We start from the raw sequence: 55,296 nt of genomic DNA, 5'->3' as shown, positions 1-55,296 counted from the left end.
CGGCGTCTACAACCCCGACGGTACGGTCCTCAACAACTGCAAAGTCGATTCGTTCACGAGCGTCGATCTGCGCGCCACTTACCTGTACGGCAAGGCGTGGGAGTTCAACGCGAGCGTCAAGAATCTGCTCGATGAGAAACCGCCGTTCGACCCGTACACGTATGGCGGCTTGAACTACAACCCCGTGTTCCACCAGCAGGGCGCGATCGGCCGCGCTTTCAGCGTGGGCCTGAGGTATTCGTTCCAGTAACCCATATCGAAGAATTTCCAACCCATCTCCTGCGAGAGTTGGAACCTGCGCCGCTGCGGCCTTGTCGCAGCGGCTTTTTCTTTTAGCTCGACGGCACCGGCAGCACGATGGAGACCACCGCCCCGCGAGGCTCGTTGCTACGTATCTCCAACCTGCCCTGGTGCGCCAGCGCCACTTGGCGAACCAGGGCCAGGCCGATGCCCGAGCCCTCGGGCTTCGTGGAATAGAAGGGCAGCAGGATCCGGTCGCGCTCGTGCTCGGGCAGGCCGAGGCCATTGTCGCTGACGGTGAGGGTGACCTGGCTGGCTTCCACTGTGCACTCGAGCAGCACTTGCGCATCGCTCGTGTGTTCGGTCGCTTCCAAAGCGTTTTGCAACAAGTTGAGGAGGGAGTGTTCCAGCAAGGCGGCATCGGCCGGGAAGGTGGCGTCGGGCGGCGTCACTCGGGTGAGCAATCGAATGTTGTGCCGCTCGACCTCGGCGTTCACCAGCTTGCGGATGTCGTCGATCAAGGTGGCGGCGGAGATAGGTTGAATCACGGGCGGCGGCAGGTCGGCGACGCGTCGATAGCGCTCGATGAAGCTCATCAAGCCCAGACTGCGGCGTCGGATCGCCTCGATCGATTTCGCCACATCGCTCGTTCCAGCCGAGGTTCGATCTCGAAGCTGTGTCTCGAGACTTTCCGAGAGCGAGGCGATAGGCGTCAGCGAGTTCATCATCTCGTGGGCAATGACGCGCGCCATGTCTTGCCACGCCTTCACTTCGACCGCATCGAGTTCGCCCGCGACTCGCTGCAGAGAAATCAGCCGCTCTGGCGCGTAGCCCGGCGCCGAGAATTGCGCAGCCGTACACAACAGATGCCGGCCGTCGGTGAACTGCACGATCTGTCGTGCCCCAGGCACGAGCGACAGCAACGTATGCACGGCAGCGGCGTCGAACTCCGCAATGTCGCGCAGGTGGGTGGCGGTTCCCCGAAGCAGGCTGTGGGCCGCGCGATTCAATCGCCGGATGCCGCCGTTCGAATCGACGATGATCAATGCCGCGGCGACGGTATCGAGCAGTGTCTGCAAATATTCGACCCGCCGGTGCTGTGCATGGCTGTCGCTGCTCTCGGAGGAAATGCCGGCGGGCGCATCAGCACTTCGTTTCACCGCGCGCACGAACTCGAAGCCGATCAATAGCAGCAGGGCGATGACGATCGCCAGGGTCGCGTAGAGCTGTGTGTGCAGCAACAGAACGGCGGCGAACCAGGTCAGCCCGCCGATAGCGATCGCGCGAGCCGCCAGGCCGAAAGCGAACCCGATCGAGCGCTGCGCTCTATAGTCCATGCTTCGACATGCGTCGATACAGCGCGGGACGGCTCAGGCCCAGCGCCGAGGCTGTGAGAGAAATATTGCCGGCATGTCGAGCCAACGCCTTCTCGATCGCCTGCCGTTCGATGGTTTCGAGATCCCGCGCTTCGCTGCCACGCCGGGAGCGGGTGAGCTCCATCGCGCCGAGCACCGCTTCGACCAGGGCTTCGTTGCGCCAGGGCTTGAGGACGAAATCGGCGGCCCCGCGTTTGAGCGAATCGACGGCGAGCGCCACGCCGCCGTAGGCTGTCATCAGCACGATCGCCAGCGTCGGATCGACTTCCCGAACGATCGCCAATGCATCCAGTCCCTCAGCGCCATTGCGCGCGCCTCGAGTGAAATTCATATCGAGCAGAACGGCGTCGTAGGGCGTGGCAGCCAATGTGTCACGCAGCCCGCCGGCAGACGTGGCGGTGTCGATACGTTGCACATGGGGCTGCAAAGCGAGCCGTGCGGCTCGCAATACATCCACATCGTCCTCGACGATCAGTACGACGCCATCGTTGTTCATGCACGAAGCGTAGTCCGACGCAGGCGGCCTCGACAAGCCGCCCGCGGTTGTCCGAATCCGGACACCCGGGCCGGCCAGAGCCGCGAGAAAGCTACACAAACCATTGTTCAGCCGAATGTTTGTACTAGTGTGCGCCTCTCGTACACTGGCCGCGCGGAGGTTGGAATGACGGCGGCGATGGACATTGCGATCGTGCGGCCTTGGTGGCGCAAACCGAGGACCTTGCGGTTCATCGCGATTCCCGCGGCCGGTGTGCTGACGGCTTTCGTGCTGAGCGCGTGGTTCGGCGGCGCGCAGCGGACTCTGCGGTTGCCGGCGATCAACGTGGAGATCTCGACGGTAACGCAGGATATGTTTCGCGATTTCGTACCGCTACGAAGCAAGGTCGTGCCGCGTGACGTGGTCTATCTGGACGCGTTGGAGGGCGGGCGTGTCGAGCGCGTGCTGGTGGAGCCGGGAGATGTCGTGACGGCCGGGCAGCCATTGGTGGAGTTGACCAATACGCAGCTCGAGCTGGATGTGCTCGATCGCGAGGCACGGCTGGTGGAATCGATCACGCAGCTGCAGGCGTATCAGACGCAGCTGGAACAGAACCGGCTGAGCAACGACAAGGCGCTGGCATCGATCGATTACGATATCGCCAGGCTGACGCGAGCACTGGAACGGCGACAAGCATTGACGGAGAGCGGCATGCTGCCACGGGAGGCCAGCGATACGGTGAGCGATGAGCTCGACTTCATGCGCAAGCTGCGCCCGCTGCAGGCCCGTAGCAACGAGCAGCAGAATCGATTGCGCGTGCAACAGGTGCCGCAGATCGCTGCGCAACTGAGCAAGTTGCAGCAGGATATCGAGATCACCCGGCACAAACTGGATCAGCTCACGGTGCGCGCGCCGGTGGACGGCCTCATGACGGCGATCGATTTGAAGGTCGGCGAGAATCCGGCGCGTGGGGCCCGCTTGGGCGAAATCACACCGGACACCGGCTACAAACTCTCGGCCGATATCGATGAGTATTATCTGGGCCGGCTGCGCGTCGATCAGACGGGCACGATCGATTTCGATGAGCAGCAGGTGACTGTCCGAGTGAAGCGCGTCCTGCCGCAGGTGACGGAGGGGACGTTCAAGGTTGAATTGGCGTTCGAAGGCGAGCCGCCGCATGGCTTGCTCGCCGGGCAGGGGTTGCAAGGCAAACTGGCGCTTGGCAATGACACGCCCGCATTGGTGTTGCCTGCCGGCGCCTTCCTCGCGGAGACCGGGGGCGATTGGGTCTTCGTGCTCGACACCGGGCGCGGCGAGGCGCAGCGGCGACGGATCAAAACCGGCAGGCGCAACGCCGAGCAGATTGAAATCCTGAGCGGCCTGGTTCCCGGCGAACAGGTCATCACTTCGAATTACAGCGGTTTCGCGCGCATCGATCGCATCGAGCTGGTGCATTAGATGTCGACGCAACGGGAGTGGGCATGCTGAAACTGGACAACGTTTGCAAGACGTATCGTACGGATGAAGTGGAAACGCGCGCCTTGAGCGACGTGTCGCTGGAGATCCAGGCCGGCGAGTTCGTCGCCATCATGGGGCCGTCGGGCTGCGGCAAATCATCGCTATTGAATATTCTGGGTCTGCTCGACAGTCCCACCAGCGGTTCGTATCGATTCTTCGGCGAGGAAGTGGCGCGCCACTCCGAGAAGCAGCTGACGCAGCGCCGCCGCAGCGGCATCGGCTTCGTGTTTCAAAGCTTCAACCTCATCGACGATCTGAACGTCACCGAGAATGTCGAAGTGTCCTTGCTGTATCAGGGCATGAGCCGCGGCGAGCGCGTCAAGCGAATCGCCGCTGCGCTGGATCGTGTGGGGCTGAGTCATCGCGCGAGGCACCTGCCACACCAGCTTTCCGGAGGTCAGCAGCAGCGAGTGGCGATTGCACGCGCTCTGGTTGCCAATCCGAAGTTGATTCTCGCCGACGAGCCCACCGGCAATCTCGATACGGAGAATGGCGCTGAAGTGATGACTATGCTCGGCGAGATCAACCAGGCCGGCACGACCGTGGTGATGGTTACGCACTCGCTCGCGCATGCCGCTCATGCAAGGCGAACGATCAAGTTTCTCGACGGTCGGGTGGTGAGCGAGACACTACTGGCTGCGTAGGTCGTCCGCATGCTTCGTAACTTCCTGGCGGCGGCGCTGCGCAATCTGAAGCGCAATCGCTTCTATGCCATGGTGAGCGTCGCGTGTATTGCCGTGGGGCTCGCGGCCACCTTTCTTGCAGTGGCCTACCTCGATCACCTGCATTCCTACAATCGCTGGATCGCCGGCTATCGGCAGGTCTATGGCATTTCGCTGTCATATACGTTGCCGGGCCTCGCGCCCCTCGATCTGGAAACGACGCCGCTGGACATTGCGTCCTGGGCCGAAGCGAACGTGCACGGCGTGATTGAAACGGCGCGTATCGCGAAACGGCGTCCAGTCGTGCGACATGGCGACGTCGAGGGCTTCGAAGAAATCGGCTGGGCCGACAGCAGTCTGTTTCGCGTCTTACCGATGCCCGCATACTCGGGAGATCTGCAGCACGCGCTCGACCGGCCGGATTCGGTGGTGTTGACTCGAACGCTGGCGCGCAAATATTTCGGTACCGAGGATGCCGTAGGCAAGACGCTCGAGATCGATCGCAAACATCCGATGGTGGTGCGGGCGGTGCTCGAAGATCTTCCGCCGAACACTCGGATCACCGGAGATGGCGCTGTTGGCATGTTCGGCGCCGCGAGCGCCGCGTACTCACCCATGAGCCTGGCGCGCGGCGAATGGAGCACTTTCAGTTTCTTGCACGTCGAACCGGCGGTGACGAAAGAGCAGTTGGACGCCGGATTGAGCCGTTACAGTCTCAAAGGATCCTCAGTAAAGGTGCAGCTGCGAGCTGTTCCGCTCGACCGACTGGTCTACTCGCGCGATCGCCAGGCCGTGGTGTATGCGATGCCCTTGCTTGCGGGGCTCGTGCTGCTGATCTCGTGCATGAACTTCGTCAACCTCACCACCGCGCGATCCATCCATCGCAGTACTGAAGTGGGGGTGCGCAAAGCCGCGGGCGCCGGTCGTGGCGCCCTGGTTGCCCAATTCATGGGCGAAGCGTTGATCCTGAGTGCGGTCGGCATGTTGATTGCGTTGTCGTTGTGCGAGCTGGCGCTGCCGGTGGCGCGCACTTTGCTGGATGCGCCGATGACGTTCGAGTATTGGCGCAACCCCACGCTGATAGCCGCGATCGTTGCAATCACCGTCCTTACCGCGCTGCTGTCCGGCTTTTATCCAGCGGTGCTGCTGTCGAGGTTGAATCCGGCGTCGATACTCAACGGCGGCCGCAGTCGCACCGGGCAGAGTCGGGGGCTGCGTCAGGCGCTGGTGATCTTTCAGTTTGCAATGCTCGCCTCGCTGGTCGTCTCGGTCATCGTGGCTGGCCAGCAGATCGATCATCTGCTGAAAAAGACGCAACGCTTCGACGGCGAGCACATGCTGCTCATCCATCATGCAAGCTGCCGGCGGGCTTTCCTCGATGAGTTGCGGACGCTGCCGGGAGTCGCAGGCGCGGCGTGCTCGCAGTCGGCGCCGATCAACGTCGTCACCAACAATGCGGCCGCGAAACGGGCGGACGGGACGCGGCGGTCGTTCGAAGTGGTGCGAATCGATGCGGGCTTTCTCGAGCTCTTTGGCTTTCGGCCGCTGGCCGGTCGTTTCTTTCGGGCCGATCAACCCGCCGATATCACCGCACCTGAGTCGACCGCGGTGAAACGAGTCGTCATCAGTGCAACGGCAGTCCGCGAGTTCGGATTCGAATCCGCCGAAGCGGCCATTGGCCGCGAGCCATTCCCCGGCTCGGGCACGCCGATGGAAATCATCGGCGTGGTGGATGATTTCCGCATAGGACGTTTCGCAGAGCCCATGTACTCGACGGTGTACGTAGCGGAGCCGTCCCGCACTCAACTATTGTGCGTGCGGCTCGAGGGCGAGCATCTGCCGGAGACGCTCGATCGGATCGACGAGCTGTGGCTGCGTCTCGGCGACCCAAGACCGATCAATCGTCAGTTTCTCAGTGAGTCCATCGAGTTCATGCACCGCTCGATTGTCCGGCAGCGCTGGATCTTCAGCGCGTTCGCGGTGCTCGCGGTGAGCCTGGCGATTGTCGGTTTGCTGGGGCTTGCGTCATCGGCGGCGGAAGAACGACGTCTGGAGATCGGCGTTCGTAAAGCCTTCGGCGCGGGCACGTCGGCGATCGTGCGCTTGATCCTGTGGCAGTTCACGAAGCTCGCCGCCGCTGCCGGCGTCATCGGCTGCTTGATTGCCTTGCCGCTGATGAGGCGCTGGCTCGAGGGGTTCGAAGATCGGATCGAGCTCCAGCCCTGGATGTTCGCCGGCGCCTGCGTGCTCATCCTCGGTGTCGCTGTCGCGACCGTGCTGGGCCATTCGCTGCTCATGGCGAGAGCGCGGCCCATCACAGCGCTGCGGAACGAATAGACCGTTAGCGACCGGCGCTCGCCGTCTGCGTCGAAGCGGTGGCAGTCGGCGATGCCGCGAGCAGCTGCAGGCGGGCCGGATGCGCCACGATGAACGTATTCGGATCGATGCCGCGCTTGGCCTGAGTGCGTGCGACGACCACGGCAGGGTGATCGCCCAGCTTTGCACTCGTCCGGGCATCAGACGAATCCGCAACCGCATTGCTGGAAACGCCGAAGCCCGCCGTCGTAGCCAGGATCGCAGTAATCAGAATGAAATGTGACTTCATGACAGCTCCACAGGTGGATTTTGAAAGGCGCGTACCTTAATCGCGACCGACCTGCGGAAACATGAGCTGGCGCGCACTTATTTGATTCCACACGCGCAGTAATTCGCGCCCCGAGGGTGGCGCGAATGTGTTCAGTCCGGAACGATCTAAGCTGTGCGGATTCGTCGACTTGTCAGACCGCTTTTTCGAAGTCGCCCGGGCGCCAGGCGCCGTCGAACGCGGCTTGCTGCGGGCCGTAGATGCGGAAGTAGGCGAACCAGCCTTTGCCGGGCAGGGTCCTGATCCAGTGCTTTTCCTGACCCCTGGGTGCGTTCGGACCGAAATAAAGGTCTACGCTTTTCCCTGTAGCGTCTTTCAGCTCGAACAGCGAGCGCAGCGCGGCCTTCTTCTGCTCGGTCTGGATCTGCGAGCGGGTGTCCGTATCGTAAACGGTCACCGACCAGAACAGCTTGCCCGGCACCGGCAGCGGCACACTCAGCTTGTACGTGCTGCCGCCATCGAGATAGGCGCCGGTCTGGTCGCTCTGAGCGAGCCAATACAACGAACCGGCTTGCGGGTCCCGTCGAAACATCGCGGGCGAGGCGCCGATCGCCTGGTAAAACCATTTCTCGCGCGCTTCCAGATCCAGCCGGTCATGCGTGTTGAAGTCGCCATCCTCATATCGCAGGCTCACCCACTGCCATTTGCGATCCGGCCACGGCAGGCGGTCCGGCCGACGGTCTCCAAACGCTTGCACGCGCATCTGCGAGTTGGCGGTGCGCGCCGCTTCCTCGAGAATCGATTTCATGCGGCCGTCGGGCTTGAACGGCTTGCCTTTTTCGATGCCGAGCGCGGCGAGCTCGCCATACTCGTTGTGATAGCCCTCGAACATGGGCTCGGTGTCGAGCGTCTGGTGCAGCACTTCCCAGAACTGGATGTTGTCTTCCCAATCGAGCGGCGTGGTGTCCTGGGTCTTGCCGGTCACATCGAGCCATTGCGGTTGCTGCCACGGCGTCTTTGGATCCAGCGGATACACCTTCATCGTCCTGATTCGTTCCTTCGCGCCTTTCACGTCGCCTTCGACCGGCAGCGAGCGCACGCCGACGATCTGGCGATTGCTGCTGGCACGATGCACGTAGTAGCCGCTGTCGGGCACCGCGCCCTTGTAGTCCGGCCCGATCAGCAAATGTTTGCCGCCGTTGCCGGCGTCCGGGCCCGGCAAACCCATGTCCGCGACCCAGCGTTGGTTTACGTCCATGGAGCAAACGATCAACGGTCCGGGCGCCAGCTCGACGACCAGCGGGCCGATGCTCAGATCGAGCAGCAACGGACCATAGGGCGTGTCCGAGTTCGCCGTGTACACCAACTGCTCGGGCGCGCAGTCGAGAATGCCGAAGACTTCGTTGGTGACGACGCCGATCTGCTCGTTGCCTCGAACGATGGCGGCGCCCGAGACGGTGGGATAGAAAAACTTGTAAGCCTGGATCGCGCGCTCGAGATCCGCATCGTCATAGGCTTGTTTCATGGTGTCGCGCGTCGGAAAGCCGCGCTCGAAGGTGTAGCGGGCCGTGCTGCCGGCGTATGCCATGGGTGACTCCTGCTGTGGAATTGCCAGTCTGGAATGGAGGTGCGATAGCGCACATACGCGCGATGGGCACAGCTAAGGAATGCAGGCATGCGCCGTGCCCGTGACGACGATGCTCGGGCGGCGGACCGGAGCATCTACTCGCTTGAACCCTTCAAGCGTGACCAGTCATGACCCAGTCCAACGGCTCCAACGGAAAGTTCCCGCTGCATCTCAACCGCAATCACCTGCCAGAGCCGGAGTGGAAATTTCCGCATGCGCAGATCGGCATGTTCGCCACTGAATCGCAGCCGGATTTCCCGCCGGTCAAGGCGGCGCGTAAGGATGCGCCGAATGTTCTTTTGGTGCTGCTGGACGACGTGGGTTTTGGATGGCCGAGTGTCTGCGGCGGTCTCGTGCGTACACCTACCGCGGAGAAGCTGGCGAAGCGAGGCCTGTTCTACAATCAATTTCATACGACGGCCTTGTGCTCGCCGACGCGCGCTGCGATGTTGACCGGCCGCAACCATCACTCCGTTGCGACTGGAGTGATCCAGGAAATGGCGACCGGCTATCCCGGCTACTGCGGCATCATTCCAAAGAGCTGCGCGACCTTTGCCGAACTGCTCAAACAAGGCGGTTACACCTGCGGGTGGTTCGGCAAGAATCACAACGTGCCGGACAACCAGACCAGCCCCGCAGGGCCCTTCGACAATTGGCCGACCAATCAGGGCTTCGACTTCTTCTACGGTTTCATCGGCGGCGAGACCGATCAGTTCTATCCATCGCTGATCCGCAACACCGAGCCCATCGAGCCGCCGAAGAAGCCGGAAGACGGATACCAGCTCACGCGCGATCTTGCCGATCAATGCATCGGCTGGATCCGCACGCAGAAGACGATCGCGCCGGATCGGCCGTTCCTTGCCTATTTCTCCACGGGCGCCGCACATGCTCCGCATCAACCGCCGCTCGACTGGCGAGGACGCAATGCCGGCCGCTTCGACATGGGGTGGGACAAGTATCGCGAGATCGTGCATGCCAATCAGTTGCAGGCCGGCATCATTCCTTCGGGCACCAGGCTCACGCCACGTCCGGAGCAGATTCCATCTTGGGAGAGCCAACCCGAGGAGCATCGCAAGCTGTTTGCGCGCCAGGCCGAAAATTACGCGGATTTCCTCGAGCACGCCGACTACGAAGCAGGCCGGGTCATCGATGCCATCGAGTCGCTGGGTCAGCTGGACAACACACTGGTCATCTACATTCTGGGCGACAACGGCTCGAGCGCCGAAGGCTCGCTGGTCGGCACGCCGAACGAGTTGATGAGCTTGAATGGCCGGCAACCCTCAATGGACGAGGCGATCGGCTTCATGGATCGATGGGGCTTGCCCGGCACATCGCCGCACTACGCCGTCGGCTGGGCGTGGGCGGGGGACACGCCGTTCCAATGGACCAAGCAAGTGGCTTCGCATTTCGGCGGCACGCGCAACGGCATGGTCGTGTCGTGGCCCGCCGCCATCAAGGAACACGGCAAGATCCGCTCGCAATTTCATCACTGCATCGATGTGATGCCGACACTGCTGCAGGTCGCGGGCATCGCCGAGCCGACCGAAGTCAACGGCTACGTGCAACGGCCCATCGAGGGAGTGAGCTTCGCATACACGTTCGAGCCGAAGAACGCGCAAGCTCCCAGCACACATACGCAGCAGTACTTCGAGATGCTGGGCAATCGCGCGATGTATCGCGAGGGTTGGATCGCATCGTGCCGCCATGGCCGGCTGCCGTGGGAAACTTCGGGCTCCGCGGGATTCGATGAGGATACCTGGGAGCTCTACAACGTTGCGGAGGATTTCAGCCAAGGCGTCGATCTGGCGCAGCAGGAGCCCGCCAGACTCCGCGAGCTCCAGGATCTGTTCATGGCCGATGCCGCCCGTTACAACGTGCTGCCGCTCGACGATCGGATGGCGGAGCGGCTCGATGTGACATTGCGCCCGAGTTACTTCGCGGATCGCCAGACCGTGACGTTCTATCCAGGCATGACGCGATTGCCGGAAGGCAGCGGCCCGAAGCTGATCGGCGTGCCATTCAAAATGACGGTGCCGATCGAGATCGCCGACGGCGGCGCGGAGGGCGTGCTGTTCGCGCTGGGCGGCGACGCGGCCGGCTGGTCGCTGTTCATGTCGGAGAACAAGGTGCGCTTCCACTATAACTTCTTCGGCCTGAAGCGCTACGACGTGGCCAGCGACGCGCCGCTATCCGCCGGCAAGCACACCATCGATGTGATCTTCGAGCCCGAATCGCCGCAGCCGGGCGCTCCGGCAAACGTGACACTCGCCATCGACGGCAAGCAGGCGGCGCAGGGTCACATCGAGGAGCAGGTGCCGCAGCGATGCGGCACCGAGACCATGGATGTCGGCATGGACTGTGTATCGCCGGTCTGCGACGAGTACGCCGACAAGGGGCTGTTTCCTTTTACCGGAACCATCGAATCGGTGACGTTTGCCTTCGGTGCCCACCAACAACCCTCTGGCATGGAGCGTCTGAAGCTGGCCAGCCGGATGGATTGACGTAACAGGCGCGCATGCTAGTCCTGCAATCCGCGCTGTTCGCGCTGGGACTCTTCTTCGGCACGCTCATCTGTCTCCGAGCCGGTTGGGTCGTTGGGCGTGAGCGGTTGCGCGATGTCGATGCCGACTCCGGGCTCGGCGCCGTGGACGGTGCAGTATTTGGCTTGATGGGGCTGTTGCTGGCTTTCACCTTCACGACCGCGGCGGCACGGTTCGATCATCGGCGCGATCTGGTCGTCGAAGAGGTCAACGCGATCGGGACCGCCTGGCTCCGGCTCGAGCTGCTGCAATCGGACGCTCGCGACGATCTCAGAGAGTTGATGCGTCGCTATGTCGATGCGCGCATCGCGAGTTACGCGCACACGTCGGACGACGCCGCCACGAACCAGGCCGTGCAAAAGAGCTATGAGATACAGAACGAGCTCTGGACGAGATTGATCGCGGCGTTACAAGCAGAGACCGCATTGCCGCTCGTGCAAAGTGTCGTGCCCGCCGTCAATGAGATGTTCGATATCGCGCAGACCAGAATCCTGGCGACGCGTCAGCATCCGCCGCTGGCGGTCTATTTGATGCTGGGCCTGCTGGTGCTGGTGAGCTCGTTGCTGGCCGGCTTTGGGATGGCCAAGGCGGCTTCGCAGAGCAAGCTACACGTGCTGGCATTCGCCGCCATTGTCAGTGCGTCTATTTACCTGATTCTGGACATCGAGTTTCCGCGCCTCGGGTTCGTGCGCGTGGATCAATTCGATCGAGCGCTCGTCGAGTTACGCGCCACGATGGATTGACGCAGTCACTACTGGGGCTCGCACTCCGGCTGGCCGGGATATTCCAGCTCGATCATCACCCACTCGCGGCGCGAAGTGCCGAAGCGCGAGCCGATCTCGCAGAGCGTGCGGTCGAGTTGTTCCATCGGCTTCAGATCCGGCGTCAGCGGCAGGGGAGCGGCATCTTCAGCGCCGCCCTCGGGAAGCAGAGTGATGCCGCTGCGGAGTTGCACCGGCGCCGGCGCGGCGGCTTGCACAGTCATATGTCCGGTGCGAGACCAGGCGTCGGCGGTGAACGCGAGAGTGATGTCGTCCATGCCGTTCACGACGTCGACGCGCATCTGATCGTCGCGCCAGAACGCCATCTTGTTGAGGACAAAGCTCAGCCCCCGTGAAAAGTCGAGTCCGAAGAGCGAGCTGTCGTGCACGGGTGTCCACGACTCCACGCCGAACTCGGTCGCGAGCGCCTGTGCCTTCTCGCGTCCGCCGATCGCTTCGATCAGTGAGAGCATGGCGGGCACCGAAGCACTGATGCCGGTGGTAGTGCCGATGTTGCTGTCGATCACATATCGCTGATGGGGAACATACACCGCGGTGGGGTGGCTCTCGCGCAATCCATCGAGGAAATACCAGTGCGTCGTGAAGCGGCGATGATCCAGCAGACCGGCCTTGCCTAGAACGACCGCGCCGGCGCAGACACTGATGATGCGTGCGCCATGGTCCGATTGTTTGTTCAGCCAGCTCAGGATCGCGCCGTCTCGGGTGGCGGTCATTTCCGGCTCGCTCATGGCCGGCACGATCACGTAGTCAGCGCCGGTGGGGTAGGCCTGATCGAAGCTCGCCAGATCCTGCGCGATCTCGATTTGCAGCGCTGGATATAAAGAGACGGGGCCGGCGCGCCCGGCGACGGCGTGCACGTCAGCGATGCCGGCGCGCTGCAAGACTGCATGAGTCAGCAGAAAATCTGTGGTTTCGGTGCCTTCGTTGCGGGCAACGACGGCGATGACGGGCCTGCCCTCACGCCGCGGTTTGATTGCTTCTACGAAGGCCGCAGCCTGCTGAGCGGAAATGGCGGCGTCGACGGGCGGCGGCGAGGGCACATCGGAACCGCAACCGGCCAGTGCAATCATTGCAAGTGCGGCCGTCCAGCTGATCGATCTCATAGCGACGCCCCTGTCGTATGTGTGCTGAGCTCAAAGTTAGCAGAGTCGCCGCTGGTTGAGAGCGCTCTCGATGCCTTGGGCGATTGCGAGTAAACGTTCATCGGTACCGCGCCGTCCGATCAGCATCAAGCCGACGGGCGGCTCGCCGTGGCGATGTATCGGCAAGGAGATCGCACAGCCATCGAGGAAGTTTGCCAGCGATGGATTGCGCAGTACGAGCACATTCAGCCGAACATAGTCAGCATCGTGCGCAAAAGCTGCGAAAGGCGGCGGAATGATCGGTGTGGTCGGCAACACCAGCGCATCCACGTCGGCGGTGGCTTGTTCGAAACCGGCAATGACTTCCGCTCGGGCATCGTGCATCTCGCGCACGTACTGATCGGTGAACTCGGCGGCTTTCAGGATCCGGTTCGCGACGCGCGGGTCGTATTGATCGCGGAATCGTTCGAGCAGCGGTCGATGCCATGCATAAGCCTCGGCCGTCGCGATCCCGCCGCGTGAGTTGATCTCTGGAATGCGCAGCAGCTCGGGCAGCGGCTGACGTGAAATAGAAACGCCTGCACGCGACAGCTCATCGACCCCGCGCTCGAACGCTTTTGTCACGTGCTCGTCGAGATCGTTCAGCACGAGCGATGTTGGCAACAGCAGTCGAATATCACTAAGGGGAGCAGAAGCGAGCGGCCGTGGCGTTACGCCTCTCACGAGGGCATCGACCGCCACACAGCACGAAACACTGTTTGCGAGCGGTCCAATGGAATCGAGCGAATGCGCCAGCGGTGTTACGCCATCGCGCGGCACTCGATGCGCCGTCGGCTTGAAACCAACGATGCCGCAGAACGCGGCTGGAATTCGACACGAGCCGCCGGTATCCGTGCCCAGGCTCGCCGCCGCCATGCCGTCCGCAACTGCGACCGCGCCGCCTGACGTAGAGCCGCCTGGAATTCGGCCGGTGGCGCGATCGAAGGGACTGGCGGGTGTTCCGTAATGGGGATTCAGTCCCAAGCCGGAGAACGCAAACTCGGTCATCGTATTGCGACCGATAAATATGAAACCGGCGGCGCGCAGCCGAGCAATCACGGGGGCGTCGCGCAACGCCGGTGGCTCACTCGCCAGAATACGAGAGCCCGCGCGTGTCACCTCACCGGCCACATCGAACAGATCTTTGATCGCGATCGGAATGCCGGCGAACTCAGGCAGCGCAACGCCGGCCGCTCGCTTGCGGTCGATCTCGTCGGCCTGGACTCGGGCGCTTTGCGCAGCGACGGTCATGAAGGCGCGCGCGCCTTCGCCATTCGGATCGGCGATCCGGTCGAGCGCTTCATCGACGAGTTGCCGGGCGTGGAGGGCGCCGCTGGCCAGTGCCTGGGCGAGATCTTTGAGTGTTTGCATGAGCGGAGTCTGCCACGGGATTCAGGCGGGGAAACCCTCAGCAAGGGCTGGGGGACTTCGCTCACAGTAGCCAGCTGACGACATTGCCCCGGCGGCCGCTTTCGGGTCCAATGCCGGGCCTTGCGGGTTGCCATTAAGGAGCGGGGTTGAAAATCACCCTCGCCATCATTGCGATGCTGCTGCTGGGCACGTGTTCCCAGCCGCCCAGCGTCATGGAGCAGATATTGCGCAGTGGCGAGCTGCGCGTCGTCACCCGCAACCTGCCGAGCGCCTATTACCTCGGCGCGGATGGCCCGCAGGGCCCCGAATTCGATCTGGCCGCGCGCTTTGCCGCCGAGCTGGGCGTCAAGCTCTTCATATACTCCGTGCCCAACGTCGCCGACGCGATGCGCGAGCTCGAATCGCGCCGGGCTCACATCGCGGCGGCCGGTCTGACGCGTGGCCTGCGCTTGCCGCCGCAAACGGGCTTCGGCCCACCCTATCAGCAGGTGCGCGAGCATCTGATTTTCCGTCAAGGCGATCCGCGTCCGCGGCGGCTCGATCAAACCTACGACGGACACATCGAAGTCGTTGCTGGCACTGCGCATGCCGCCACGCTCGAACAGCTCCGGGTCCATTACGCGAATCTGTCCTGGGTCGAGAATCCCGCCGTCGAAACGGAAGAGTTGTTGTATCGATTGTCCCGGCGCGAGTTCGATTACACGGTCGCGGATTCGAACGAGTTCGCCATCGGCCGCGCGTTCCATCCTGAGATCCGCATCGCCTTCGATTTGTCCGGGGGCAAGGCCCTGGCGTGGGCCGTCGATTCGCGCGATTCGAGCTTGCTCAAGCGCGTCACGGCGTTCTTCTCATCGGCGCGGGCCGAAGGCCGGCTCGCTTCCATTCTCGATTCTTATTATGGAGCGACGGACCGCTTCGATTACATCCAGGCGCGCGTGTTCATGGAACACATCGAATCGCGCTTGCCGCAATACCGTCACTGGTTCAAGGAAGCGGCCGCGGATGTCGGTGTCGATTGGCGATTGCTTGCGGCGGTCGGCTATCAGGAATCGCATTGGGATCCCAGCGCGACTTCTCACACCGGCGTGCGCGGTCTGATGATGCTCACCGAAGACACGGCGCGGGCGCTGAACGTCGTCGATCGATTGGATCCGCGCGCCAGCATTTTCGGTGGCGCCAAATATTTCGTCTGGTTACGCGACCAGATTCCCAAGCGAATCCTCGAGCCGGATCGAACCTGGTTTACGCTGGCCGCTTATAACGTCGGCGTCGGTCATCTCGAAGACGCGCGCATCCTGACGCAGATGCATGGCAAGAATCCGGATCTATGGAACGATGTGCGCGAGCATTTGCCGCTGCTGACGCAGGAGAAATGGTATTCGCGAGTGAAGCGCGGTTATGCCAGAGGCTGGGAGCCGGTGCGCTTCGTGGAGAACATCCGCGGCTACATCGATATTCTGGATTGGGTGGCGACCGACTCGGGCCCGGCGGCACAACGCGAGGCAGGGGTGACGGCGACGAGCGCGACCAGCACGGTCGTCACACCGACCAATCCGAACAGCATGCTGACGCCGCGGCGCTGACTTAAGAGATCAGCGCTTCTTCTGCTGCGCCTTCTCGGCGTACGTGCGAGCCAGCTCTTCGGCGAACAGCGTCGGCAGGTTCTGCTCGTTGCGCTGATTCAGTACGTGATAGAACTCGGTGTAGAGCTCCCAGTACTTCATCTTGTTGGCCGCGCCGAGCAGCGCGCCGCGCTTCAGGCCACGATCGAACTTTTCCTGCAGCTCGCCCGGCTCGATGCGATTCATCACTTCGTCGATTGCAGCCTGGATGGCCGCGGACAACGACTGTTGATGAGTACGCAGATCGGCGAACGAATCGCGGATCGCATCCACCGGTCCGAGGTAACGCGTGTTGTTATGGCCGTCGAACAGCTTCACCAAAGCTTCATCGACGCTCGCCGAGAATTTCAGCGGATTGTTGTCGGCCGGCTGAATCGTCGTCTGGCTGAGGCGCAGACGATTCTTCTGATCGGCGCGACCCTTGAGCACATCCATCAGGCCGAGCACGACTTCGCGAGTCATCTGACCGGCGAGTTGTAGCAGCGCGTGCTGGGTTTCCAGCGGAATCGACGCCGGGTCGATGCCCGCGCCCCGGCAGAACGCTTCGACGCCATTGGCCGGCTCGAGCATCGCATCGGTCGCGCGGCGGCCGGCGCGAGGCTCGGGCGCCGGCGCGGCAGCGGGCTTCTCGGCCGGACGAGCCAGCGACGCGGGATTGGTCAACGCCTGCAACGACTTGCGATCGTACGGCTTGGTCTGCATCTGCCAGTCGTCGGGCTTACCGCCCGGAACGACGGTGCGCTGCTCGATTTCCTCGGGCGCATCCAACAGCGACGCAAAGCCACTGCGAGTCGGTTTGCCGGGCACCGTGTTGTTGTTCGGAACGCCCGGCCGCGTCGGCTGCAGGTCAATACCCAACGCCTTGTTGAGATCGAACATGCTGGGGCTGGAGTTTCCGGCGCTGACCGTGGCGGGCGCGGGGCTGGGCACAGGGGCCGGCTTGATGGCCGCGTCGGTCAACAGGTCGGTGATGTCCAGTTCTTCGCCGAGGTCCATCTCCGGCGCGGACGAGCCGCGGCGTGCCCCAGAAGAGGCAGAAGAGGCGCGGGCGGGCGCGGGCATCTGGCCGCTGGCATCCGAGGGGAAATCCTGGCGCTCGTCGACGCTGACAATGATTTCATAGTCGCCGAGCCGCAGCCGATCGCCGTCTTTGAGCGCATAGGCGCCCTCCACCGAGGCGGGCACGTCGGAGCCGTTGATGAAGACTCCGTTGGTGCTGGTATCCTCCAGCATCCATTGGCCGGCACGAAACTCCACTTTGCAGTGGTGGCTGGAGATGTAGCGATCGGGGTCCGGCAGGATCCAGTCGTTGTCCGCGGCGCGGCCGATCCGCCCGCCGGTGACGCCGAACAGGCGCGAGCTGCGCTTGCCGAGCGCCTTGTAGTGATCGCTGATGATGCGGAGTTTCAGTGCCATGGACCGGAATTCAGGAAATTGCTTACGCGGTAGCGATCGCGTGGCGTCAGGTATGTGAGCAGTAATGTTACATAGCCTGGACCCGCAGCCTACCAACGAGGCCCGATAGCAAGATGGCAGCCAGTCACATTTTCAAGGTCGTGTTTGTCAACCAGGGCAAGGTCTACGAGATCTACGCCCGCAAGGTCAGCCATGGCTCGTTGTTCGGCTTCGTGGAGGTCGAAGAGCTGGTCTTCGGCGAGCGTTCGGCCGTAGTGGTCGATCCTACGGAAGAAAAGGTGAAAGCCGAATTCGAGGGCGTAAAACGCACCTATTTGCCCATGCATTCGGTGCTGCGCATCGACGAAGTGCGACAGCAGGGCGTGAGCAAGATCAGCAATTTCGAGGGCTCGAACGTCACTCCGTTCCCGATGCCCGTGTACACGCCGGGCGACAAGAAGTAAGCAGTCCGATTTCGGCGGCCGGAGTAAGAGGCCCTCAATCGCCGTACGGCTCGGAACGGAGCTGTCCGCGCCGTACGGCCTCCGGAAATTGGGCGGCGTTTCCGGTATGATTCGCGCCCGTTCCGCTGCCCCCTCCGCACCGCATGCTGACACTGTCTGGCGCGCCTGCACTGTCCGATTTCCGTTCCGCTCGCCTGCTTGCCGCCCTTCGTTCGCGAGTCCCAGCCGTCGCGTCGCTGACCACGCGCTTTACGCACTTTGTTCAAGCGCGGCGCGAACTTAGCGCTGAAGAGCGACGCGTCCTGGAGGCGCTGCTGACGTACGGCTCGACCCAGCCGGGCGCGGCGCCGGCTGCGACCGATCAACTGATCGTCGTCATCCCACGTCCGGGCACGATTTCACCCTGGTCGAGCAAGGCTACCGATATCGCGCAGGTCTGCGGATTGGAGGCCGTCGAGCGCATCGAACGCGGCATCGCTTATTTCGTGCGCGGCTCGCAGCCGCTGTCGAAGGCCGATCTCGAGGCCATGGCGCCGGCGCTTCACGACCGGATGACCGAAGCGGCCGTGTTCTCCTATGACGACGCGGCCCAGTTGTTCGATCATCAGTCGCCGCGCCGCTTGAACACGGTGCCGCTGCTGGCCCGCGGCCGTGACGCGCTGGTCGAAGCGAACGAATCGCTCGGCCTGGCCTTGTCGGCGGACGAGATCGACTATCTCGCCGACAACTTCAAGAAGTTGAACCGTGATCCCACCGACGTCGAGTTGATGATGTTCGCGCAGGCCAATTCCGAGCACTGCCGGCACAAGATCTTCAACGCCGACTGGATCATCGACGGCGAGCGTCAGCCCAAGTCGCTGTTCGCCATGATCAAGAACACCTTCGCGAAGAACTCGCGCGGCGTGCTCTCCGCCTATCGCGACAACGCGGCGGTGATCGAAGGTCCCGTCGGCCGACGCTGGTTCGCCGACGTGAATCGGCACGCCTACGCGTTCAACGATGAGCCGATCGACATCCTGATGAAGGTGGAGACTCACAATCATCCGACCGCGATCTCGCCATTCCCCGGCGCGGCGACGGGCTCGGGCGGTGAGATTCGCGACGAAGGCGCGACCGGTCGCGGCGGCAAGCCGAAAGCGGGCCTGGCGGGATTCTCCGTTTCCCACTTGCGCATTCCCGGCTTCGAACAGCCTTGGGAAAAAGATTTCGGCAAGCCGGGCCGCATTGCCTCGGCGCTCGACATCATGGTCGAAGGCCCGCTCGGCGCGGCTGCCTTCAACAACGAGTTCGGCCGACCCAACATTCTCGGTTACTTCCGCACGTTCGAGCTCGAAGCCGCTGCCGACAAGTCCGGCTCGCGAGCAACGCTGCGTGGCTATCACAAGCCCATCATGATCGCGGGCGGCGTCGGCAACGTCCGTCGCATGCACGTCGAGAAGTCGGAGATTCCGCCGGGCGCGAAGATCGTCGTGCTCGGCGGTCCGGCGATGCTCATCGGTCTGGGCGGCGGCGCCGCTTCGTCGGTGGGCAGCGGTGCGAGTACGGAAGATCTGGACTTCGCGTCCGTGCAGCGAGGCAACCCGGAAATCCAGCGTCGCGCGCAGGAAGTCATCGACCAGTGCTGGGCGATGGGCAAGGACAATCCCATCCTGCTGATTCACGATGTCGGCGCGGGCGGTATATCCAACGCAATCCCCGAGTCGATCGCCCACAGCGAAGGTCGCGGCGGTCGCATCGACCTGCGCACCGTGCCGTCGGTCGAGCCGGGCATGTCGCCGGTCGAGATCTGGTGTAACGAAGCGCAAGAGCGCTACGTGCTGCTGATCGACGCCAAGGATGTGAAACGTTTCGCCGAGCTGTGCGAGCGCGAGCGCTGCCCGTTCTCGGTGGTCGGCGACATTACCGACGATGGCTGGCTGAAGGTCGGCGATCCGTTGCTCAAAGATCCGCCGGTGGATCTGCCGCTCAACGTCATGCTCGGCAAGCCGCCGAAGATGACGCGCGATGTGAAGCAAGTGCCGGCGCTGAGCGATGACTTCAGCAGCGCGAACCTTGATGTGCGCGACGCGGCGTATCGGCTGCTGCGTTTCCCTGCCATTGCGGACAAAACCTTCCTCATCACGATCGGTGATCGGACCGTGGGCGGCTTGATCAGCCGCGATCCGATGGTCGGCCCCTGGCAGGTGCCGGTCAGCGACGTTGCCGTGACGATCAGCGATTACACGTCGGCGACCGGCGAGGCGATGTCGATGGGCGAGCGCACGCCGCTCGCACTGCTGAATGCTCCCGCGTCGGGTCGCATGGCGGTCGGCGAGGCCGTTACAAACATTGCTGCTGCCGACGTTGCCGCGCTCGATCAGGTGCGTCTGTCCGCGAACTGGATGGCCGCTTGCGGCGAGCCCGGCGAAGATGCGGATCTGTATGCGACGGTGAAGGCGGTCGGCGAAGAGTTCTGCCCGGCGTTGGGAATCACCATTCCGGTCGGCAAGGATTCGCTGTCGATGAAGACGACCTGGCAGGGCGAACAAGGTCCTCGCCGGATGGTCGCGCCCCTGTCGTTGATTGTTTCGGCATTCGCGCCGGTGCGCGATGTCAGCCGCACGCTCACGCCGCAGCTGCGGCCGGAGATCGACAGCGCGCTGGTGTCGATCGATCTGGGCGCGGGGCGCGATCGCCTCGGCGGCTCGTGTCTGGCGCAGGTGTTCGGCAAGCTCGGTCACGAAGCGCCGGACTGCGACGATCCGAAGGTGCTGGCGAATTTCTTCGCGGCGATCGTCGAGCTGCGCGCTGCGGGGTCGATCGTTGCGTATCACGACCGATCTGACGGCGGCTTGTTTGCAACGCTCGCAGAAATGGCCTTTGCCGGTCACTGCGGCGTGGACGTCGATCTGGGCCCCGACGTGCGCGACTGCGTGGCGGCGGCCTTCAGCGAAGAGCTGGGCGCGGTGCTGCAAGTTCGTTCCAGCGACGTGAAGTCCGTGCTGGGCGTGCTGGATCGTCACGGTCTCGCGACCATGAGCCGCGTCATCGGCAAGGTGACGAAAGAAGATCGTCTGCGCATTCGCTCCGGCGGCGAGTCGCTGTTGGATGAGTCGCGCACCGATCTGCATCGTGCGTGGTCGGAAACCAGCTTCCGCATGACGCAGCTTCGCGATAACCCGCGCGGTGCGCAGGAGCAGTTCGAGACGGTCACCGATCCGAACAACCCTGGGTTGAACGTCAAGCTCAGCTTCGATCTGAATCAGGACATCGCCGCGCCGTTCATTTCGAAGGGTGCGCGGCCGAAAGTTGCGATCCTGCGCGAGCAGGGCGTGAACAGCCACGTCGAGATGGCGGCTGCGTTCCATCGCGCCGGCTTCTCGCCGTTCGACGTCCACATGACCGACCTGGTCGCGGGTCGCTTCGATCTGAACGATTTCCTCGGCATGGTCATCTGCGGCGGCTTCTCGTACGGCGACGTGCTCGGCGCCGGCGAGGGTTGGGCGAAGTCCATTCTGTTCCACTCGCAGCTGCGCGATTCGTTCACGAAGTTCTTCCATCGGTCGGAAACATTCTCGCTCGGTGTTTGCAACGGCTGTCAGATGATGGCGGCGCTGCGCGAAGTGATTCCGGGCACGGAGCATTGGCCCAAGTTCGTGCGCAATCGCTCCGAACAATTCGAAGGCCGCCTGTCGCTGGTCGAGGTGGTCAAATCGCCGTCGCTGTTCTTCGCCGGCATGGAAGGCTCGCGCATGCCGATCGCCGTCGCGCACGGCGAGGGTTATGCGGACTTCGCAGGTCGCGGCAATATCGACGCGCTGATCGGCGCGAATCTCATGTCGCTGCGCTTCGTCGATAATCAAGGCAATGCGACCGAACGTTATCCGGCGAATCCGAACGGCTCGCCTCGCGGTCTCACCGGCATCACGACGCCGGACGGCCGTGTGACATTGCTGATGCCGCATCCGGAGCGTGTGTATCGCACGTTCCAGAATTCGTGGCACCCGGATGGCTGGAGCGAAGACAGCCCGTGGATGCGCATCTTCCGGAACGCTCGCGTGTGGGTGGGTTGATGCACCATCTGCGGATGCGGGCAGCTCGCACCGGGAGCATATAGTCCGACCCTCTTTGACTACCCGGAGGGTTCGCCATGGGATTGCTGGATCAAATCAGCGGCGCGGTCGGTGGCATGCTCGGGCAAGGACAGGCCGGAGCCCAAGGCGGTGATGTGCGCGGTGGCGCGAACACAGGCCTGTTGCAACAAGTGATCGGCATGCTCGGCTCGCCTGGCGCGCTGAGCAACATCACCAAAGGCTTTCACGGCGCCGGACTCGACAACGTGTTGCAGTCCTGGGTCGGCACCGGCCAGAACCTGCCCATCACTGGCGATCAAGTGAAGCAGGTGCTCGGATCGGGCAATGTCGCCGACTTGGGCGCACGCGCCGGGCTCAGCGAATCGGATGCGTCCAACGAGCTCGCGGGCATGTTGCCGCAAGTCATCGACAAGCTCACTCCCGACGGCAAGCTGCCGTCACAGGGCGATCTGAGCTCGGTAATCGGAAAACTGTTCCACTAGGGAAGTTTATTGCCAGCTGCCAGCGGCTTGCTGAGCCGCTGCGTTCACCGGACGGGCGATCAAGCCCGTCTGGGTGATCGAAATCTCGTAACGGGCGCCGTCGGACATCGGCATATAAGCAGCGTTGCCGTAGACGGCATCCACGAAGGGCAGGCGACCGGGCTTGTCGAGCGTGATCTGCCACAAATCCAGGCCGGGGTTTTCGGCGAGCGGATACACCGTTCGCTCCGCCGTGCGTTCCTGTGTGATGTCGCGATAACGGCCGCTGACGCGCTCCAAACGATACTGCGCGTCGAGGCCGAACAAGTTCGCCCAGCCTTTCCACTTCAGCACGCGCGCGTCGAGCTGCCATTCGTCGCCGGCTAGAACAAACATCTGGATCTCGCCGTTCGGCACTTGCGTGAGCGTGGCGTTGAACGACTGCGGTGCGCGCTGTTGGAACACGATTTCCGCAACCGGACGCTCGAACGTCAAACGAGCGTACGTGTGCAGATTCGAGGACACGACGAACAACAAAGCGGCGATGGCGAGCAGCAGCGCTCCGGTGAAGGCGCTGCCGCCAGCGGCGAGGAAGCGGGCGCGGAACAGCCGCTGACACGCGAGTATCAGCAGCAACAGTCCGAAGATGGCGATGACCAGAATGACTGCGTTCGAGATCACGCTTTAGCCGTCCTTGTCTGCGCCATCGTGGGTCACTCCTACGCGTCGAGCTTCTTGTAGCGGATGCGATGCGGGCGGTCCGCATCATCGCCTTTACGACGTTTGAAGTCTTCGACGTATTCCGCGTAATTGCCTTCGAACCAGACCACTTCGGAGTTGCCTTCGAAGGCCAGGATGTGCGTGGCGATGCGGTCCAGGAACCAGCGATCGTGCGAGATCACGATGGCGCAGCCCGGGAAGCCCAGCAGCGCTTCTTCGAGCGCGCGCAATGTTTCCACGTCCAGGTCGTTGGTGGGCTCGTCGAGCATCAGGACATTGCCGCCGCTCTTGAGCACCTTCGCCAGATGCACGCGATTGCGTTCGCCGCCCGACAGCTCGCCGATCAACTGCTGTTGCTGAGTGCCGCGGAAGTTGAAGCGACCGACGTAGCCGCGCGACGCGGTTTCGTAGTTGCCGACCTTGATCATGTCGAGGCCGCCCGAGATCTCCTGCCACACCGTGTTGCTGTCGGTCAGCGACTGGCGCGATTGATCGACGTAAGCCAGCTGCACCGACGGACCGATTCGGATCTCGCCGCTATCCGGTTTCTCCTGGCCGGTGATCATGCGGAACAGGGTGGTCTTACCGGCGCCGTTCGGGCCGATCACGCCGACGATGCCGCCGGCGGGCAGGTTGAAGCTCAGGTTGTCGAACAGCACGCGGTCGCCGAAGCTCTTCTTGACGTTCTTCGCTTCGATCACCAACTCGCCCAGGCGCGGGCCGGGCGGAATATAGATTTCGTTGGTTTCGTTGCGCTTCTGGAATTCCTGCGAGGACAGTTCCTCGAAGCGCTGCATGCGGGCCTTGCTCTTGGCCTGACGCGCCTTCGGATTCGAGCGCACCCACTCCAGTTCGCGTTCCAGGGTCTTGCGCAAACCTTCCTGCTGCTTCTCTTCCACGGCCAGACGCTTTTCCTTCTGGTCGAGCCACGAGGAATAGTTGCCCTGCCAGGGAATGCCGTGGCCGCGGTCCAGCTCCAGGATCCAGCCGGCGGCGTTGTCGAGGAAGTAACGATCGTGGGTCACCGCGATGACGGTGCCCGGATACTGTTCGAGAAAACGTTCCAGCCAGGCGACCGATTCGGCGTCGAGATGGTTGGTGGGCTCATCGAGCAGCAGCATGTCGGGCTTCGACAGCAGCAGGCGGCACAGCGCGACGCGACGGCGCTCGCCGCCGGAGATCTTGGTCACATCCGCGTCCCAGGGCGGCAGGCGCAGGGCGTCGGCAGCGACTTCGAGCGTGCGCTCCAGCTCCCAGCCGCCTTTGGCGTCGATGGCGTCCTGCAGCTTGGCCTGCTCTTCGAGCAGCTTGTTCATTTCGTCGGGATCCAGGTCGGGATCGGCGAACTTGTCGCTGACCGCGTTGAAGCGGTCGATCAGCGACTGCACGTCGCCGACGCCTTCGAGCACGTTGCCGCGCACGTCCTTGTTCGGATCCAGCCCCGGCTCCTGCTTCAAGAAGCCGATCTTGATGCCGGGCTGCGGGCGCGCCTCGCCGTCGATCTCCTTGTCCTCGCCGGCCATGATGCGCAGGAGCGAGGATTTGCCGGAGCCGTTCAAGCCGAGCACGCCGATCTTGGCGCCCGGAAAAAATGACAGGGAGATGTCCCGCAGGATGATGCGCTTGGGCGGCACCACCTTCGAGACGCGGTTCATGGTGTAGATGAATTGGGCCATAAGCTCTCTGCAGGCTCGGTCTTCAGGGGCGCGGAAAACCCGCAAGGGGGCGGAATGATACTACCGACATCGGGCCGAGTCGTGCAGCATTGGGCCCGATGACGCTCTACCTCGTACTTCTCTTACCGTTTGTCGGCGCGCTCGGCGCAGGACTTCTGCGGGCCACCGCCCGTAATGTGGAAGCATGGCTTGCCGGCGTGGTCGCGCTTTCCTGCGCGGGCATCCTGGCTACGTACTATCCAGACATGGCCGCCGGCCGGGTGGTGCAGGTCGCCGTCGACTGGCTGCCTCAATATGGCCTGACCTTCGGGCTGCGCCTCGACGGTTACGCATGGATGTTCGCCATGCTGGTGACCGTGATCGGCGCGCTGGTGGTCGTGTATGCGCGCTACTACATGTCGCCGGCCGATCCGGTGCCGCGCTTTTTCTCGTTCCTGCTGGCGTTCATGGGCTCGATGCTCGGCGTGGTGCTGTCGGGCAACCTGATCCAGCTGGTGATGTTCTGGGAGCTGACCAGCTTCACCTCGTTCGTGCTGATTGCTTACTGGTATCACCGCACCGACGCGAGGGCCGGGGCGCGCATGGCGCTGACCGTGACTGCGGCCGGTGGCATGTGTTTGCTCGCCGGCGTGCTGATGATGGGGCACATCGCGGGCAGCTACGACTTGGATCGTGTGCTCGCCGCGGCGGATACGATCCGGGCGCATGCGCTCTATCCATGGTTGCTGACGCTGGTGCTGCTCGGCGCCTTCACCAAGAGCGCGCAGTTTCCGTTCCACTTCTGGTTGCCTCGCGCGATGGCTGCGCCGACGCCGGTCTCGTCGTACCTGCATTCGGCGACGATGGTCAAAGCCGGCGTGTTCCTGCTGGCGCGACTGTGGCCGATATTGTCGGGCACGGATCTTTGGTTTGCGATCGTCTGCAGTGCCGGCCTGGCATCGCTGCTGGTCGGTGCGTACGCCGCGACTTTCCAGCGCGACATGAAGGGCGTGCTGGCGTATTCCACCATCAGTCATCTGGGGCTCATCACCCTGCTGCTCGGCATGAACAGCACGCTCGCGCTGGTGGCGGCGGTGTTCCACATGCTCAATCACGCGACCTTCAAGGCGTCGTTGTTCATGGCGGCGGGCATCGTGGATCACGAGACTGGCACGCGCGATTTGAAGCGCCTCGGCGGGCTGTATCACGCGATGCCGATCACCGCGACGCTGGCCATGGTCGCCGCTGCCGCCATGGCCGGTGTGCCGCTGTTGAACGGGTTCCTGTCGAAGGAGATGTTCTTCGCCGAAACCATCTTTGCGGGCGAAGCTTTGTGGCTGCGCATCCTGTTGCCGGCGACCGCGATTCTGGCCGGCATGTTCAGCGTCGCGTACTCGGCGCGTTTCATTCGTCAGGTGTTCTTTGGAACTGCGCCCGGGGAGTTGCCGCGCACGCCGCATGAGCCGACGCGATGGATGCTGCTGCCGAGCGCGACGCTCGTGCTGCTGTGTTTGCTGGTCGGCATGCTGCCGGGACGAACGATCGGTCCGGTGCTGGATCTTGCGACCCGAGCCATTCTCAACGGCGAGCGCATGCCGGTGTACAGCCTCAAGGTCTGGCACGGCCTGAACATGCCGTTGCTGATGAGCGCGGCGGCATTCATCGGTGGCCTGGCGATTCACGCGTGGCTGACGCGTCTCGGTCATCCCGAGGGCGTGTTGACGCCGCTGTTCCGGCGGTTCGACGGCAAGCGCGCATTCTCGATCTTGCAGGTCCGACTGACCCGCGGCGCGACCCGGTTGGTGAACGGTATCTCCTCCACACGCTTGCAGACGCAGTTGGCGTTGATCGTCGTCGCCGTCATCGCGGCTGCTTCGGTTGCGACGCTGGGGCAATTGAAAGTCGATCTGATGACCGAGCTGGCGCAAATCGATCCGGCCTTTGCCTTGTTGTGGGTGGTGGGTGCCGCTTGCGCCATCGGCGCGGCATTGCAGGCGAAGTTTCATCGGCTCGCGGCGTTGATCATGGTCGGCTGCGCCGGCCTGGTCACATCGCTCACATTCGCCTGGTTCTCCGCGCCCGATCTGGCGCTGACGCAAGTGAGCGTGGAGGTCGTGACGACGGTATTGCTGCTGCTCGGGCTGCGCTGGATGCCGAAACGGTTGGCGATGGAACTGAGGAACCGCGATACGATGCGCGCGCGCGTTCGTCGCGTTCGCGATGCCACGCTCGCGATCGTCGCCGGCCTCGGCATGGCGATGCTCGCTTACGTTGTGCTCACTCAACCTGCCGGGCCCGGCATCCGGGATTTCATCGTGAAGAACGCGCTGCCGGGCGGAGGCGGGCACAACATCGTCAACGTCATCCTGGTCGACTTCCGCGGCTTCGATACATTTGGCGAGATCACCGTGCTCGGCATCGTCGCGCTCACGATTTACAAACTGCTGCGTCGATTCCGCCCGGCGCCTGAAGTCATGACTTCGTCAGCGCAGAAGCGCGATCCCGCCCGTGAGCTGCCCGACCCGCGCGATCCGGTGCCGAAGGGAGTGATGCTGGTGCCGGCCATCATTGGACGGCTGTTGTTGCCGATGGCCGGCGTGGTCTCGGTGTTCTTTCTGTTACGAGGTCACAACGCGCCGGGCGGCGGTTTCGTCGGCGGCCTGGTGATGGCAACGGGATTCATCGCGCAGTACCTGGTTAACGGCACGCTGTGGGTCGAATCGCGCCTGCGCATTCATCCCCAATACTGGATTGCCGGAGGCTTGCTGTGCGCGGCGGGCGCGGGCTGCCTGGCCTGGTTCGCGTCGCTGCCTTTCATGTCCGCGATCGTTTGGGAGCCGAAGCTGCCGTTGCTGGGCAAGCTGCACCTGTCGAGCGTGCTGGTGTTCGATCTCGGCGTTTATTTGCTGGTCGTGGGCACCACGACGCTGATGTTGATTGCGTTGGCGCACCAGTCGCTGCGCAGTCATCGACGGCCGGCGGAAGCCGAGGAGATGACCAGCGTGAGGATGGTTCGCTGATGGAGTTGATCTATTCCCTCGCGGTTGGAATTTTCTGTGCTTGCGGCGTGTGGCTGTTACTGCGGCCGCGTACCTTCCAGGTGATTCTCGGCCTCGCGCTGCTGTCCTACGCGACCAACCTGTTCATTTTCGCGATGGGCCGGCTGACGCTGGACCGGCCGCCGCTGATCGATCCCAACGTCGTGCCCGATGCGTCCATGTTCGACGATCCCATCCCGCAGGCGCTGGTGTTGACCGCCATCGTGATCGGGTTTGCGACCACGGCGTTGTTCCTGGTGATGTTGATCGCGTCGCGCGGCTTCACCGGAACCGATCATGTCGACGGCGTGGAGAAGGACGAGTGAGCACGCTGTTACGACATCTGCCGGTATTGCCGATCGTGCTGCCGCTCGTGAGCGGCGCGCTGCTGTTGTTCCTGCCGCAGGGGCGCACGGTGTTGCGGTCGTCGGTTGCATTGCTGAGTACGATTGCCCAAGTGGCGATTGCCGCGTACCTGCTGTATCGGCTGATCGTTCCACAGCCCGGGCTGCTCGAGCACGGTGTCGAGGTGTACGTGCTGGGCGGGTGGGTCGCGCCGTACGGCATCGTGCTGGTCGTCGATCGATTATCGGCGTTGATGCTGGCGCTGAACGCCGCGATCGCGCTGCCCGTACACGTGTATTCGCTGGCGCATTGGGATCGCGTCGGGGTGCACTACCACTCGATGCTGCAGTTCCTGTTGATGGGACTGAACGGCGCGTTCCTCACCGGCGATCTGTTCAACCTGTTCGTGTTCTTCGAGATCCTGTTGTCGGCTTCTTACGGCCTGCTGTTGCACGGCTCGAACGCGGTGCGCGTGAAGGCCGGCCTGCACTATGTCGCGGTGAACCTGGCGGGCTCGCTGATATTCCTGATCGGCGTGGCGCTGATCTACGGCGTCGCTGGCACGTTGAACATGGCCGATCTGGGCGTGCAATGGGCCGCGATGGCGCCGGAGCATCGCAGCTTGTTCGAAGCCGGCGTCGGCATCCTCGGCATCGCCTTCTTGATCAAGGCCGGCATCTGGCCGCTCAACTTCTGGCTGCCGAAGACGTACACCGCGGCCAGTCCGCCGGTTGCGGCCATGTTCGCGATCATGACCAAGGTCGGCGTTTATGCCCTGTTACGCATGGGCTCGTTGCTGGCGATCCCCGAGGCGCCGGCGCCATTTGCCGGTCCGTGGTTGTTCTATGGAACGGTGGCGACGATGTGGTTCGGCATCGTCGGCATGCTCGCGGCGCGACAGCTGACTCGGTTGGTGTCGTTTTCGGTGATCGTTTCTTCCGGCACGTTGCTGGCCGTCATCGCGCTCGGCGTCACCTCGGCGACCGCGCCGGTGCTGTTGTATCTGATTGCGTCGGTGCCCGCGGGCACGGCGTTCTTTCTCATCGCCGGCATGACCGAGCGGCTGCGTGTCAATTCGGTCACCGAAGAGAACATGGCGCCACAGCCGACGACTTACACGGCCTTCATGGCGGGTGAGCCTCATGAAGTCGGTGACAACGAGTATGACGAGGTCGGCGTCGCGATTCCGGCGGCGCTGGCGTTTCTGGGCATGGCCTTCGTCAGTTGCACCATTCTCACGACCGGCCTGCCGCCGCTAGTGGGCTTCATGGCCAAGTTCTCGATGATCTCGGCGCTGCTCGGCGCGGCCATGGATCAATCTTCCCTGGATGCGTGGCTGTTGATTGTTTCTTTGTTGGCGGCAGGGTTCGCGGGGCTGATCGCGTTGACCAAGCGCGGCATGCGTAGCTTCTGGTCGACGGGACGTACCACGCCGCGACTGCGTTTCATCGAAGCCGTGCCGGTCGCTTTCCTGATCCTGCTGTGCGTGACGATGACGATCGCCGCGGGCCCGGTGATGAACTATCTCGACTCCGCGGCGGAGTGGCTGCACGAGCCGAACGCTTATATTCACGCGGTTCTGCCGACCAGGGAGGTGTCGCCGTGAAGCGCATTCCCGTGCTGTTGCCGCTGGGACTCGCGGTGTTGTGGCTGGTGCTCACCGAGTCACTGAGTTGGGGCAATGTCGCGCTGGGTCTGGTGTTGGGCTTCGGCATGGTGCTCAGCTTCCAGAACCTGCGACCGGTCACGCCGCGTTTTCGTCGCGTGCACGTCGGGTTCGGCCTGCTGTTCAAAGTGCTGGTGGACATCGTCAAATCGAACATCGCGGTCGGCCGTATCGTGCTCGGACTCACTCACGGCCGCGAAGTGAGAAGCGGCTTCCTCGACATTCCTCTGGACATGCGCGATCCGCACGGCCTGGCCGTGCTGGCCATGATCGTCACGGCCACGCCAGGCACGGTCTGGTCGGGATTGGCGGACGATTCATCGGTGCTGAGGTTGCACGTGTTGGATCTGCAGGATCCGGAGGCCTGGATCCGCACGATCAAACACCGCTACGAGGGACCGCTCCGGGAGATCTTCGAATGAACGCCGTACTGCACGCGTCGGTGTGGTTTGCGCAGTTGTGTTTCGCCCTGGCGATGGTGAACGCCGCCATCGCGATGATGCGAGGCCCGACCGCGCAGGATCGGGTGCTCGCGCTCGACACGCTCTATATCAACGGCATGTTGACGCTGCTGCTGTTCGGCGTGCGCTGGACGTCGTTCGTGCACTTCGAGGTCGCCATGCTGATTGCGCTGTTCGGCTTCGTCGGATCGGCGTCGCTGGCGATGTTTCTTTATCGAGGCGAGGTGATCGAGCCATGATGCCGGATATCCCTGCCTGGATTGCGCTGCCGGCCACGCTGCTGCTCATCGTCGGCGGGCTGCTGACGCTGGTGGGCTCCATCGGGCTGCTGCGGCTGCCGAACTTTTTCATGCGCATCCACAGCGTTTCGATGGGCAACACGCTCGGCGTGGGCTGCGTGCTCGTGGCATCGATGCTCATCGCTTCAGCGGTGGCGCAGCGGCCGGTCATTCATGAACTGTTGATCACATTGTTCGTGGTGTTCACCGCGCCCATCACCGCCATCGTGCTGATGCAGGCCGCGATCCGCAGAACCAAGCCGCCGAAGCAGTGAGCTTCATTCGTAGGGAATGCAGATAATTCAAAGTGGACTGTATGAAGTTTCTGCCGCTGGTCTGGACGGCGTTGTGGCATCGCCCCGCGCGCACCGTGTTCACACTGCTGTCGATCGTAGCCGCGTTCGTCTTGTTTGGCAGCCTGCAGGGCCTGAATGCAGGATTCGACAAGGCTGTGGTGGATCAACAGCTGGATACGTTGATTACAGATAGCCGGGTGCCCGGCGGTCCCGCCATGCCGGTCGCGGCATTGAGAGAGATCGAGGAACTGCCTGGCGTGGTGCTGGCCACCCAGCGAGCCACGCTGATCGGCTGGTACCAGCAACCGAAGAACACCGTCGCCGTCATCGCGGCCGACGCTGCCAAGTGGTTTTCAATACGACCGCGTCTGGCCGTCGCCACGGAGCAGATGAACGCACTGTTGGCGACTCGCACCGGCATGCTGGCGACGCCGGCGTTACAGAGCTACTACGGCTGGAAGATCGGGGACAAGATCCCGTTGCAGACGAGCCTGCCCAAGCGCGATGGCAGTCGGTCTTGGACGTTCGATCTGGTCGGCACGTTCGATGTCTCGGACAACCCCGGCAAGGCCTATCTCTCCGTCATCAACTACGATTACTTCGACGCCGAGCGCACCTCGGAGATCGGTACGGCGGAGCGCTTCCTGATCAGGATCGCGGATCCAAACCGGTCCGCCCGGACCGCCCTGGCCATCGACGGTCTGTTCGCCAATTCTTCGCACCAGACCCGCACCCGCTCGGAGAAGGAGATCGCGCAATCGCGTCTGAAGCAGATCGGGGATATCCGATTTCTCACCAATGCAGTGGTCGGCTCGGTGCTGTTCACGCTGTTGTTCGTGACGGGCAATACCATGCGGCAGTCGGTGCGCGAGCGCACTCCGGAATTCGGAGTCCTGAAAGCGCTGGGATCTTCGGATGGAGGGATCTTATTGCTGGTGCTCGCGGAGGCGCTGACGTTGTGCGTACTGGCGGCGATGCTCGGATTGGGCATTGCGCTGGCGGCCGCGCCGTTGCTGGAGGAGGTGATCGGTGTCGTCGAGTTCTCGTGGCGGGTCATCGCCAATGGAATATTCGTCGCAGGCCTGCTGGCGCTGGTAAGCGCGGTGGTGCCGGCCTGGAGTATCTGGCGCTCGAGCGTAGTCGATGCGTTGGACCGGCGTTGAGGGCCAGGCATGAGGATTGCGACCCAGATCGCGGCGGTGACTTTGCTGAATCTGCGCACGCTTCCCGAGCGCATCGGCAATTCGCTGGTCGTCGTCATCGGCATTGCAGGAGTCGTTGGCGTGCTGCTGGCGGCGCTCGCGGTCGCCAGCGGCTTCAGACAGACAATCGCCAACACGGGTCGGACGGATCGCGCCATCGTGTTGACGAGGGGCGCGCCCTCGGAGTCGGCGAGCACGGTGTCCCGTGAAAGCCTGATTTCGATCGCGAGCGCGCCGGGCGTTGCAATGAATGCAGCGGGTAAGCCGCTCGTATCGGCAGAGCTGCTCGCGATGGCGCTGCTGACCAAGCAGGCGGACGGCTCGGACGCGTTTGTCACGATTCGCGGCGTCGGGGCGGAAGCATTCGGGATCCGGCGCGAGATTCGGCTCGAAGAGGGCAGAATGTTTCAGGCCGGGTTGCGCGAATTGATCGTTGGCCGGTCGGCGCAGCGGCAGTTCGCTGGCCTGAACCTGGGAGATCGGGTGAGATTGAGCGATGGCGACTGGACCGTCGTCGGTGTGTTCAGCAGCGGCGCCGATTCTCGCGAGTCGGAGCTCTTTGCAGACAGCGGCGCATTGCTGTCCGCCTACCGACGCAACGCGTTCAACAGCGTGACGGTTCAGCTGTCATCGGAACGTTCCTTCCTGCCGTTCAAGGATTCGCTGCTGCAGAATCCGCAGCTGGTCGTCGATGTCTGGCGGGAAGATGAATATTTCTCCTCTTTGTCGCAGCCGCTGAATCGCATCCTCAAGCTGGTTGCGTACGGTATCGGATTCATCATGACGATCGGCGCCACGTTCGGTGCGCTGAACACGATGCACTTTGCAGTTCGAGCACGGAGCGTGGAGATCGCCACTCTGCGCGCCATCGGCTTCAGCGGCGTTGCGATCGTCGTTTCGATCCTGGTGGAGGCGGTGCTGCTGGCCCAGCTCGGAGCGCTCATCGGCGTGACGATCGTTTATGTTGGATTCGATGGACGGACGATCAGCACCATTGGCGATACCGTCGGCAACAATCCTCAGCTGGTGTATTCGCTGGTCATCGAGCCGGCGCTGGTGGTGCTCGGCATCGCGTTGGCCGCTGCGATCGGTCTGGTGGGCGGACTCTTGCCGGGGATGCGTGCAGCTCGTTTGCCAGTGGCGGCGGCACTGCGAGAAAACTGAGCCTAAAATGACATCGATATCGCCGACCGGCGCCTATGGCTATCGTTGCGACGTTCCGGGTAGAGTGCGGCTTCCGTAGTCTTTGTGTGGATTCGATGTTTGCTCGGGGGAGTTTCGCCGTGACTGAGGCCAGCCGCAGCGTTCTGCTCGTCTCGGGCGACGAAATCGCCCGCTATGGTTTCGGCGACGGCCACCCGTTCGGAACCGACCGGCACGAAGCGTTCATGCGAGAGCTGCATAACTGCGGCATGGATGGCCGGGTCCTGCGGGCCAGCGCTCGGCCTGCCACCCGCGAAGAGCTCGAATGGTTTCATGCTCCGGCCTATGTCGACCTGGTGCGTGAGCGCTCGGCGACCGGTCATGGGTATCTGGACGCGGGCGACACCCCCGCATTCCGCGGGGTTTACGAAGCTGCCAGCAGTGTTGTCGGCGGCACGCTGACGGCGGTCGAGGCCGTCATGACCGGCAAAGCGCGGCGGGCGTTCATTCCCATCGCCGGTCTGCACCACGCGGCGCCCGAGCGGGCCGCGGGTTTCTGCGTTTTCAACGACTGCGGCGTGGCCGTTCACTACCTGCGACAGCGCCACCAGCTCCAGCGCATCGCCTACGTGGATATCGACGCTCACCATGGCGACGGCGTGTTTTATGCGTTCGAGGACGATCCGGATCTGCTGTTCGCGGACCTGCACGAAGACGGCCGGTATCTTTATCCCGGCACCGGCCATGCGAACGAGACCGGGGCGGGGCAGGCTCGCGGCACCAAGCTCAATCTGCCGTTGCCGCCCGGCGCGGACGACGACGAATATCACCAGGCCTGGGCGCGCGTCGAAGAGTATCTGCTCGCCGGCCGGCCCGAATTCATCCTGCTCCAATGCGGCGCGGACAGCCTGGCCGGGGATCCGATTACCCATCTGCGCTTCAGCGAAGCGGCCCATGCGCACGCCGCGGCCCGGTTGTGCGCCATCGCCGACCAGCTCGGCCATGGCCGTGTCGTCGCCATGGGCGGCGGGGGCTATAACCGCCGCAATCTGGCCCGGGCCTGGACCCGGGTCGTCGAATCCTTCCTGGACAACGAAGAGCAGCTGGAAACGGCCCATCGGGAAGCCTCCTGAGTTCCGGAGGCCCTCAATCGCCGTACGGCTCGGACCGAGATATGGCCTGCAGCTCCGTTCCGAGCCATACGGCGATTGAGGGCCTCTTATTCTGGGCTTTCCCGTACAATCGGCGCCCCCACTGCCGAGGTATCCATGTTCCCCGCCAACGCCAACATCGCCGGTTTCGACCCGGAGTTGCAGGCCGCGCTCGACGCCGAGCGTGCCCGCCAGGAAGCCCATATCGAGCTGATCGCGTCCGAGAATTACGCCAGCCCCCGCGTCCTCGAGGCGCAAGGCTCGGTGCTCACGAACAAGTACGCCGAAGGGTATCCGGGCAAGCGCTATTACGGCGGTTGCGAGCATGTGGACGTGGCCGAGCAGCTGGCCATCGATCGCGCCAAGAAACTGTTCGGCGCCGCTTATGCCAACGTGCAGCCGCATTCCGGCTCGCAGGCCAATGCCGCCGCCTATCTGGCGCTGATCAACCCGGGCGACACCATCCTCGGCATGAGCCTGGATCATGGCGGCCATCTCACGCACGGCGCCAAGGTCAATTTCTCGGGCAAGCTGTTCAAGGCCGTGCAGTACGGTCTGAATCCCGCGACCGGTGAAATCGACTACGACCAGGTCGAGCGTCTGGCGCAGGAACATCGTCCGCGCCTGGTTATCGCCGGCTTCTCCGCTTACTCGCGCGTCATCGATTGGTCGCGCTTCCGCAAGATCGCCGACGGCGTCGGCGCTTATTTCCTCGTCGACATGGCTCACGTCGCGGGCCTGGTGGCGGCGGGTGTGTATCCGAGCCCGGTGGGCATCGCCGACGTAACGACCACGACGACGCACAAGACGCTGCGCGGTCCGCGCGGCGGTTTGATCCTCGCTCGCGAAAACGAAGAGGTTCAGAAGAAGCTCAACTCGCTGGTGTTCCCGGGCACGCAGGGCGGCCCGTTGATGCACGTGATCGCCGCCAAGGCGGTGGCGCTGCTCGAAGCATTGCAGCCCGAGTTTGCGACCTACCAGAAGCAGGTCGTCGCCAACGCGCGCGCCATGGCGGCTGCTTTCATCAAGCGCAACTACAAGGTCGTGTCGGGCGGCACGGACAATCATTTGTTCCTGCTGGATCTGATCGGGCGTGACATCACGGGTAAGGACGCGGACGCGGCGCTGGGCCGTGCTCACATCACCGTGAACAAGAACGCCGTGCCGAACGATCCGCGCTCGCCGTTCGTCACCAGCGGTCTGCGCATCGGCACGCCGGCGTCGACCACTCGCGGCTTCAAGGAAGCGGAAGTGACCGAAGTGGCGAACTGGATCGCCGACATCCTCGACGAGAATGGCAGCGAGGCCGCCGTCAACCGGACCCGGGCGAAGGTGGAAGAGATCTGCCGCAAGTTCCCGGTGTACGCGCAGTCGAAGTGACAAAGGACAGCCCGGCGGTTTCTTCGGCAGCATATGCATTGTCCGTTTTGTAATCACGAAGAAACAAAGGTCATCGATTCGCGGCTGGCGGGCGAAGGACAGCAGATTCGCCGCCGCCGCGAATGTTTGAAGTGCGGCGAGCGCTTCACGACCTTCGAGACCGCCGAGCTGGTCATGCCTCGCATCATCAAGAGCGACGGCAGCCGCGCGCCGTTCGATGAGCAGAAGCTGCGCAACAGCTTGCTCAAGGCGCTGGAAAAGCGGCCGGTGTCGAGCGAGGCGCTGGACGCCGCCGTCGTGCACATCTGTCACAAGCTGCGTGCGCTCGGCGAGCGTGAAGTGGCCGCGCGACAGATCGGCGAGATGGCGATGGAAGAGCTGCACTCGCTGGATGAAGTCGCGTACGTGCGGTTTGCTTCCGTGTATCGCAGCTTTCAGGACGTGGATGCGTTTCGCGAAGAGATCGAGCGCATGCGTGCTCGCGTTCGCGATACCGAAGGGCAGCTGCCGCTGTGGGCGGGCGGCGAAGCCAAGAAGAAATAGCCGTGTTTTCATCTTTCGACGAACGGACGATGCAGCGGGCGATCGAGCTCGCGGCGCTCGGCCGTCACACGACCCCGCCCAATCCCAGCGTCGGTTGTATCGTCACCCAAGGCGAACGCATCGTCGGCGAGGGCTGGCATCGCAAGTGGGGCGAGCCGCACGCCGAACCTTTGGCGTTGCAGGCGGCCGGCGCCGAGACGAAAGGCGCGACGGTGTATGTCACGCTCGAGCCGCATTCGTATCAGGGGCGTACGCCGCCGTGCACGGATGCGTTGATTGGCGCCGGTGTGCGGCGTGTTGTCATCGGTGTGCTCGATGCGAATCCGAAAGTGAGTGGCGACGGCGTGCGTCAGTTGCAAGCAGCCGGCATCGAGGTGCAGGTCGGCTTGCTTGCCGATGCTGCGCGCGAGCTAAACCTGGGGTTCGAGAAACGCATGATCACGGGCCGGCCGCGCCTGATTGTGAAATCCGCGATCAGCCTCGATGGGGGCATCGCGCTCGCGAACGGTCAGAGCAAATGGATCACCGGCACTGCGGCACGCGCCGATGTGCAGCGTCTGCGCTCGCGCATGAGTGCGGTGATGACCGGCATCGAGACGGTGCTGGCCGATGATCCGCAGTTGAACGTTAGAGATCCGTCGATCGACATGCTCGGCCGCCAGCCGCTGCGAGTCGTTCTGGACAGCAAGTTGCGCATGCCAGCGACGGCGGCGATGTTGAAGCTGACGGGTGAAACGCTGATTTTCAGCGGCGCCCCATTAAGCGATGTTTCAGCATCGGTCGCGGGCAAAGCAGGATCGCGGCCGGCGAACGCTGCTTCTGTCGCGCACGAACTGCGGCAGGCCGGAGCGGAAATCGTCGCCGCCGAGCTGGACGCCGACGGCCGCATCGACCTCGATTTCGTGCTGGCCGAGCTCGGGCGCCGTATGTGCAACGACGTGCTGGTCGAGGCCGGGCCGACGCTGGTCGGGCGAATTCTGCAGCTCGGCCTGGCCGACGAGATAATCGCCTACGTCGCACCCGTGCTGCTCGGGCCGGATGCGCGCGCCATGGCAGATCTGCCGGCACTACAGACGCTGGAGCAGGCGCAACGATATACAATGCATTCGGTCGACCGGGTCGGCGACGATGTGCGTTTGACGCTGCGCCGGCGCCCCGAGGCGCCATAGTCATTCTTTATCGGCGGCGGCTCGAAATGTTTACCGGAATGGTTCAGTCTGTCAGCGCAGCCAATATTCATTAATTATTGCTCATGTTTACCGGCATCGTTCAATCTGTTGGCGAAGTACGCGCCGTCACGTCGCGGGGCGGAGATGTTGAATTGCTCATCGGCGCGCCCGGCCTGGATCTGAAATCCGTCGCCATCGGCGATAGCATCAGCTGCAGCGGTTGCTGTCTGACCGTGACGCACATCGAAGGCGATGCGTTTGCCGCGGACGCCTCGTTGGAAACATTGAACGTGACGACGCTCGGCCAATGGCGCGCCGGCCAGAAGCTCAATCTGGAAAAGGCGCTGTGCGCCGGCCAGCCGCTCGGCGGTCATTACGTGACGGGCCATGTCGACGGCATCGCCAGCGTCACCGAACGAGTCAACGACGCGCGCTCGATCCGCGTGCAGTTCGAAGTGCCGCAGCAGCTCGCTCGTTACATCGCCCGCAAAGGCTCCGTTTGCATCGACGGCGTCAGCCTCACGGTGAACGACGTCGACGGCGCGAAATTCTCCGTCAACCTGATTCCCCATACGCTCGAAGTCACCACGTTGAACGAGTACCGCGCCGGCACGCGCGTGAATCTCGAAGTGGATATCATCGCGCGCTACCTCGAACGACTGAACGCTTGAGACTCGCATGAAGCTGAATTCAATCGATGAGATCCTGGCCGACATCCGTGCCGGCAAGATGGTCATCATCATGGACGATGAGGACCGCGAGAACGAGGGCGACCTGGTCATGGCGGGCGAGTTCGTCCGGCCCGAAGATGTGAATTTCATGGTGCGCTACGCGCGCGGCCTGATCTGTCTCACGCTGACTCGCGAACGCTGCAAACAACTGCGTCTGCCGCTGATGGTGAGCGAGACCCACATCGATCATCGCACCAACTTCACGTTGTCCATCGAAGCGGCCGAAGGCGTGACCACCGGCATTTCGGCGCACGATAGGGCGGCCACGATTCGCGCGGCCGTGCGTAAGGAGGCGAAGCCGGAAGATCTGCGTCAGCCCGGTCATATCTTTCCGATCATGGCGCAGCTTGGCGGCGTGCTCACGCGTGCCGGTCACACCGAAGCGGGCTGCGATCTGACGCGCCTGGCCGGCCTCGAGCCGGCGGCCGCGATCGTCGAGATCTTGAACGACGACGGCACCATGGCGCGCCGTCCGGATCTGGAAAAGTTTGCCCAACAGCACAATCTGAAGATCGGCACCATCGCCGACTTGATCCGCTACCGCCTGGAAAAGGAACGTTCGGTGGAGCGCATCTCCGAGCAGCAGGTGCAGACCGAGTTCGGTGCGTTCCGCATGTACTGCTACGAAGATCACGTGAATCGCACGGTGCATCTGGCGCTGGTGGCAGGCGAGCTGTCCAATGCCAAGCCGCCGCTGGTCCGCGTGCATTTGAAGAACACGTTGGGCGATGTGGTCGGCATCCACGATCCGGCACTGGGCTGGCCGTTGCGCTCGGCCATGGCCCGCGTCGCCAAGGAAGGCAATGGCGTGATCGTGATCCTGCGGCCCGAGGAAACGGCTCGCGATCTGATGGATGCCGTGCAGGCCATCAACCACACGGATGCGGCCAATACGCCGCGCCGTGTCGGCCCCGAAGTGCTGCGAACCTACGGCATTGGCGCCCAGATCCTGCGCGATCTGGGCGTGAGCCGGATGCGGGTGCTGTCGGCGCCGAAGCAAATGCAGGGCTTGTCGGGCTTCGACCTGGAAGTGGTCGAGTACGTCCACGGCTGAGGCCAGCCGCGGGCGTCAGTAGGGGAAGAGGGGCTTAGTGCATCCTAGGCCCGAGAGGCCTATTTCCGTATACTTCGCCCCCCATCTCCGGCGCTGCCCGCGTGTATTCCATGGATTCCATCAAGACCCTCGAAGGCGACCTGCAATGTCGCGAGCTGCGCTTTGCCATCCTGGCGTCGCGCTTCAACGAGTTCATCGTCGATCAGCTGGTGAAGGGCGCGGTCGACTCGCTGCGTCGCCATGGCGCCAGCGACAAGCAGATCGAGATCGTGCGCGCGCCGGGTGCGTTCGACCTGCCGGTCGTCGCCCGCAAGCTCGCACTGAGCAAGCGCTATGACGCCATCATCGCGCTCGGCGCCGTGATCAAGGGCGCCACCGCGCACTTCGATTATGTCGCAGGTGAATGCGCCGGCGGTCTCGCCCGGGTGGCAAACGACACCGGCATTCCCGTCTCGTTCGGCGTGCTCACCACCGACACGATCGAGCAGGCCGTGGAGCGCGCTGGAACCAAGGCAGGTAACAAGGGTAGCGACGCGGCCGTGACCGCGATCGAGCTCGCCAATCTGTTGCGCAAGATCGAAGCTTGATGACTGACGAGGCTCCCAAACAAATCGCCCGTGGCACCGGCTCTCGCGCGCGTTCGCTCGCCCGCAAGCTGGCGATGCAGGCGCTGTATCAATGGCAGCTGACGCAGCAGGACGCCGTCGAGATCAAGCAGCAATATCTGGAGAGCGAGGATTCGGCGGGCGTCGATGAGGATCATTTCGTCGAGCTTCTCACCCAGGTCATTGCGCGGCATGAAGAGATCACGACCGCGTTGAAGCCGTTCGTCGATCGTCCGCTGGAGCAGCTCGACCCGGTCGAAGCCGCGATCCTGATGATCGGCATGTACGAGCTGCAGCGCCGTCTGGATGTTCCCTATCGGGTGGTGATCAACGAGGGCGTCGACCTGTGCAAGCGCTTCGGCGCCACCGACGCGCACAAGTACATCAACGCCGTCCTGGACCGCGCCGCCCGCGAGATTCGCGCCGCCGAACGGCAATAGCAGCCGCTTCGAACTGAGGCTACTCTCTGCTCATGAGCCTCGGAGAATTCGACATCATCGCTCGTTACTTTGCCCGCAGCAGCGGGCGAGGCGACGTATTGCTCGGTGTCGGTGACGATGCGGCCGTGCTCGACACGCACGCGGGCCGCAAGCTCGTGGTTGCGATGGACACCATCGTCGAGGGCGTTCATTTTCTGGCCGACAGCGATGCAGCCGATGTTGGTTATCGCGCGCTCGCCGTGAACCTGAGCGATCTCGCCGCGATGGGGGCCGAGCCTGCCTGGATGACACTGTCTTTGTCGCTGCCGCGTGCGAATGAACAGTGGCTCAACGGTTTCGCGACCGGGTTGTTCGAGCTGGCGGATGAATACAACGTCGCGCTGGTTGGCGGCGACACCGTGCGCGGACCGTTGGTGATCACTGTGCAAGTCGCCGGCTGGGTCGAATCCGACGCGTGGCTCACGCGGTCGGGGGCGAAGCCCGGCGACCTGTTGTTTGTTTCAGGAATCCCCGGGGAGGCGGCTGCCGGCCTGGCGGTGATTCAGCGACACATTCTGGGCGGCGAGCCCGGGGCCTTTCTCACTCATCGTTTCCTTCGACCGCGCCCCCGAATCGAATTGGGCCGGCAGTTGCGAACCGTAGCAACGGCGGCCATGGATGTTTCCGATGGCCTGCTGACCGACCTGAAGAAACTTTGTGCTGCGAGTGGGGTAGGAGCGCAGCTGAATGTCGACCTGTTGCCTGAGTCCGCGGCCATGCGCGAGTTGTTCGAAGCAGACGATGGATTGCAGTACGCGCTCGCCGGTGGCGACGACTATGAGCTGCTGTTTACTTTGCCGGCCGAACGGGCGGCCACGGTGTTGAGCACGCTGCAGCTTCAGCAACGGGTGACGCAAATTGGCGTCATTACGGTCGATACGGAGGTGGTGTGCTTGCGGAACGGCCAGCCGTTCAGGATCAAGCGCGCGGGCTACGATCATTTCGCGGCCGGCGACTGAGGGCACGCGGCATGAAATGGTCAGCCCAGCCGGCTCTGATGCGCGACCCCGTGCATCTTTTCGCATTTGGCTTCGGCAGCGGGCTGAGTCCGTGGGCGCCGGGCACGTTTGGGACCTTGATCGCCATCCCAATCGTGCTTTTTGTGATGCAGTTTGGATTCGCCGTGCATCTAGCTTTCGCCATCCTGGCCGCTATCTTCGGTATCTACGTGTGCGGCGAGAGCGCGAAGCGGCTCGGCGTGCACGATCATCCTGGTATCGTCTGGGATGAGATCACCGGCTTCGCCGTCACGATGTTGACGGTGCCGGCCAAGACGTACTGGGTGGTGGCCGGGTTCGCTTTGTTCCGGCTGTTCGATATCTGGAAGCCCTGGCCGATCCGCGAGGCTGATCACAGTCTCTCTGGCGGGCTGGGAATTATGCTAGATGACGTTATTGCAGGCATTTTCGCGGCAGCGATCTTGCTAGGAATTCGATACATCCTCTAATACACAGCGCCTCTTGAGGCGCCGTGTAGTAACGACAATAGTCAATCGACCAGAGTCAGTGAGCCCGAAGTGAGCCCGAGCAGTGAGATGGGCAGTCTGATGGCACAGCGCAGCGCCACACGCGAACAGCGCATTCCCGAGAAGATCGGGAAATATGTCATCGTCAAGGAAGTCGGTCGCGGCAGCACCGGCGTCGTCTACCTTTCTCACGATCCTTACTACCGCCGCGACGTGGCGATCAAGGTCTACAACCTCGAGTCGCACGACGAAGATCGCGCGCGCGTCACGCGCAAGATGTTCCTTTCCGAAGCGCACATGGTCGGTATGCTCCAGCATCCGAACATCCTGCCCATCTTCGACGCCGGCGAGGAAGACGGTCACTACTACATCGTCACCGAGCACGTGCACGGCGCGCGCACGCTGTCGGCTTACTGCAAACCGGACAACCTGCTGCCCGTCGATGACGTGGCGGAGATCATGTACAAGTGCGCCAAGGCGCTGCACTACGCACACAGCCGCGGCGTCATCCATCGCGACATCAAGCCGTCGAACATCATGCTCACGCAAGCCAATGACGTGCGCATCATCGACTTCGGCATCGCGCTGGTCGCCGATTCCGATATCTCGCGCATCGAAGGCATCGCCGGCAGCCCGTCGTATATGTCGCCCGAGCAGGTGCAGTCGCTGGAGATCACCAACCGTTCGGATCTGTATTCGCTCGGCGCCGTGCTGTATGAAATGTTGACGGGCTTTCGTCCGTTCCGCGGCGGCAATCTTTCCAAGCTGCTGCATCAGATCGTTTATGCCACTGCGCAGCCGATTCACGCGTTGCGCCCGGATATTCCTGAGGTGCTGGAGACTTCGGTCGCCAAGGCGCTGCAGAAGGATCCGGCCAAGCGCTATCGCAACGGCCTGGAGCTGGCGGCCGATCTCACGCGCGTCCACCAGGCGCTGCGCGATGGCACGTCGAAGCTGGATCGCCAGGAACAGTTCTCCATCCTGCGCACGCTCAAGTTCTTCCACGACTTCTCTCAGTCGGAGATCCTGGAAGTGCTGCGCGCGAGCACGTGGCAGGACTACGACCAGGGCGAGGAGATCGTCAAGGAAGGCGAGATGGACGATCGTTTCTACGTCATCGTCTCCGGCAGCGTCGCCGTGATGCGCGCCGGCAACCTTGTCGGCCAGCTCGAAGCGGGCGATTGTTTCGGCGAGACCAGCTACGTGCGCGGCGCGAAGCGTCTCGCGACGATCAAGGCGCTGAGCGGTGTGACGCTCATGAAAGTGAGCTCAACGTTGCTGGAGCAGAGCTCGGCGGCGTGTCAGCTGCGCTTCAACAAAGTGTTCCTGCGCAGCTTGATCAGCCGACTGCAAAGCGCCAGCTGATAACGCCGCGGCACTGTCTATTCAAAAAAACCGGGCTCCGCCCGGTTTTTTGTTTTCAATTGCAGGGCACTCACAAGCCGGCGGCTTTCATCAGTGCCGGCACGACTCGCTCGAGATGTTGGCTGACGATAGGTTCCACTCGGAACAGCCGGGGCTCGCGAGCAAAGATGCCTTCGAGCGTGTGCGCCACTTCTTCCAGAGGATTGTTCTCGTACCCGCCGCCGACGAGGTGTCCGAGCGCGTACGCGAGCATGAAGCGATCTATCCCCAGAATCTGGCACTGGATCGTGTGCACCAGCTCATGGAAGTGCAGCGACTCATCCCTCGCTCGTGACCTTTCGACGAAATAGACATCGCCATACGTCACGCCGGCGCCGTTCATCTGTTCGAAGTCGGAGAACTGGTGTAACCCAAGTGTGGTCAGGGGCGGCTTGGGAACTACATCCACTTCGACCACCGACGCCCGCTTCAGAGTCTCGGCATCGAAATAATGCGCCAGCCTCGCAAACCCCAGTGAAGTCAGCGGGCGCGCCACCGGCCGATGGTCCTCGACCGTGGTATCGATCCACTTGCGGATGGCGGGCAGGCGGCTCTGAAGCGCTGAGATATCCATACAGGGTTTATGCCCTGTGAGGAAACGGCTTACAAGGCGCTAAGGTCCGATGGCCTGTTACAGCCCGACCACTTCGTCCTTGTCGTTTTCGATCAGCGCGTAGGCCGAGTGATTGTGGATGGACTCGAAGTTCTCCGCTTCGACCACGTAGGCGCGGACGCGGGCTTCGTTGTTCATGCGGACGGCGACGTCGCGGACGATGTCTTCGACGAACTTGGGGTTCTCGTAGGCGCGTTCGGTGACGTGTTTTTCGTCGGCGCGCTTCAGGATGCCGTAGACCTCGCAGGAAGCTTCCGACTCGGCGATGTCGATCAGTTCTTCCAGCCACATGTGACCGTCGACCTTGGCCTTGATGGTGATGTGGGAGCGCTGGTTGTGGGCGCCGTACTTGGAGATGTCCTTGGAGCAGGGGCACAGGCTGGTGGCGGCCACGACGACCTTGAGCCACAGCTCGGACACGCCGTTGTGAAGCTCGCCGATCAGCGATGCCTGGTAATTCATCAAGCTCTCGACGCCCGACACAGGCGCCTTCTTCATCACGAAGAACGGAAACTCCATTTCGATGTGGCCGGTCTGCGCGTTCAGCTTCTCGGTCATCTGGGCGAGGATGTCGCGGAACGATTCGACGGAGATCTCACGTTCGTTGCCGTGGAGCAGCTCGACGAAGCGTGACATGTGCGTGCCCTTGAAGTTGTGGGGCAGGGCCACGTACATGTTGAAGTTCGCGATGGTGTGCTGTTCGCCGCTGGAGCGGTCCTTCACCCGCACCGGGTGATAGACGTCCTTGATGCCGACCTTGTTGATCGGGATGCGGCGGGAATCGGCGCGGGCCTGCACGTCCTCGATGGAGGTCGGGGGCGGAGAGGCGACGCTTTTGGGCAATGTCGACATACAGGATTTCCGGACCGGGCCGGAGCACCGGCCTAAGGGCTCATCGATTTGGTCAGCCGCAGTATAGATCAAGGGGGCCGGAGGCCGTTCCCCCGCCCTGGAAATACTGAAATGCCAAAAGTGTGAGGTTCTTAGCCCGACTCAGCCGCCGACGGCGGTCAGGCGCTTCTCGCCCTGCCACCAGCGGGTAATCGCCGACTCCAGCGACGCCAGGTCCAGGCCGGCTGCTGCCAGGCAGTCCTCGCGGGAGCCGTGCTCCATGAAGCGGTCGGGGATGCCCAGGTTCAGGGTCGGTGGAATATGACCATGGGCGGCCAGGCATTCGGTAATGGCCGAGCCGGCGCCGCCCGCCACGACGTTCTCTTCGACCGTCACGATCGCGCGGTGATTGGCCGCGACACGCACGATCAACTCCTCATCCAGCGGCTTGATGAAGCGCAGGTTCACGACGGTCGCGTCGATCTTCTCGGCGATCCGTTCGCAGAGCGGGACCATCGCGCCGACGGCGAAGATCGCCAGCCCACTGCGGCCCTCGCGGCGGATCTGAGCTTTGCCGATGGGCAGGGCGCGCATCGTCTGTTCGATCGTCGCGCCTGGACCTTGGCCGCGCGGATACCGAACAGCGGCCGGGAGATTCGACTGCACGGCGGTGTACAGCATCTGACGGCACTCGTTCTCATCCGCCGGCGCCATCACGATCAGGTTCGGAATACAGCGCATGAACGACAGGTCATAACTGCCCTGGTGCGTGGCGCCGTCGCCGCCGACCAGGCCAGCTCGATCGATCGCAAATGTCACGGGCAGGTTTTGAATCGCGACGTCATGAATCAATTGATCGTACGCACGCTGCAGAAACGTCGAATAGATCGCGACCACCGGCCGCAGCCCTTCGCACGCCATGCCGGCAGCCAGCGTCACCGCATGCTGTTCGGCAATCGCCACGTCGAAGTAACGGGCGGCGAAACGTTTGGAATATTCGACCAGGCCGGAGCCCTCGCGCATCGCCGGCGTGATCGCGACCACTTTCGGGTCGGCCGCCGCCATGTCGCACATCCACTGGCCGAACACCTGAGAGTAGCTCGGGCCGCTGGCCTTCTCTTTGAAGATCACGCCGCTCTTGGGATCGAACGGGCCCGGGCCGTGCCATTTGATCGGATCGGCTTCGGCGGGCGCGTAGCCTTTGCCCTTGCGCGTGATCACATGCAGGAACTGCGGGCCTTTCAGATCCCGCAGGTTTCGCAGCGTCGCGACCAGCGCATTCACATCGTGGCCGTCGATGGGCCCGATGTAATTGAAGCCCATCTCCTCGAAAATCGTGCCCGGCAACACCATGCCTTTCATGTGCTCTTCGGAGCGGCGCGCCAGCTCCCACACGGTCGGCATGCGGCTCAGCACTTTCTTGCTGCCTTCACGCAGCGTTGCATACAACTTGCCGGACAGCACGCGCGCGAAGTAATTCGAAAAGGCGCCGACGTTCTCCGAGATCGACATGTCGTTGTCGTTCAGGATGACCAGCATGTCGACATCGAGGCTGCCGGCATGATTGAGCGCTTCGAACGCCATGCCGGCGCTCATCGCGCCATCGCCGATCACGGCCACGACGCGCCGATCTTCCTTCTTCGCAGCGGCGCCGATGGCCATGCCGAGCGCGGCGCTGATCGAAGTGCTGGAATGACCGACGCCAAACGTGTCGTATTCGCTTTCGCTGCGCGTTGGAAACGGCGCCAGGCCCTCTTTCTGTTTGATGGTGTGCAGCTGATCGCGGCGGCCCGTCAGCACCTTGTGCGGATAAGCCTGATGACCCACGTCCCACACCAGCCGGTCGTTCGGCGTATCGAATACATAATGCAAAGCGACCGTGAGCTCGACCGTGCCGAGGCCGGCGGCGAAATGGCCGCCCATCTGGCTGACGGTGTCGATCAGATATTGGCGCAGCTCCGTGGCGACCTGCGGCAGTTCGCTGGCCGCAAGCTTGCGCAGATCGGCCGGTGAGCCGATCGCTGCCAGCAACGGGTGAGGCGTGGCTGAATTCATGGCCGGCGAAGTCTACAGGAAACGGGGTGGGCGATTGCTGGCGCAGTCGGGGCAGGCGACGGATGAATTGTGGCGCCCAAGATCAGTATTTCCGCAGGACCAGCCAGTCCGACATCGCGGCGAGCGGCGCGCTCTGCAGGCCGGCCGCATCCAGCCTGGCCAGCGCCGACAGCGCCTGAGTGTGTAGCTCGTGCATGCGCTGACGCGACGGTTCGACGCCCGCGACGGAAGGGTAGGTTGGTTTATCGAGCGCGCGATCCGCGCCGGTGGCTTTGCCGATGACAGCGACATCGCCTTCGACGTCCAACAGATCGTCCTGAATCTGAAACGCCAGGCCGATGGCGCGAGCATATTCATCCAAGGCGCGGGTGATGTTTTCGGAAAGCTGTGGAGCGCAAGCCGCACCCATCATCACGCAGGCATGGATCAGCGCGCCGGTCTTGCGGACATGCATCTCCTCGACTTCGGCCAGCGAGAGCTTGCGACCGATCGCGGCGAGATCCAGCGCTTGTCCGCCCGCCATGCCATCGGTGCCGCTGGCGATTGCGAGCAATCGGACCAGCTTCAGTCGCATGCCGGGGTCGGCCGGCAAGCCGGGGCCGTCGGTGAGCAACTCGAACGCCAGACATTGCAGCGAGTCGCCCACCAGGATCGCCGTCGCCTCATCGAACTGTTTGTGACATGTGGGCCGGCCGCGGCGCAGATCGTCGTTGTCCATGGCGGGCAGGTCGTCATGGACCAGCGAATAGGCATGGATCAATTCGACCGCGCACGCGGCGCCGTCGAGTATCGATTCGGGAATGCCGAGCGCCGCGCCGGTTGCATAGACGAGCGCGGGGCGCACGCGTTTGCCGCCACCGAGCACGCTGTAGCGGATCGCTTCGTGCAGACGCTTCGGTTGAATGTCCGTTGCCGGCAGTCGCGCCGACAATTCACGCTCGATGCGGGCCTGCCAATGTTGGAGCTGAGCTGCGAAATCGGGGTGCCGGCCCGCGGTGGGCGAGGGCTGGACTGCGCTGGATTGGACCGCCATGCGGTTAACGCTCGTCGTCCGTGTCCGTGTCGAACGGAGCCGCGGCGAACTCACCCTCGGCGCCGCTACGTCGAAGGAGAATCTCCACTTTCTGCTCGGCCTGCTTGAGCGCACTCTGGCAGGAGCGCGTCAGTTGTACGCCGCGCTCGAAGTGACGCAGCGAGTCATCCAACGACAGATCGCCCTGCTCCAGCTTGTCGACGATGGCTTCGAGCTCGGCCAGCGAGCGTTCGAAGTCGGCGGTGGGCTCGACGGCGGTTTCGGCGGAAGGGGTTTTGCTGGTCACGATGGGCGTGGGCGTCATTGGCGGCGCGGCAAGCTTATAGCTTCTTGGTCGGCTGCGACAGTTGCTCCCGACCGCGTTCGCGGCGTTGACTCCGCGAGCAGCCAGGACTAGATTGACATTGATTAGACTATGTCTAATGGAGCTTGTTCAGTGACCCTCGGTGACGGTGGGTCCGATCCCTACCGACAACGAGTTTCGCCACTTCCTACCCGCCGGCAATTGAGGTGAGCTGCAATGAAGAGTCTGAAAGGTACGAGCACCGAAAAGAATTTGAAGGACGCGTTTGCGGGCGAATCCCAGGCAAACCGTCGCTATCTTTATTTCGCAGCCAAGGCGGACGTCGAGGGCTTCAACGATGTCGCCGCGGTCTTCCGCTCGACTGCCGAGGGTGAGACCGGCCATGCCCATGGCCACCTCGAGTATCTCGAGGCGGTGGGCGATCCGGCCACGGGCCTGCCGATCGGCCCGACCGGCGCGAATCTGAAGGCGGCGATCGCCGGCGAGACGCACGAGTACACCGACATGTACCCGGGCATGGCCAAGCAGGCCCGCGACGAAGGCTTCGAGGAGATCGCCGACTGGTTCGAAACGCTGGCCAAGGCCGAGCGTTCGCACGCCAATCGCTTCCAGAAGGCGCTCGACACGCTGTAATCGCCCGCTCGCGAGTACGGTTGAATCCATGAAAGCCGGCCGGCAGGGAGATCTCTGCCGGCCTTTGGCTTTAGGGATCGCGCGTTTCAGTCGTTTCATTTGCTTCACTCAGTCCCAGCCCTTCGCCAGGTAACTGCGTGTCCGAACCAAAAAATACAACCGCCGCCCGCGAAGGCAGCCTCGAAGCGCCGACGCGTCATCCGATCGCCTGGAAGGAGGCCGATTTCGGCAACGAAGCGTCGCTGTTCAAAGAGCTGGAGCGCGTCTTCGATATCTGCCACGGCTGTCGGCGCTGCTTCAGCCTGTGCAACTCGTTTCCCACCTTGTTCGACGCGGTCGATGAGTCTTCGACCGGTGAAGTGGATGGCGTCGACAAGAAGGTCTACTGGGACGTCGTCGACCATTGTTACCTGTGCGACATGTGCTACATGACCAAGTGTCCGTACGTGCCGCCGCATCCCTGGAACGTCGACTTCCCGCACTTGATGCTCAGAGCGAAGGCATTCAAGTTCAACAACGCGCCGGCGGGCGCAAAACCTGTGACGGCGCGCGACAAGATTCTGAGCGCGACCGATCTGGTCGGCAGCATCGCCGGCATTCCGGTGGTGGCCGAAGCGGTCAACGCCATCAACAAAACCGACTTCGGCCGCAAGATGCTGGATAAGACGCTCGGCGTGCATCCGCAGGCGCCGGTCCCGGAATATCACAGCAACACGTATCGCAAGCGTCACGCCGCGAAGGAACATCCGACGTTCGATCCGAAGCCGGCCGGTGACACCCGCGGCAAAGTGGTGTTGTTTGCTACCTGCTACGGCAATCGCAACGAGCCGCAGCTCGGCGAGGATCTCACCGCTGTTTTCGAGCACAACGGCATTCCGGTCAGGCTCGCCGGCCGCGAGAAATGCTGTGGCATGCCGAAGCTGGAACTGGGCGATCTGAAAGCCATAGAACAGCTGAAGAACGAGAACATTCCGGAACTGGCGAAACTGGTGGACGAGGGCTGGGACATCGTCACCCCCGTTCCCTCCTGCACGCTGATGTTCAAGCAGGAGCTGCCGCTGATGTTTCCCGATGACCCCCAGGTCATCAAAGTGCGCGACGCGATGTTCGATCCGTTCGAATATCTGTGGGCCCGCCATCGTGAGAACCTGCTGAGCACCGACTTCCCGCACAAGCTCGGCAAGATCAGCTACCACGTGCCGTGCCACCTGCGCGTGCAGAATCTCGGGTTGAAGACGCGCGATGTGTTGATGCTGGTGCCCGGCACGCAGGTCGAAGCGATCGAGCGCTGCTCGGGGCACAACGGCACGTACGGCGTGAAAAAGGAATATCGCGACGTGTCGATGAAGATCGGCAAGCCGGTGATCCGGCGCGTCGGCGACTCGGGCGCCGACTACTATTCCAGCGACTGTCCGATGGCCGGCCACCAGATCGAGTCCGGCCTCCCCGGCGCCGACGCCGGCACGGCCACGCCGCCAGTACATCCGCTCACTCTGTTGCGGAGGGCTTATGGGATCTGATTCCGTGCAGCACGGCCGGTTGACCCGCGCCGATTTGATGAGCTTGGAGCAGTACTCGACGACGAGGAAGGAATTCCGCGGCCGCGTGCTCGATCACAAGCGCAATCGTTTGATCGCGATCGGGCCGAATGTGACCTGGGCGTTCGAGGACCGGCTCACCATTCAGTATCAGGTGCAGGAGATGCTGCGAGTGGAGCGCATCTTCGAGGCGGCCGGCATTCAGGATGAGCTGGATGCATATAACCCGCTGATCCCGGATGGCTCGAATTGGAAGGTGACGTTTCTGATCGAGTTCCCGGATCCGGAAGAGCGGAAGCAGCGACTGGCCGTGATGAAAGGGATTGAGGATCGCTGCTGGGTCCAGGTCGAGGGACTGGAGCGTTCATTCGCGATCGCGGATGAAGATCTTGAGCGTGAGAATGAAGAGAAGACGTCGTCGGTTCACTTCCTGCGCTTCGAGCTGAGTGCGGAGATGGCGTCCAAAGTGAAGTCAGGCTCGCCGGTCAAAGTCGGCATCGATCATCCGCAATACAACTTTGAAGTTCAGCTGAGTTCAGCGCAGCGGGACTCTTTGGCTCGGGACCTCGCTTAACTCGAGAGTCACGCGCGAACGCGCAGCTGACGTATCGGCGTCGTCGGGAGCGACCTGCCTCCTTCCGGCAGCTTTTCGGCACAGGGAAGGGGCCGAAACAGCAGGGCTCACCATGGGCTCGGCGGTGCCTTTCAGCGAAGCATGCTTCGCTCCGCCGAGCGGGTGTACATGGATGTACACCCTGGGCTTGTACGGAGCAGGACTGCGCAGTGCAATGGGACGCGAGGAGCGCAATGCGCTCCGGCGGGCGCCCGGTGCCGGAAGGAGGCAGGCCGCTCCCGGCGGCGCGAGCCACCGACGCCCTCCGGCCACGCCCCAACGCCAAGACGAGCCCGTCGCAACCCGCCGACGCTCCGAAATCCTGGGTGGATGTACAGCCGACCCTGCGTGCTATGATCCGCCGCCTCCAATTTCCGCCCCCTAACGAAATCAGCTCGTTACCCGATGGCACAATCGTATAACGCGTCCGACATTGAAGTTCTCAGCGGTCTCGACCCCGTGCGCCGGCGTCCCGGCATGTACACGGACACGAGTCGCCCCAACCATCTCGCCCATGAAGTCATCGACAACTCCGTCGATGAAGCCATGTCCGGCCATGCCAAGCGCATCGACGTCAAGGTGTACAAGGACGGCTCGCTGGAGGTCGCCGACGACGGTCGCGGCATGCCGGTGGACATCCACCCCAAGGAGAAGGTCAGCGGCGTCGAGCTGATCCTGACCAAGCTGCACGCCGGCGGTAAGTTCAACGACCAGAACTACAAGTTCGCCGGCGGCTTGCACGGCGTCGGTGTGTCGGTCGTGAACGCGCTCTCCAAGAAGCTGGAGACGTGGGTCAAGCGCGGCGGCAAGGAGTACCACATCGGTTTCGCCTCCGGTAAGGCGACGTCCAAGCTCAAAGTCGTCGGCGACGTCGGCGGTCGCAACACCGGCACGCGCGTGCGCTTCTGGCCGGACGCCAGCTATTTCGACTCGGCCGTGTTCTCCGTGCCGAAACTGAAGCATGTGCTCAAGGCCAAGGCGGTGTTGTGCCCCGGCCTGCATGTCACGCTGGAAGTCGAAGGCGGCGAGAAGGAAGAGTGGCAGTACTCCGGCGGCCTGAAGGAATACCTGACCGAATCGCTCGGCCAGGGCGAGTGGCTGCCGCAGGAATTGTTCGTCGGCAGCATCGAGGGCGAGAAGGAAGCCGTCGAGTGGGCGCTCGGCTGGCGCGTCGATGAAGGCACGCGCATCGAAGAAAGCTACGTCAACCTCATTCCGACCGAGCAAGGCGGCACGCATGTCAACGGCCTGCGCGTCGGCCTCACCGACGCCATCCGCGAGTTCTGCGAATTCCGCAACCTGCTGCCCAAGGGCCTGAAGCTGGCGCCGGAAGACGTTTGGGACGGCGTCACTTACGTGCTGTCGATGAAGATGAAAGAGGCGCAGTTCGCCGGTCAGACCAAGGAGCGTCTGTCGTCACGCGAGGCGGCCGCTTTCGTGTCCGGCATCGTCAAGGATCAATTCGGCCATTGGCTGAACCAGCATCCGGAGTCGGGCGAGAAGATTGCGCAGCTGGCGATCCAGAGTGCGCAGACTCGTTTGAAAGCGTCCAAGGCCGTCGCTCGCAAGCGCGTGACGTCCGGTCCGGCATTGCCGGGCAAGCTCGCGGACTGTTCTTCGGAGCAGCCCGAGCGCGGCGAATTGTTTCTGGTCGAAGGCGATTCCGCCGGTGGCTCGGCCAAGCAGGCGCGCGATCGTGAGTTCCAGGCCGTCATGCCCTTGCGCGGCAAGATCCTGAACACCTGGGAAGTCGACGCCAGCGACGTGCTTTCTTCTCAGGAAGTGCACCACATCGCCATCGCGCTCGGCGTCGATCCGGGCTCGGACAAGCTCGACGGTCTGCGCTATCACAAAGTCTGCATCCTGGCGGACGCCGACTCCGACGGTCAGCACATCGCCACACTGCTGTGCGCGCTGTTCCTGCGTCACTTCCGCCCGCTGGTGCTGGCGGGGCACGTGTACGTCGCGATGCCGCCGTTGTATCGGATCGACCTGGGCAAGCAGGTGTACTACGCGCTCGACGACGCCGAGCGTCAGGGCGTGATCGATCGGCTCGCGGCGGAGCATCCGCGCGGCAAGCCGACCGTCACCCGCTTCAAAGGTCTGGGTGAAATGAGCGCTCTGCAGTTGCGCGAAACAACGATGGCGCCCGAAACGCGCCGGCTGGTGCAGCTCACCGTCGACGCCAAGGACGAGGCCGACTCGACGATGGACATGCTGCTGGCGAAAAAGCGCGCAAGCGACCGCCGCGAATGGCTGGAGACGAAAGGCAACCTTGCCGAAGTCGTCCCCTGATCCGGCGCGCTTGCCCGTCATTCAATAAACATAGTTTGGACATATGCCCACGCAACCTCCTTTGAACTTTGAAGGCGTCGAGCGCCAGCCGCTCCGCACGTTCACCGAGAAGGCGTATCTCGACTATTCGATGTACGTCATTCTCGACCGCGCATTGCCGCACATCGGCGACGGCTTGAAGCCGGTGCAGCGGCGCATCGTTTACGTCATGAGCGAGCAGGGCTCGTGGCAGGCCGCGAAACACAAGAAAGCGGCGCGCGCCATCGGTGACGTGATCGGTAAATATCATCCGCACGGCGACTCGGCCTGTTACGAAGCCATGGTGCTGATGGCGCAGCCGTTCTCGTACCGTTATCCCCTGGTGGATGGCCAGGGCAACTTCGGTTCCTCCGACGATCCGAAATCGTTCGCCGCCTATCGTTACACCGAAGCGCGCCTGACCCGATATTCCGAGCTGCTGCTGTCCGAGCTGGGGCAGGGCACGGTCGAGTGGGTGCCGAACTTCGACGGCACGATGGAAGAGCCGAGGCTGTTGCCCGCGCGCGTGCCGAACATTTTGTTGAACGGCGCGACCGGCATCGCGGTCGGCATGGCCACCGACATTCCGCCGCACAACCTGCGCGAAGTCGTGAATGCCTGCATCAAGTTGCTCGAAGATCCGGACACGCCGCTGCGCGAGCTCATGAAAGATGTGAAGGGCCCGGACTTCCCGACCGGCGCCGAGATCATTTCGCCCAAGGCCGACATCAAACAAATCTACGAGACCGGCAACGGCACCTTCCGCGCGCGTGCGACGTACGAGCTGGAAGATGGCGAGATCGTCATCACCGAGCTGCCTTATCAGGTCTCGGGCTCGAAGATCCAGGAGCAGGTCGCGGCGCAGATCACCGCCAAGAAGCTGCCGATGGTCGAGAACATTCGCGACGAGTCCGACCATGAGCACCCGACGCGCATCGTGATCGTGCCGAAGTCGAACCGGGTCGACCTGGTGCAGGTGATGAATCATCTGTTCGCGACCACCGACCTGGAGCGCACCTATCGCGTCAATCTGAACATCATCGGCCTCGACGGCAAGCCGCGGGTGATGGGGCTGAAGGATCTGCTCGAGGAGTGGCTCAAGTACCGCATCGACACCGTCACGCGCCGCTTGCAGTGGCGCCTGGAGAAGGTGAAGTCGCGCCTGCATATCTTGGAAGGCTTGCTGGTCGCGTTTCTGAATCTCGACGAAGTGATCCGCATCATTCGTCGCGAGGACGAGCCGAAGCCGGTGTTGATGAAGCGCTTCAAGATCACCGAGATCCAGGCCGACGCGATTCTCGACACGCGCCTGCGCCACCTCGCCAAGCTGGAAGAAATGAAGATCCGCGGCGAGCAGGACGAGCTGGCGGCGGAACAGGACCGGCTCGATAAGCTGCTCGGCAGCAAGGCCAAGCTGAAGAAGCTGGTGCGCGACGAGCTGGAAGCGGCCGCGAAAGAATTCGGCGACGACCGTCGCACCAAGATCGTCGAGCGCGCGGCCGCCGTTGCGATCGACGAGACCGAGCTGGTATCGACCGAGCCGACGACGGTGATTCTGTCCGAGCGTGGCTGGGTGCGCGCCGCGAAAGGCCATGAAATCGATCCGACATCGATTTCATACAAGACGGGCGACGCGTTCCTGGCCGCTGCGAGGGGCAAGAACACGCAGCAAGCCGTGTTCCTGGATAGCACGGGCCGTACCTACACATTGATCGCGCATTCGTTGCCGTCGGCGCGTGGTAACGGCGAGCCGTTGTCCGGTCGACTCGATCCGCCGGAAGGCGCGACGTTCTCGGGCGTGCTCATCGGCGAAGCCGAAGAGAAGTGCGTGCTGGCGTCGGATGCGGGTTATGGCTTCGTCGTGAACCTCGGCGAGCTGCACTCTCGTAACAAAGCCGGCAAGGCCGTGCTCAAGGTGCCGGAGGGCAGCAAGTCGCTCGCGCCGGCGCTCGTGCCCGCCGATGAGAAAGCATTGATCTGCGCGACCAGCAGTGAAGGCAAGATGCTGGTGTTCCCGGTGAAGGACCTGCCGGAGCTGCCGAAGGGCAAGGGCAACAAGATCTTCGGCGTTTCCGGCAAGGGCGACGAGACCATGACGGCCATCGCCGTCATCACCTCGGCCCAGAACCTGGTGGTCTATTCCGGCGAGCGCAAGATGACCATCAAGTACGCCGACCTCAAGGAATACAAGGGCGAGCGTGCTCAGCGCGGCGCGGTGCTGCCGCGCGGCTGGAGAAAGGTCGATAAGCTGGACGTCGAGCCGGCCT

General features: G+C 63.0%; 48 protein-coding genes. 34 read left to right on the top strand and 14 right to left on the bottom strand.

Translation table 11 applies throughout. From position 1 onward, the window contains the following. Positions 1–250, top strand: a 250-nt coding sequence (locus GYH35_RS28670) for a TonB-dependent receptor (RefSeq protein WP_161830223.1), incomplete at its 5' end; no start/stop codon positions are given. An 82-nt stretch (positions 251–332) separates the two neighbouring features. Here the strand turns inward: GYH35_RS28670 and GYH35_RS28665 are convergent. Both GYH35_RS28665 and GYH35_RS28660 read right to left on the bottom strand, forming a co-directional pair. Beyond that, complete coding sequence (locus GYH35_RS28665) at positions 333–1,577, bottom strand: sensor histidine kinase (protein ID WP_161830222.1); 1,245 nt, start codon at positions 1,575–1,577, stop codon at positions 333–335. Beyond that, complete coding sequence (locus GYH35_RS28660) at positions 1,567–2,112, bottom strand: response regulator (protein WP_161811442.1); 546 nt, start codon at positions 2,110–2,112, stop codon at positions 1,567–1,569. Before GYH35_RS28660 ends, GYH35_RS28665 begins: the two co-directional genes overlap by 11 nt. 165 nt (positions 2,113–2,277) lie before the next feature. Between GYH35_RS28660 and GYH35_RS28655 the strand changes: the two genes are divergently transcribed. From GYH35_RS28655 to GYH35_RS28645, 3 genes are read left to right on the top strand one after another with little or no spacing between them, the layout of a single operon-like run. After that, positions 2,278–3,549, top strand: a complete 1,272-nt coding sequence (locus GYH35_RS28655) for an efflux RND transporter periplasmic adaptor subunit (RefSeq protein WP_161830221.1) — start codon at positions 2,278–2,280, stop codon at positions 3,547–3,549. 23 nt (positions 3,550–3,572) lie between these two features. After that, positions 3,573–4,253 carry an ABC transporter ATP-binding protein gene (locus GYH35_RS28650; protein WP_161811444.1) on the top strand — a complete coding sequence of 227 codons (681 nt, stop codon included), beginning with the start codon at positions 3,573–3,575 and terminating at the stop codon, positions 4,251–4,253. 9 nt (positions 4,254–4,262) lie between these two features. Further along, on the top strand, positions 4,263–6,608 hold the full coding sequence (locus GYH35_RS28645; RefSeq protein WP_161830220.1) for an FtsX-like permease family protein: 2,346 nt from the start codon (positions 4,263–4,265) through the stop codon (positions 6,606–6,608). Positions 6,609–6,612: 4 nt separating this feature from the next. On the opposite strand, the gene GYH35_RS28640 is transcribed toward GYH35_RS28645, so the two are convergent. Next, positions 6,613–6,876, bottom strand: a complete 264-nt coding sequence (locus tag GYH35_RS28640) for a hypothetical protein (protein WP_161811446.1) — start codon at positions 6,874–6,876, stop codon at positions 6,613–6,615. Between the two features lie 172 nt (positions 6,877–7,048). After that, positions 7,049–8,443: a DUF1254 domain-containing protein gene (locus GYH35_RS28635; RefSeq protein WP_161811447.1), complete on the bottom strand. Its 1,395-nt coding sequence runs from the start codon at positions 8,441–8,443 to the stop codon at positions 7,049–7,051. Between the two features lie 167 nt (positions 8,444–8,610). Between GYH35_RS28635 and GYH35_RS28630 the strand changes: the two genes are divergently transcribed. After that, positions 8,611–10,983 carry an arylsulfatase gene (locus GYH35_RS28630; protein WP_161830219.1) on the top strand — a complete coding sequence of 791 codons (2,373 nt, stop codon included), beginning with the start codon at positions 8,611–8,613 and terminating at the stop codon, positions 10,981–10,983. A gap of 14 nt (positions 10,984–10,997) precedes the next feature. Then, complete coding sequence (locus tag GYH35_RS28625; RefSeq protein WP_161811448.1) at positions 10,998–11,765, top strand: bestrophin-like domain; 768 nt, start codon at positions 10,998–11,000, stop codon at positions 11,763–11,765. Between the two features lie 8 nt (positions 11,766–11,773). On the opposite strand, the gene GYH35_RS28620 is transcribed toward GYH35_RS28625, so the two are convergent. After that, positions 11,774–12,907: a DJ-1/PfpI family protein gene (locus GYH35_RS28620; protein WP_161830218.1), complete on the bottom strand. Its 1,134-nt coding sequence runs from the start codon at positions 12,905–12,907 to the stop codon at positions 11,774–11,776. A 36-nt stretch (positions 12,908–12,943) separates the two neighbouring features. Next, complete coding sequence (locus GYH35_RS28615) at positions 12,944–14,296, bottom strand: amidase (RefSeq protein ID WP_161811450.1); 1,353 nt, start codon at positions 14,294–14,296, stop codon at positions 12,944–12,946. A gap of 146 nt (positions 14,297–14,442) precedes the next feature. Between GYH35_RS28615 and mltF the strand changes: the two genes are divergently transcribed. Then, positions 14,443–15,879: a membrane-bound lytic murein transglycosylase MltF gene (mltF, locus tag GYH35_RS28610; RefSeq protein WP_161811451.1), complete on the top strand. Its 1,437-nt coding sequence runs from the start codon at positions 14,443–14,445 to the stop codon at positions 15,877–15,879. Positions 15,880–15,888: 9 nt separating this feature from the next. Here mltF and tagH read toward each other — a convergent pair whose 3' ends face one another. Then, positions 15,889–17,334, bottom strand: a complete 1,446-nt coding sequence (gene tagH / locus GYH35_RS28605) for a type VI secretion system-associated FHA domain protein TagH (RefSeq protein ID WP_161830217.1) — start codon at positions 17,332–17,334, stop codon at positions 15,889–15,891. 113 nt (positions 17,335–17,447) lie between these two features. On the opposite strand from tagH, the gene GYH35_RS28600 reads away from it, so the two are divergent. The 3 genes from GYH35_RS28600 (at position 17,448) to GYH35_RS28590 (ending at position 22,332) form a co-directional block, all read left to right on the top strand. Then, on the top strand, positions 17,448–17,777 hold the full coding sequence (locus GYH35_RS28600) for a DUF1820 family protein (protein WP_129642909.1): 330 nt from the start codon (positions 17,448–17,450) through the stop codon (positions 17,775–17,777). Between the two features lie 143 nt (positions 17,778–17,920). Further along, positions 17,921–21,829: a phosphoribosylformylglycinamidine synthase gene (gene purL / locus GYH35_RS28595; RefSeq protein ID WP_161830216.1), complete on the top strand. Its 3,909-nt coding sequence runs from the start codon at positions 17,921–17,923 to the stop codon at positions 21,827–21,829. Positions 21,830–21,906: 77 nt separating this feature from the next. Next, entirely contained in the window at positions 21,907–22,332 is a 426-nt protein-coding gene (locus GYH35_RS28590) for a YidB family protein (RefSeq protein WP_161830215.1), read from the top strand. A 6-nt stretch (positions 22,333–22,338) separates the two neighbouring features. Here GYH35_RS28590 and GYH35_RS28585 read toward each other — a convergent pair whose 3' ends face one another. Then, a complete protein-coding gene (locus tag GYH35_RS28585; RefSeq protein ID WP_161811455.1) occupies positions 22,339–22,992 on the bottom strand; it encodes a hypothetical protein in 654 nt (217 codons plus the stop codon). A 38-nt stretch (positions 22,993–23,030) separates the two neighbouring features. Continuing rightward, entirely contained in the window at positions 23,031–24,707 is a 1,677-nt protein-coding gene (ettA, locus tag GYH35_RS28580; RefSeq protein ID WP_161830214.1) for an energy-dependent translational throttle protein EttA, read from the bottom strand. 98 nt (positions 24,708–24,805) lie between these two features. Between ettA and GYH35_RS28575 the strand changes: the two genes are divergently transcribed. The 19 genes from GYH35_RS28575 to GYH35_RS28485 all read left to right on the top strand — a co-directional run bounded on the left by GYH35_RS28575 (position 24,806) and on the right by GYH35_RS28485 (position 43,057). Further along, positions 24,806–27,706: a monovalent cation/H+ antiporter subunit A gene (locus GYH35_RS28575; RefSeq protein WP_161830213.1), complete on the top strand. Its 2,901-nt coding sequence runs from the start codon at positions 24,806–24,808 to the stop codon at positions 27,704–27,706. Further along, positions 27,706–28,050 (top strand): Na+/H+ antiporter subunit C, encoded by a 345-nt coding sequence (locus GYH35_RS28570; RefSeq protein WP_161811457.1) that lies wholly within the window; start codon positions 27,706–27,708, stop codon positions 28,048–28,050. The genes GYH35_RS28575 and GYH35_RS28570 overlap by 1 nt, the downstream gene beginning before the upstream one ends. Beyond that, entirely contained in the window at positions 28,047–29,675 is a 1,629-nt protein-coding gene (locus GYH35_RS28565) for a monovalent cation/H+ antiporter subunit D (protein WP_161811458.1), read from the top strand. Before GYH35_RS28570 ends, GYH35_RS28565 begins: the two co-directional genes overlap by 4 nt. Beyond that, the gene (locus GYH35_RS28560) at positions 29,672–30,157 is read left to right on the top strand and encodes a Na+/H+ antiporter subunit E (RefSeq protein WP_161811459.1); all 486 of its coding nucleotides are present in this window, start codon (positions 29,672–29,674) and stop codon (positions 30,155–30,157) included. Before GYH35_RS28565 ends, GYH35_RS28560 begins: the two co-directional genes overlap by 4 nt. Further along, positions 30,154–30,435: a K+/H+ antiporter subunit F gene (locus GYH35_RS28555; RefSeq protein WP_161811460.1), complete on the top strand. Its 282-nt coding sequence runs from the start codon at positions 30,154–30,156 to the stop codon at positions 30,433–30,435. The genes GYH35_RS28560 and GYH35_RS28555 overlap by 4 nt, the downstream gene beginning before the upstream one ends. Continuing rightward, a complete protein-coding gene (gene mnhG, locus GYH35_RS28550) occupies positions 30,432–30,749 on the top strand; it encodes a monovalent cation/H(+) antiporter subunit G (protein WP_161811461.1) in 318 nt (105 codons plus the stop codon). Before GYH35_RS28555 ends, mnhG begins: the two co-directional genes overlap by 4 nt. 41 nt (positions 30,750–30,790) lie before the next feature. Beyond that, positions 30,791–31,933, top strand: a complete 1,143-nt coding sequence (locus tag GYH35_RS28545; RefSeq protein ID WP_161811462.1) for an ABC transporter permease — start codon at positions 30,791–30,793, stop codon at positions 31,931–31,933. 9 nt (positions 31,934–31,942) lie between these two features. Beyond that, positions 31,943–33,136 carry an ABC transporter permease gene (locus GYH35_RS28540; RefSeq protein WP_235936877.1) on the top strand — a complete coding sequence of 398 codons (1,194 nt, stop codon included), beginning with the start codon at positions 31,943–31,945 and terminating at the stop codon, positions 33,134–33,136. Positions 33,137–33,255: 119 nt separating this feature from the next. Next, entirely contained in the window at positions 33,256–34,248 is a 993-nt protein-coding gene (locus GYH35_RS28535; protein ID WP_202624816.1) for an acetoin utilization protein AcuC, read from the top strand. Positions 34,249–34,383: 135 nt separating this feature from the next. Continuing rightward, positions 34,384–35,646 (top strand): serine hydroxymethyltransferase, encoded by a 1,263-nt coding sequence (gene glyA / locus GYH35_RS28530; RefSeq protein WP_161811463.1) that lies wholly within the window; start codon positions 34,384–34,386, stop codon positions 35,644–35,646. Between the two features lie 33 nt (positions 35,647–35,679). Continuing rightward, entirely contained in the window at positions 35,680–36,189 is a 510-nt protein-coding gene (gene nrdR / locus GYH35_RS28525; RefSeq protein WP_161811464.1) for a transcriptional regulator NrdR, read from the top strand. 2 nt (positions 36,190–36,191) lie between these two features. Next, the gene (gene ribD / locus GYH35_RS28520; RefSeq protein WP_202624814.1) at positions 36,192–37,358 is read left to right on the top strand and encodes a bifunctional diaminohydroxyphosphoribosylaminopyrimidine deaminase/5-amino-6-(5-phosphoribosylamino)uracil reductase RibD; all 1,167 of its coding nucleotides are present in this window, start codon (positions 36,192–36,194) and stop codon (positions 37,356–37,358) included. A gap of 83 nt (positions 37,359–37,441) precedes the next feature. Further along, positions 37,442–38,029, top strand: a complete 588-nt coding sequence (locus GYH35_RS28515; RefSeq protein ID WP_161811465.1) for a riboflavin synthase — start codon at positions 37,442–37,444, stop codon at positions 38,027–38,029. A 7-nt stretch (positions 38,030–38,036) separates the two neighbouring features. Further along, complete coding sequence (ribBA, locus tag GYH35_RS28510) at positions 38,037–39,143, top strand: bifunctional 3,4-dihydroxy-2-butanone-4-phosphate synthase/GTP cyclohydrolase II (RefSeq protein WP_161811466.1); 1,107 nt, start codon at positions 38,037–38,039, stop codon at positions 39,141–39,143. Between the two features lie 110 nt (positions 39,144–39,253). Next, positions 39,254–39,730: a 6,7-dimethyl-8-ribityllumazine synthase gene (gene ribH, locus GYH35_RS28505; protein ID WP_129642925.1), complete on the top strand. Its 477-nt coding sequence runs from the start codon at positions 39,254–39,256 to the stop codon at positions 39,728–39,730. Beyond that, a complete protein-coding gene (gene nusB, locus GYH35_RS28500; RefSeq protein WP_161830212.1) occupies positions 39,730–40,188 on the top strand; it encodes a transcription antitermination factor NusB in 459 nt (152 codons plus the stop codon). The genes ribH and nusB overlap by 1 nt, the downstream gene beginning before the upstream one ends. A 32-nt stretch (positions 40,189–40,220) precedes the next feature. Further along, the gene (gene thiL / locus GYH35_RS28495) at positions 40,221–41,186 is read left to right on the top strand and encodes a thiamine-phosphate kinase (RefSeq protein ID WP_161811468.1); all 966 of its coding nucleotides are present in this window, start codon (positions 40,221–40,223) and stop codon (positions 41,184–41,186) included. 11 nt (positions 41,187–41,197) lie between these two features. Further along, positions 41,198–41,674: a phosphatidylglycerophosphatase A family protein gene (locus tag GYH35_RS28490; protein ID WP_161811469.1), complete on the top strand. Its 477-nt coding sequence runs from the start codon at positions 41,198–41,200 to the stop codon at positions 41,672–41,674. 69 nt (positions 41,675–41,743) lie between these two features. Next, positions 41,744–43,057 carry a serine/threonine-protein kinase gene (locus tag GYH35_RS28485; protein ID WP_161830211.1) on the top strand — a complete coding sequence of 438 codons (1,314 nt, stop codon included), beginning with the start codon at positions 41,744–41,746 and terminating at the stop codon, positions 43,055–43,057. A 70-nt stretch (positions 43,058–43,127) separates the two neighbouring features. Here GYH35_RS28485 and GYH35_RS28480 read toward each other — a convergent pair whose 3' ends face one another. The 5 genes from GYH35_RS28480 to GYH35_RS28460 form a co-directional block, all read right to left on the bottom strand. After that, positions 43,128–43,670, bottom strand: coding sequence for a hypothetical protein (locus GYH35_RS28480; RefSeq protein WP_161830210.1), 543 nt, complete (start codon positions 43,668–43,670; stop codon positions 43,128–43,130). Positions 43,671–43,727: 57 nt separating this feature from the next. Continuing rightward, a complete protein-coding gene (gene folE2 / locus GYH35_RS28475) occupies positions 43,728–44,561 on the bottom strand; it encodes a GTP cyclohydrolase FolE2 (protein ID WP_161811472.1) in 834 nt (277 codons plus the stop codon). A gap of 141 nt (positions 44,562–44,702) precedes the next feature. Further along, complete coding sequence (dxs, locus tag GYH35_RS28470) at positions 44,703–46,595, bottom strand: 1-deoxy-D-xylulose-5-phosphate synthase (protein ID WP_161830209.1); 1,893 nt, start codon at positions 46,593–46,595, stop codon at positions 44,703–44,705. An 82-nt stretch (positions 46,596–46,677) separates the two neighbouring features. Continuing rightward, a complete protein-coding gene (locus tag GYH35_RS28465) occupies positions 46,678–47,628 on the bottom strand; it encodes a polyprenyl synthetase family protein (RefSeq protein WP_161830208.1) in 951 nt (316 codons plus the stop codon). 4 nt (positions 47,629–47,632) lie between these two features. Continuing rightward, positions 47,633–47,932, bottom strand: a complete 300-nt coding sequence (locus GYH35_RS28460; protein ID WP_161811475.1) for an exodeoxyribonuclease VII small subunit — start codon at positions 47,930–47,932, stop codon at positions 47,633–47,635. Between the two features lie 216 nt (positions 47,933–48,148). Between GYH35_RS28460 and GYH35_RS28455 the strand changes: the two genes are divergently transcribed. The 5 genes from GYH35_RS28455 to parC all read left to right on the top strand — a co-directional run. Continuing rightward, complete coding sequence (locus GYH35_RS28455; protein ID WP_129642934.1) at positions 48,149–48,565, top strand: rubrerythrin family protein; 417 nt, start codon at positions 48,149–48,151, stop codon at positions 48,563–48,565. A gap of 137 nt (positions 48,566–48,702) precedes the next feature. Then, positions 48,703–50,085, top strand: coding sequence for a heterodisulfide reductase-related iron-sulfur binding cluster (locus GYH35_RS28450; RefSeq protein WP_161830207.1), 1,383 nt, complete (start codon positions 48,703–48,705; stop codon positions 50,083–50,085). Next, positions 50,075–50,677, top strand: a complete 603-nt coding sequence (locus GYH35_RS28445) for a DUF3501 family protein (protein WP_161830206.1) — start codon at positions 50,075–50,077, stop codon at positions 50,675–50,677. Before GYH35_RS28450 ends, GYH35_RS28445 begins: the two co-directional genes overlap by 11 nt. Positions 50,678–51,121: 444 nt before the next feature. After that, on the top strand, positions 51,122–53,011 hold the full coding sequence (parE, locus tag GYH35_RS28440) for a DNA topoisomerase IV subunit B (protein WP_129642937.1): 1,890 nt from the start codon (positions 51,122–51,124) through the stop codon (positions 53,009–53,011). Between the two features lie 43 nt (positions 53,012–53,054). Next, positions 53,055–55,296 (top strand): DNA topoisomerase IV subunit A (gene parC, locus GYH35_RS28435; protein ID WP_161811478.1); only part of this gene is annotated, 2,242 nt, incomplete at its 3' end.

The sequence above is a fragment of the Steroidobacter agaridevorans genome (assembly GCF_009932555.1).
GTDB lineage: Bacteria > Pseudomonadota > Gammaproteobacteria > Steroidobacterales > Steroidobacteraceae > Steroidobacter > Steroidobacter agaridevorans.
The sequence above is the reverse complement of the archived record's forward strand: the minus strand, read 5'-3'. Positions and strand labels throughout refer to the sequence as shown.

Bases quoted from the DNA above. Each gene is read 5' to 3' on its own strand.
- GYH35_RS28445 (WP_161830206.1), top strand. From the start codon at position 50,075: ATGGGATCTGATTCCGTGCAGCACGGCCGGTTGACCCGCGCCGATTTG.
- GYH35_RS28655 (WP_161830221.1), top strand. From the start codon at position 2,278: ATGACGGCGGCGATGGACATTGCGATCGTGCGGCCTTGGTGGCGCAAA.
- parE (WP_129642937.1), top strand. From the start codon at position 51,122: ATGGCACAATCGTATAACGCGTCCGACATTGAAGTTCTCAGCGGTCTC.
- nusB (WP_161830212.1), top strand. From the start codon at position 39,730: ATGACTGACGAGGCTCCCAAACAAATCGCCCGTGGCACCGGCTCTCGC.
- ribBA (WP_161811466.1), top strand. From the start codon at position 38,037: ATGAAGCTGAATTCAATCGATGAGATCCTGGCCGACATCCGTGCCGGC.
- GYH35_RS28465 (WP_161830208.1), bottom strand. From the start codon at position 47,628: ATGGCGGTCCAATCCAGCGCAGTCCAGCCCTCGCCCACCGCGGGCCGG.
- purL (WP_161830216.1), top strand. From the start codon at position 17,921: ATGCTGACACTGTCTGGCGCGCCTGCACTGTCCGATTTCCGTTCCGCT.
- ettA (WP_161830214.1), bottom strand. From the start codon at position 24,707: ATGGCCCAATTCATCTACACCATGAACCGCGTCTCGAAGGTGGTGCCG.
- GYH35_RS28600 (WP_129642909.1), top strand. From the start codon at position 17,448: ATGGCAGCCAGTCACATTTTCAAGGTCGTGTTTGTCAACCAGGGCAAG.
- GYH35_RS28635 (WP_161811447.1), bottom strand. From the start codon at position 8,443: ATGGCATACGCCGGCAGCACGGCCCGCTACACCTTCGAGCGCGGCTTT.
- GYH35_RS28645 (WP_161830220.1), top strand. From the start codon at position 4,263: ATGCTTCGTAACTTCCTGGCGGCGGCGCTGCGCAATCTGAAGCGCAAT.
- GYH35_RS28625 (WP_161811448.1), top strand. From the start codon at position 10,998: ATGCTAGTCCTGCAATCCGCGCTGTTCGCGCTGGGACTCTTCTTCGGC.
- dxs (WP_161830209.1), bottom strand. From the start codon at position 46,595: ATGAATTCAGCCACGCCTCACCCGTTGCTGGCAGCGATCGGCTCACCG.
- thiL (WP_161811468.1), top strand. From the start codon at position 40,221: ATGAGCCTCGGAGAATTCGACATCATCGCTCGTTACTTTGCCCGCAGC.
- GYH35_RS28545 (WP_161811462.1), top strand. From the start codon at position 30,791: ATGAAGTTTCTGCCGCTGGTCTGGACGGCGTTGTGGCATCGCCCCGCG.
- folE2 (WP_161811472.1), bottom strand. From the start codon at position 44,561: ATGTCGACATTGCCCAAAAGCGTCGCCTCTCCGCCCCCGACCTCCATC.
- GYH35_RS28480 (WP_161830210.1), bottom strand. From the start codon at position 43,670: ATGGATATCTCAGCGCTTCAGAGCCGCCTGCCCGCCATCCGCAAGTGG.
- ribH (WP_129642925.1), top strand. From the start codon at position 39,254: ATGGATTCCATCAAGACCCTCGAAGGCGACCTGCAATGTCGCGAGCTG.
- GYH35_RS28615 (WP_161811450.1), bottom strand. From the start codon at position 14,296: ATGCAAACACTCAAAGATCTCGCCCAGGCACTGGCCAGCGGCGCCCTC.
- GYH35_RS28590 (WP_161830215.1), top strand. From the start codon at position 21,907: ATGGGATTGCTGGATCAAATCAGCGGCGCGGTCGGTGGCATGCTCGGG.
- tagH (WP_161830217.1), bottom strand. From the start codon at position 17,334: ATGGCACTGAAACTCCGCATCATCAGCGATCACTACAAGGCGCTCGGC.
- GYH35_RS28570 (WP_161811457.1), top strand. From the start codon at position 27,706: ATGGAGTTGATCTATTCCCTCGCGGTTGGAATTTTCTGTGCTTGCGGC.
- nrdR (WP_161811464.1), top strand. From the start codon at position 35,680: ATGCATTGTCCGTTTTGTAATCACGAAGAAACAAAGGTCATCGATTCG.
- GYH35_RS28515 (WP_161811465.1), top strand. From the start codon at position 37,442: ATGTTTACCGGCATCGTTCAATCTGTTGGCGAAGTACGCGCCGTCACG.
- GYH35_RS28665 (WP_161830222.1), bottom strand. From the start codon at position 1,577: ATGGACTATAGAGCGCAGCGCTCGATCGGGTTCGCTTTCGGCCTGGCG.
- GYH35_RS28490 (WP_161811469.1), top strand. From the start codon at position 41,198: ATGAAATGGTCAGCCCAGCCGGCTCTGATGCGCGACCCCGTGCATCTT.
- mnhG (WP_161811461.1), top strand. From the start codon at position 30,432: ATGATGCCGGATATCCCTGCCTGGATTGCGCTGCCGGCCACGCTGCTG.
- GYH35_RS28540 (WP_235936877.1), top strand. From the start codon at position 31,943: ATGAGGATTGCGACCCAGATCGCGGCGGTGACTTTGCTGAATCTGCGC.
- GYH35_RS28460 (WP_161811475.1), bottom strand. From the start codon at position 47,932: ATGACGCCCACGCCCATCGTGACCAGCAAAACCCCTTCCGCCGAAACC.
- glyA (WP_161811463.1), top strand. From the start codon at position 34,384: ATGTTCCCCGCCAACGCCAACATCGCCGGTTTCGACCCGGAGTTGCAG.
- GYH35_RS28660 (WP_161811442.1), bottom strand. From the start codon at position 2,112: ATGAACAACGATGGCGTCGTACTGATCGTCGAGGACGATGTGGATGTA.
- GYH35_RS28620 (WP_161830218.1), bottom strand. From the start codon at position 12,907: ATGAGATCGATCAGCTGGACGGCCGCACTTGCAATGATTGCACTGGCC.
- GYH35_RS28630 (WP_161830219.1), top strand. From the start codon at position 8,611: ATGACCCAGTCCAACGGCTCCAACGGAAAGTTCCCGCTGCATCTCAAC.
- GYH35_RS28640 (WP_161811446.1), bottom strand. From the start codon at position 6,876: ATGAAGTCACATTTCATTCTGATTACTGCGATCCTGGCTACGACGGCG.
- GYH35_RS28575 (WP_161830213.1), top strand. From the start codon at position 24,806: ATGACGCTCTACCTCGTACTTCTCTTACCGTTTGTCGGCGCGCTCGGC.
- GYH35_RS28455 (WP_129642934.1), top strand. From the start codon at position 48,149: ATGAAGAGTCTGAAAGGTACGAGCACCGAAAAGAATTTGAAGGACGCG.
- GYH35_RS28555 (WP_161811460.1), top strand. From the start codon at position 30,154: ATGAACGCCGTACTGCACGCGTCGGTGTGGTTTGCGCAGTTGTGTTTC.
- GYH35_RS28650 (WP_161811444.1), top strand. From the start codon at position 3,573: ATGCTGAAACTGGACAACGTTTGCAAGACGTATCGTACGGATGAAGTG.